Source organism: Cupriavidus sp., from assembly GCF_057315035.1.
In genome coordinates this window covers 56801-112474 of the sequence record NZ_DBHKYV010000012.1, presented here as the reverse complement: position 1 = coordinate 112474, position 55674 = coordinate 56801, and the positions used below count along the sequence as shown (strand labels likewise).

Sequence of the window (55674 nt, the reverse complement as noted above, 5' to 3'; positions counted from 1 at the left end):
GAGGAGACCCGCAGTGTTGTGCTGGCGGCACGACGGCTGGGCTTCCAGTCGATCAGCATGGACCTGATCTACGGTTTGCCCCACCAGACCACGACCCGCTTTGCCGCAACCATCGACCGCGTGCTGGAACTGCGCCCGGACCGGCTGTCGGTCTACAGCTACGCGCACCTGCCACATGTGTTCAAGCCGCAACGCCGCATCGATGCAGCCGCGCTGCCTGCGGCCGGAGAAAAGCTCGACATCCTGGTTTCGACGATCGAGCGGCTGACATCGGCCGGCTACGTCTATATCGGCATGGACCACTTTGCCTTGCCTGACGACGACCTGGCCATTGCGCAGCGCGAAGGCCGGCTGCAACGCAACTTCCAGGGCTACGCCACGCATGCCGGCTATGACCAATTGGGGCTTGGCGTGTCCGCGATCGGTGCGGTAGCGGGGCACTATGTGCAGAATGCGCGCACCACCGACGAGTACTACGCGGCGCTCGATGCCAAGCGCCTGCCGATCGTGCGCGGCTTCCAGATGTCTGAAGAAGACCATCTGCGCCGAGCGATCATCGGCGCGCTGATGTGCAACGGCACGCTCGACATCGCCGCCGTGGAAGCGGAACACGGCATCGACTTTGCAGACACCTTCGCCGCGGAAATTGCAGATCTCGACAGATTGGCTGCCGACCACCTGGTACGCCGCACCCCGGCGCGCATCGAGATCACGGCGCTGGGACGCCTGCTGGTACGCCGCGTGGCAATGGTCTTCGACCGCTATCTACGCGACGACGCAAAGGTTATCCCCCTGGTCCGCTACTCGCGCGTCGTTTAATACTGCTGCAAACCAGTCCCCTCTCCCGCGCGCGGGAGAGGGTTAGGGAGAGGGCCAGCACTTCCTAAACGACAACGCCAGCGTCCACTCCAAAACGCAAAAAAGCCCGCGACCAACTCGCGGGCTTCTTCGTTTGGTAGCTGTCGAATTACTTCGCAGCGTTAGCCATATAGTCCGACGCGGCAATCACATCGGCATCGGGACCGGCGTAGCCACCCTTCGGCGGCATCACACCCTTGCCCTTGAGCGCATAGTTGTGCACGACATCCATGCCTTCCTTGAGGCGCGGTGCCCAGGCAGCCTTGTCGCCGAACTTGGGCGCACCGGCAACGCCAGCGGCGTGGCAGGCGGCGCAAACCTGTTCATAGACTTTCTTGCCGGTATCGGCCGACGCGGCGGCCGGTGCTGCGGCAGCAGCTGCCGGAGCCGGAGCAGCCGCGGCGACAGGCGCCGGTGCGGGCGCAGCAGCAGGTGCGGCAGCCACGGTCGCGGCCGGTGCCGGAGCGGCGGCCTGGGCCGGAGCACCCTGGGCCGGTGCTGCCGGTTCCGGGAATTTGGCGCCGCCGGCATCGGCCATGTAGACCACCGCACGACCGAGCTCATAGTCGCTCAGGTCATCCGGCGACGTACCGGCACGCGCGGGCATTGCGCCCTTGCCGGCCAGCACGGCCTTCAGCAGGCCATCGAAGCCCTGGCCAATCCGGGCCGACCAGTCGCCGGCCACACCGTACTTCGGCGCACCCGCCGCGCCCGTGGCGTGACAGGCCGCGCAGACTTCCTTGTACACCTGCTCGCCGGTCTTGAAGACGCGCGGTGCGTTGGGGTCCTTGATCTCGAGGGATGCGACCGGTGCGATGCGGGTATTCACCGCTTCCACGGACTGGGTCGAACCAGCGCCTTCGCGGGTGCCGTGTCCGACAAAATTGACCAGCAGGATGATGACGATGATCGGTATCAGGAAAGCGGCGATCACAACAGCGATCAACTGCTTCGGGGTCTTGATTGGCGACTCGTGGTGGTCGTTTTCTTGGTGGACGTCACTCATACAGAACTCTCGATTTTGCGGGAAACCTGGTGCACAGCACGTTGGGGGCGGCTTGCTTGTCTGGCCCTGTCTTCGGGGATGAATCTGTCGGTCTTTGCATCCGGGGCTGTCTCCGACCCCGTTACGTCTCTAGTAGGACGCAAATAGCTGCCGATTATAGACCCAAGACTTCGCCACCGGGGACCAAAAGCGGCGACTCAGAGACCTCCGCCAGCCAATCGTGGCGTGCCCCGGCGCATCCCGCATGGACGCGCCTCCGCAAGTCGGGTATCCTATGCGACTTTCCGACGACGGCACTCGCCCGTTGTCACGCAAGTCCACATCGCGCCCGTAGCTCAATGGATAGAGTACTGCCCTCCGAAGGCAGGGGTTGCTGGTTCGATCCCAGCCGGGCGCGCCAAGGTTTTCTCCCTTAGCGTTCAAAAACCGCTGTGTTGCCCCTGCAAAGCAGGCCGGCCGCCGCAACAGCCCTACCGCCCCATCCGCCGCTGATAACTCTGTGTAATCCGGTCGACCAGCCCTGGATCGCGGGAATCGGTCGCACTGAACTGCACCCGCACGCTGCCGTCGGGCTGTTGGGCGACCGTGGCCGTGACGGGTGTGCTGCCGTAATTGCCGGCGACGGTGCCGGTTGCCTGGTTCTGTACCGTGATGGCCACGCCCTGGTCGCGCAACGCATCGGCCGCCGCGAAGAACGAGCGGTCATAGCTGGTCGGGCCCGCGGCTGGCGGAGGAGGGTAGCCGTAGTAGGTGCAGCCGGCCAGCACCAGGCCAATGCCCAGCATCAGGTTTGCAAGCAGTCGCTTCATGGCGCGTCCTTCTTCTATGTGACGCCGGGCTTCTGTTCTAGCAGGTTCGCGTTGCCCTCGCCAATGCCCCCGGACCAAGGCTGCGTGCCAGATACCGAGTTGACCCCTCAAGCATCCGTACCCTGATCCCGTTAAGCGGTTAGTGCGTGCCGGCGCCGTGTGTGCCGGGCACGAATCTGAACGCAGAAGGAAGGAAACATGTTGCTTGACCGTGCCCACCCCGCCGAAATTGGTACGCCGGGGACTCCGCTGACATCCAGACAGGCCGCGCTAGGCGGAATCGCCCGCTGGGCCGACATGGCGATGTTGCTGACCCTGCTGTGCTCGGCAGCGGCTGCCGTGGCCATTGGCGTCCACTACTACGCGCTGACACTGGCGCTGATCGTGGTCGCGGTGCTCGTGGCGGCGGGTGCCGCAGTCTTTGCCGTAGCACGCGGCACGCGCCTCAGTGGCTTGGTACTGACCACGGCCAATGTGGGCATGGTCGTGCTGCATATCCAGTTGTCGCATGGCACCACCGAATTCCACTTTGGCGTGTTTGTGTTGCTGGGCCTGCTGCTGGTCTATCGCGACTGGCGCCCGCTGGTGTTCGCGGCGGCCCTGTTCGCGGTCCACCATATCCTGTTCGATCGCCTGCAGGCATTCAACTTTCCGTTCTACTGCACCTCGTCGGCCGATTTCGCGCGCGTCGTGCTGCATGCGGTGTACGTGGTGGTGCAGACCGGCATCGAAATTGTCCTGGCGCTGCAACTGAGGAGAGCTGCCGTGGAGGGGGCCGAACTGTCGGCGCTCGTTGCCCAGGTGGATAGTGGCGAGCGGATCTGCCTGGATGTGGAGGACGTCGCGGTGAGCGTGCCCACCGCAGCGGCCTTGAAGGCGGCCATCGCGCGGATGGCCACGGCCATGTCCGAGGTGCGCACTGCGGCCCTGGCCGTGGAGGATGCGGCATCGGAAATCGCCAGTGGCAGCATCGACCTCAGCGAGCGAACCGAGCGACAGGCCTGGGATGTGCAACAGACCGCCACCTCGATGCAGCAGATCCACGCCGCCGTGCAGAGTGCCGCGCAGACCGCTGGCGAAGCCAACGCGCTGGCCGGTGAAACCTCCGATGCGGTCACGCAAGGCGGTGACGCGGTCGGGCGTGTGGTGGAGACGATGGATGGCATCTCGGCGTCTGCGGATCGCATCGCGGAAATCACCGGACTGATCGACAGCATTGCATTGCAGACTCACATCCTGTCGCTCAATGCATCGGTAGAGGCGGCCAGGTCCGGCGAAGCTGGGCGCGGCTTCTCGGTGGTTGCCACCGAGGTACAGCAACTGGCGCACCGCACCTCGACAGCCGCGCGCCAGATTCGTACGTTGATCGGCGAAAGCAGTGCCTGCGTGGAGCAGGGCCGGCAGCAGGTGGCCGCCGCACACGGCGGGATGACGCATATCGTGACCAAGGCACGCCGCGTTAGCGAGCTGATCCGACGGATATCGAGTTCCACCGAACAACAGGCGGCGGGTGTAGGGCAGGTTGGCGAAGCAGTCGCCGAAATCGACAATACAACCCGCCAGAACGCCGCACTGGTCGAGGAGAGTGCGGCAGCGGCCGAGAGTCTGAAGAGCCAGGCTTCGCGTCTCAATGCAGTGGTAGACCGGTTCAATCTCAGCGGAGGCTGGCAACAGGCGGGCGTCAGCCGCTAGACTTCCAGCATGAAACATGCAGATGACTTCCAGCTTCTGGAACTGGCGCACGGCAAGCCGGTAAAGATGTGGACGAACGGCGTGGCCGTCGAGGAGGATGCGCGTCGCCAGTTGCGCAATACCGCGAGCATGCCGTTCGTGTTCCGCCACCTGGCGGTGATGCCGGACGTACACTTGGGCAAGGGCTCGACCATCGGTACCGTGATTCCGACCCAGGGCGCGATCATTCCCGCTGCGGTAGGCGTCGATATTGGCTGCGGCATGATGGCCGCGCGCACCACGCTGACAGCGAAAGACTTGCCGGATTCACTGCACGCGTTGCGCAGCGCCATCGAACGCGCGGTGCCGCATGGTCGCGCACCAGGTCGTCGCGATCCCGGTGCGTGGAGCCATCGCGCACCACATCAGGTGGACGAGATGTGGAAGACCCTGGTGCCGGGCTTCGACAGGATTCGGCAGAAGTACCCGAAGCTGGAGAAGACCAACAACTACGTGCACCTGGGAACCCTCGGCACCGGCAACCACTTTATCGAGGTGTGTCTCGATGAAGCCGATAGCGTCTGGTTCATGCTGCACAGTGGATCGCGCGGCGTGGGTAATGCGATCGGCACGATGTTTATCGAACTGGCGCAGCAGGATATGCGCCAGCACATCGCAAACTTGCCCGATCGCGACCTGGCCTATTTCGAAGAGGGCAGCCGGCATTTCGACGATTACGTTGAAGCAGTCGGCTGGGCCCAGGAGTATGCGCGCCGCAATCGGGAAGTCATGATGGCCGCAGTGATTGCCGCCGCGCGCGACGTGATCGGCAAGCCGTTCGGCGTCGACGAACACGCGGTGAACTGCCACCACAACTATGTACAGAAGGAACGCCACTTCGGTGCGGACATCTTCGTGACGCGCAAAGGAGCGGTGTCCGCGCAGAAAGGACAACTCGGCATCATTCCAGGCTCGATGGGCGCGAAGAGTTTTATCGTACGCGGGCTCGGCAATGAAGAAAGCTTTTGCTCATGCAGCCACGGTGCGGGCCGCGCGATGAGTCGCACCGAGGCCAAGCGCCGCTTCACGATTGCGGACCAGATGAAAGCCACCGCACACGTGGAATGCCGCAAGGACGCAGACGTGATCGACGAAATTCCGATGGCCTACAAGGACATCGACGCGGTAATGGCGGCGCAACGCAGTCTGGTGGAAGTTGTCCACACACTGCGGCAGGTGGTTTGTGTGAAGGGGTAGGGCGGGGCCTGGCAGAGGCCCCAGGCCCTTCGTCGATCGTCTATTCGATTCGACGGCTGACGTATCCAGTCAATGCGCTGGACAGTACCGCGGGCGCCAGGACTGTTTCAAGCCTCGCCTGCTGTGTAGCGTCCAGGAAGTGCCATAGCAATGGTGTCAAAAGATGCCATGCATAAATCATCAGACCGCAACCCAGCATCACGCTGGCGATCCAGAAGATGCCGATCATGGCGCGATTGACGTTGTCGCGAAAGGTCTGATGGCGTGTGTGTTCGCGCTCCCTGCTTTCCTGGTTGATGTCGCGGACATTGGCGAACGCGGCTTGCTCACACTGCTCTATCGCTTGCCCCTCTGCCGTGAACCTTGACGAACAATGGCTCCAGAAATCGGGGCCGCCTAATACATCATCGGTCATGGCATCCCTCAGAGTGCTGAGTGTTGTCCGCTTCGCTGGATCTTGGTGTAGAAATGCGCGAGACAATCGTTTGATATGGTTCCGTTCTTGCCGAGGTAATCGCGTGTTTCTCGCCACGGCGTGCCCGGGTGATGCATCGCGCTAGAGAGGACCACCCCATCAAAGCAGCCATACAGGTCGGTGACCCTGTTCATGATGTCGACCTCTTTTGCATCGAAGTCGACGACCGGTGCACCGGGCACCGCATCGACAAAGCGACTGCCAAACTCGCGTACGGCGCGATACACACTCGGAATCATCGGACCCAATGGCCATGCCTGGATCTCCTCGTCATAGAGCGGCCGCATATACCGCGCAAGCATATGGCCATGCGCGATGTACGTCAGCTTGGTCAGCTGCAATGGCGTGAGCCCCGCACCGGCGTCCTGGCGACGCTTGAGGATGTATTGCGCAACCGCCAGCGCCTTGCCGTCTTCCGTTCTTTCTTCCTTCTTTTTTCTGTTCCACATTTTGACCCCCATTCTTGTTCGTCACGACACGCGTGCACGTGGCACCGAAAAGACCATACTCCGTCACTCCGCAGTGGGCAACGAAACTTGTGTGTCCAAATGCCGCAACTTGATCTTGCCCCGTCATGTCACGCGTACGTCGCCTCATCGCTGCAACCAAACACCTCGCCGTGTATGTCGTAAGCAGGCACATGATTGACGCATTCCTTGCGCGTACGCCGCTCGGCGCCGACTGGCGCGTGCCTTGCATGGTGCTTTCCTTCGGAAGCGAAACTGCCTTCGCAACTGCCACTGCTGATTCAGAACGGAGGTGCCCATCATGCCCACGTTAGCCGCCGACCATATCGACATGCTGCGCAAGTCCGTGCGCGGCAAGGTGCTGCTGCCTGCGGATGCAGGCTACGATGTCGCGCGCACGGTCTGGAATGCCACCGTGGACCGCAAGCCAGCGGTGATCGTGCAATGCACGGGTACGGCCGACGTGATGCAGGCGGTGAACTTCGCGCGTGACCATGGCCTGGTGCTTGCCGTGCGCGGCGGGGGACACAATATTGCTGGCAGCGCCATCTGCAACGACGGTCTGGTGATCGACCTGTCGCAACTGCGTAGTGTGCATATCGATGCGCGCGAACGCGTCGCGTGGGTCAGCCCGGGGGCCACGCTGGGAGACTTCGATCATGAAGCACAGGCGCTGGGTCTGGCCACGCCACTGGGCATCAATTCGACCACCGGTGTCGCGGGGCTCACACTCGGTGGTGGCTTCGGATGGCTCACTCGCCAGTACGGCATGACTGTGGACAATCTGCTTGGTTGCGAGGTGGTGACGGCCGATGGCCAGCGACGCTGGGCAGATACGAAGGAAGAACCCGAGTTGTTCTGGGCCTTGCGCGGCGGCGGCGGAAACTTTGGCGTGGTCACGCTGTTCCAGTTCCGCTTGCATCCGGTCGGCCCGTTGGTCACGGCGGGGCTGCTGGTGTTCCCTGGTGTCGAAGGCAAGTCAGTGCTGCGCCAGTATCGCGCGTTCACCGAAACCGCGATGCCCGATAACCTCAATGTCTGGGTGGTGCTGCGCAAGGCGCCGCCGCTGCCGTTCCTGCCATCGTCCGCGCATGGCACCGATGTGGTGGTGCTGGCCGCGTTCTACACCGGCGACCCGGACACCGCCGACAAGGCGATCGATCCGCTGCGCGCGTTTGGCCAGACCGTCGGCGAGCACGTCGGACAGATGCCATACACCGCCTGGCAACAGGCGTTCGATCCGTTGCTGACCCCGGGTGCACGTAATTACTGGAAGTCGCACAATTTCACGCGACTCGACGATGCGGCCATCGATCTGATGACCGACTACGCGGCGCGCGGCCCGTCGGCCAATGCCGAGATCTTTATTGGCCAGGTCGGTGGCGTGGCGAACCGTGTGGCAGCCGATGCCACCGCGTACAACCATCGCGATGCGCGCTATGTCATGAATGTCCATTCGCGCTGGGACCGTGCCGACGAAGACACGGCCTGCATCGCCTGGGCGCGCGACTTCTTCAACGCCAGCGCACCATATGCCACGGGCGGGGTCTATGTGAACTTCATGACCGAGGATGAATCGGCGCGCGTGGGCGCGGCGTACGGGCCGAATTTCGATCGGCTGGCGCGTGCCAAGCGGACCTACGATCCGCAGAACCTGTTCCGCACCAACCAGAACATCGCACCGGCGCCCTGACCCGCTTGCGGCCACGCTCCGACACACACCTCGGCGCCATGCGTTGCTATGATGCGGCGCATGGCCGACGACCTGTTTATCCCCCACCACGAATACGAGATCACCGCAATCCGCGCCCAGGGCGCGGGCGGGCAGAACATCAACAAGGTGTCCAACGCGGTGCACCTGCGCTATGACGTGCGCACGTCCTCGCTGGCCGCCGATCACAAGGAGCGTTTGCTGGCACTGCATGACCATCGCATTACGCGTGATGGCGTGGTGGTGATCAAGGCGCAGCAGCACCGCAGTCTCGAAATGAACCGTGAGGAAGCGGTCCGGCGCCTGCATGAACTGGTCCGCAGCGTGGCGGTTGCGCCGCGTATCCGGCGCGCCACCCGGCCAACCCGGGCGTCGGGCCTGCGGCGGCTCGATGCCAAGACGCAGCGTGGGCAGATCAAGGCGATGCGCGGGCGGGTGACTGACTGATCGGGGCCGTCAGGTCGAGTCCGCACGGAATTCGAACAAACATTTCAAACGCACGGCACAGGGGTGGGATAACGTGCCGGTTGGCAGGCATGCTCTGGGCTCGCGCGCCGGCGATCGCGACGGTTCCCGGCAAAGTTATCCACAGATCCACAGATCCACAGATCCTCAGGATCCACACCACGACAAGGGGCGCCCCGATCCATGTCATCCGCTACACCTGCCGCCACCCTTGAACCGATTCCGCGCGACCCGGGCTGGCCGGTTGTCGGCAACCTGTTCCAGATTACCCCTGGCGAGGTTGGCCAGCACCTGCTGGCGCGCAGCCGGCATCATGACGGCATCTTCGAGCTCGACTTCGCCGGCCGGCGTGTGCCGTTCGTGTCGTCAGTGGCGCTGGCGTCCGAAGTCTGCGATCCGGTGCGTTTCCGCAAGATCATCGGACCGCCGCTGTCCTATCTGCGCGACATGGCGGGAGATGGTCTGTTCACCGCGCATAGCGACGAACCGAACTGGGGTTGCGCACATCGCATCCTGATGCCGGCATTCAGCCAGCGCGCGATGAAAGGCTACTTCGATGTGATGCTGCGCGTGGCCAACCGGCTGGTGGCCAAATGGGACGCCAATGGTCCCGACGCGGACATCGCCGTGGCCGACGACATGACGCGTCTGACACTCGACACCATCGCGCTGTCCGGCTTCGGCTACGACTTCGAGTCGTTCGCGAGCGAGCAACTGGACCCGTTTATCGTGGCCATGGTCGGTGCGCTGGAAGAGGCCATGCAGAAGCTTACGCGGCTGCCGCTCCAGGACCGTTTCATGGGGCGCGCGCACCGGCAGTTTGCCAGCGACGTGGCCTATATGCGCAATCTGGTCGACGACGTGATCCGCAAGCGCCGTGCCGCGCCGCGGCCGGGCATGGACCTGCTGAACCTGATGCTCGAAGCACGCGACCCGGAAACCGACCGCCAGCTCGATGACGCCAATATCCGCAACCAGGTCATCACGTTCCTGATCGCCGGGCACGAAACCACCAGTGGGCTGCTTACCTTCACCTTGTATGAATTGCTGCGCAACCCTGGCGTGCTCGCGCAGGCCTATGCCGAGGTCGATGCGGTGCTGCCCGGCGACGCACCGCCGGTCTACGCCGACCTGGCACGCATGACCGTGCTCGATCGGGTGCTCAAGGAAACCTTGCGCCTGTGGCCGACCGCGCCGGCTTTCGCGGTCGCGCCGTTCGAGGATGTAGTGATCGGTGGGCGTTACCGGCTGCGCGAGAATCGCCGCATCTCGGTAGTGCTGACCGCGCTGCATCGTGACCCGAAGGTTTGGGACAACCCCGAGCGTTTCGATATCGACCGCTTCCTGCCCGAGAACGAGGCGAAGCTACCTGCGCATGCCTACATGCCGTTCGGACAAGGTGAGCGTGCCTGCATCGGGCGCCAGTTCGCCTTGACCGAAGCCAAGCTGGCCCTGGCCCTGATGCTGCGCAACTTCGCGTTCCACGACCCGTACGACTATCAGTTCCGGCTCAAGGAAACGCTGACGATCAAGCCCGACAACCTGCTGTTGCGCGCGCGGCGGCGCCGTGCGCACGAGCGTATCGCCGCAAGCGCCCCGGCGCAGACAGTCAGCGATACCGTGCAGGCCGAGGTACGTGGCAATGGCCAGGCCATGACCGTGTTGTGTGCATCGAGCCTTGGCACCGCGCGCGAGCTGGCGGAACAGATTCACGGCGGCGCAGTGGCTGCGGGGTTCGATGCCACGCTGGCCGACCTTGACGATGTGGTGGACGCATTGCCCACCACAGGCCTGGTCGTGGCGGTCGCCGCCACCTACAACGGACGCGCGCCCGACTCGGGCCGCAGGTTCGAGGCGATGCTCGATGCCGGTGCCACGCCCGGATACCGCGCGGATGGTTTGCGGCTGGCATTGCTCGGCTGCGGCAATTCGCAGTGGGCCACCTATCAGGCATTCCCGCGCCGCATCTTCGAGTTCTTTGCCGCAGCGGGTGCGGTGCCATTGCTGGAACGCGGCGAGGCCGATGGCAATGCCGATTTCGACCAGGCAGCCGAACGCTGGCTGGCGCAATTGTGGGAGGCGCTGCAGGCCGACGGTGCTGCTGCCGGCGGCATCGGCGTGGCCGTGGAACTGCGCAGCGTCGATGCGATTCGCGCTGAAACCCTGCCCGCTGGCACGCAGGCGTTCACGGTGCTGGACAATGCCGAACTCGTTGGTGATCCCAAGGGATTGTGGGATTTCACGATCGAAGCGCCGCGTACCTCCACGCGTGAAATTCGCCTGCAGTTGCCAGCAGGTACCACTTACCAGACCGGCGACCATATTGCCGTATGGCCGCAGAACGAGACGCGGGTGGTGACGGCGTTGTGCGAGCGGCTTGCGCTGGACACCGAGGCAATGGTCACGCTATCCGCGCCGCAGGGCGCCGGGCGAGGACTGCCAATTGGCCAGGCGCTGCCGCTACACCAGTTGCTGACCCATTTCGTCGAACTGCAGGACGTGGTGTCGCGCCAGACGCTGCGCGCACTGGCGCAGGCCACACGCTGCCCGTTCACGCGGCAGTCGCTCGAACAGCTGGCATCGGACGACGCCGAGCGTGGCCATGCGGCACAGGTCGCCGCGCGACGACTGGGCGTGCTCGATGTGCTGGTCGAGCATCCCGCCATTGCGCTGACGCTACAGCAACTGCTGGCATGTACGGTACCGATGCGGCCTCGCTTCTATTCGATTGCCTCGTCACCGCTGGTAGCGCCCGATGTGGCCACGCTGCTGGTGGGAACGGTCTGGGCACCCGCGCTATCTGGACGCGGCCAGTTCCGTGGCGTGGCGTCGACCTGGCTGCAAAGCCTTTCATCGGGCGCGCGCATTGCGGCGTCGATCCGTACCCCCAATCCGTCGTTCGCACCGGTGCCCGATCCGACCGTGCCGATGCTGCTGGTTGGTCCGGGCACCGGCATCGCCCCGTTCCGCGGGTTCCTCGAGGAGCGTGCCGCACAGCAGGCGACCGGGCAGGCGGTGGTGCCGGTGCAGTTGTACTTCGGTTGCCGCCATCCGCAACACGACTGGCTGTTCCATGACGAGATTGCCAGATGGGCCGAGCTGGGCGTGGCGGAAGTCCACACTGCGTACTCCGTCGTGCCCGGCGCGGCGCGCTATGTACAGGACCTGCTGTGGCAGCGGCGCATGCAGGTGTGGGCGCAACTGCAAGCCGGGGCGATCATCTACGTCTGCGGCGACGGCCGGCGCATGGCACCCGCCGTGCGGCAGACGCTGATCGAGATTGGCGCGCAGCAGGGCGGCATGTCGGCTGACGCGGCGTCGGCATGGTTCGCCGGGCTGGTTGCGCAGGGGAGGTATCGTCAGGACGTATTCAACTGACGTGGCGCTTTCGGTGTTGTTGGCAGGATTCCGCTGAACGTTGTCCGTCGGCCGACCATCCGGCCTCGTACGCTGGGAACCATCCCTTCTCGAATCCGGAGACATCGATGGCTTCCCTTGCGATGCGCCAGGCGCGCGTGCTGGCGCTGTGCCAGGCGCTTTATACGTCAGCCCTGTCTGTCGACCTGACACTGACCGGTCTGGTTGGCTACACGCTCGCGCCGACCAAGGCGCTGGCAACGCTGCCGTTTGCGCTGATTACCGTGGCATCGGCGCTCACGGCAATTGCGGCGGCCTTTGTGATCGAACGCTGCGGCCGGCGTTTTGCGTTTTGCGTCGGCGGCGTCGCCTGCATGCTGGGCGGCTGGGTCTCGGTCGCTGCCATCTGGCGCCACGACTTCTGGCTGTTCTGCCTCGGCACGGCACTGGTCGGCGTGTTCCAGGCGTTTGCACGCTTCTACCGTCTGGCTGCGGCCGATGCCGCACCGGCGGCCGACAAGTCGCGCGCCATATCGGCGGTGCTGACCGGTGGTGTGGTGGCAGCCGTGTGTGGTCCGGCCATTGCCGCATGGAGCGCCGACATGATGCAACCGACGCCGTTTGCCGGATCGTATGCGGTTGTCGCCGCATTCGGCGCAGTGACCGTCATGGTGCTGATGCTCGCGTATCGCGAACCGCCGGCCAGCGAACTCACCGCTGCGGCTATCGATAACCGCCCGGCCAGACCGCTGGGAGAAATCGTGCGCCAACCGGTATTCCTGGCATCGTTTGCCAACAACGGCATTGGCAATGCGGTGATGATGTTCATGATGACGGCCACGCCAATTGCGGCCATTGCATGCCAGCACACCATCGCACAAGGTGCTCAGATCATCGAGTGGCACCTCGTGGGCATGTATGCGCCATCTTTTTTCTCGGGTTGGTTGCTGCAACGGTATGGCAACCCCGCGATGCTGGTCAGCGGCATCGCACTTTCCGCGCTCGCCGCCGTGGTGGCGTTATGCTCGACATCGCTGGTCGCGTTCTATGTGGCGCTGCTCTGCCTCGGAATCGGCTGGAACTTCATGTTCGTCGGCGGCACGACATTGCTGGCCAGCAGCTATCGCCCAGTGGAGCGGGCGCGGACGCAGGCCGCCAGTGAATTCTCGACGGCAGTACTGACCGCATGCGCAACGCTGGCAGCGGGCCAGGTGCTCGAGGTCTGGGGCTGGCAGGGGGTGAACCTTGCCGTATTGCCGGCCTTGGGGCTGGCATTGGTGATTACGTTGGCATGGCAGCGGCGCGAACGCCTGGCACCTTCGCCTGCGAGCGTATGATCGATGTTCTCTCCCCTCTCCCGCGCGGCGGGAGAGGGGCCGGGGAGAGGGCCAGCGTATCAACTCCCACCGACGCCACTCACGCCAACCGATAGCCCATGCACCTCGTCTCCGACCCACCGCGCGTAGTGGTGATCATCGCGCCAGACCCTGCGCAGGAACTCGACGTGACCGGCCCGACGGCGGTGTTCAGCGCGGCCAACAAGTTGAGCGGCCATGAAACTCCGCCCTACGAACTGCACGTTGCCAGTGTCAGTGACGACGCCATCATCCATACCGAAAGCGGACTGCGCATCCTGGCCGACGCACCGTATCACCAGATCCTCGAACAGATCGGACGACCGATCGACACACTGCTGATTTCAGGTGGTGCGGGCCATGCGCGGGCGGCGGAAAACGAGCGACTGATCCAGTGGCTGCGCGTGCAAGCGCAGACCGTACGACGCATGGGTGCGGTATGCACCGGCGCGTTCGTACTGGCAAGGACTGGCCTGCTCGATGCCCAGCGCGTCACCACGCACTGGCGCCATGCCGAGAAATTGGCGCATCGTCATCCGCATCTGATGGTCGATGCCGATCCGATCTGGATTCGTGCCGGGCGCTTCTATACCTCGGCGGGCGTCACGGCAGGCATGGACCTGTCGCTGGCGTTGGTCGAGGAAGACCTCGGACACGCGGTATCGCTGGAAGTCGCGCGTGAACTGGTGCTGTTCCTGCGTCGCCCGGGCAATCAGGCGCAGTTTTCCACGTTGCTGCGCGCACAGGCGGCGCAAAGCCCCGAGCTTCGCGCGTTGCAAACCTGGATTGCCGATAACCTCGGACGCGACCTGTCAGTGAGCGTGCTGGCCGAGCGCGCAGCGATGAGCCCGCGCAATTTCGCGCGAGTGTTCGTCAAGCAGGTGGGAGAAACGCCGGCGCGCTATGTGGAGCGGCTGCGCGTGGAGGCCGTGCGGCGCTTGCTCGAAGGCAGCGACCGCCGGCTGGAAGCGATTGCGCATGCCACGGGATTCGGTAGCGCCGATATCATGCGGCACGCGTTCCTGCGCCATGTGCAGACCACGCCCGAGCGCTATCGGGCCGCGTTCAGGTCCGACAGCGATGGCGACGGGGAAAGCGATGGAGACGGGGAGGGCGGGCTGGCAGCATAGCCGCCAGCCGTACCCGGATCAGCGGGCGTTCTGCAGCGCCGCGATGCGCGACTCGATCGGCGGATGGCTCGAGAACAGCGCCATCCACGATTTGCCACCCGAGATGCCCATTGCCTGCATGTTCTGCGGCAGACCGTCGGCATCGAGGCCACCCAGGCGGCGCAGCGCGGCCACCATCGGCGTGGAGGAGCCCATCAGGCCCGCCGCGCCAGCGTCGGCACGATACTCGCGATGCCGCGAGAACGCCGCCACGATGATGCTGGCCAGGACACCGAACACGATCTCGCAGATCACCACCGTGATCATGTAGCCAATGCCGGGACCGCTCGACTCCTCGTCGTTACGACGCAGCCACGAGTCGACAAAGTAGCCGACCACGCGCGCCATGAAGATCACGAACGTGTTGACCACGCCCTGGATCAGCGTCAGCGTGACCATGTCGCCATTGGCGATGTGCGCCACTTCGTGCGCCAGCACGGCTTCCACCTCGTCGTGCGACATCGATTGCAGCAGGCCCGTGGACACCGCCACCAGCGAACTCTTCTTCGACGCACCGGTGGCGAACGCGTTGGGCTCGCCTTCGTAGATCGCCACTTCGGGCATCGGCAAGCCGGCGCGCGTGGCGAGCTTCTCGACGGTCTGGACCAGCCAGAGCTCAATGCTGGTGCTCGGGTGTGTGATGACCTGGGCGCCGGTGGACCACTTGGCGATGGTCTTCGACATCAGCAGCGAGATAAACGAACCACCGAAACCCATCAGTGCCGCGAATACCAGCAGCATGCCAAGGTTCAGCCCGTTGGCGGTCAGGAAGCGGTTCACACCCAGCAGGCTGGCCGTGAAACTGAGGACGAGCATGACGGCGATATTGGTCGCCAGGAACAGGAAGATACGTTTCATGGTTGTGGGGCAAGGCTTGGTAAAGACGCGGACTGGCCGCAGGCGCGCGGGGCATGCATGCGGCACGCCTCGCGACAAGGGTAGGCGCGGCTTGGGTCGCCAGTGCGACGGCCGCGCGAAATGTGATCAACCGCGCGGTGGGCGCGGCTGCAGAGGCAGGTCGGGGTCGGGCAGCGCGGCACCCGCATAGTGCGGTACCGGGCTGCGGGCGGCCGATGTCACCACGCGCGGCATCGGCGCGGGCAACAGTTGTTCAGCAAAATCGGGGCCGGGCGGCGAGGGTTCCGCGTTGTCGGCCGGGCAGGGGCATCCTGACGATGCCGGCGCGCCGAAGTCAGCCGCGAAGTCTGCTGCAAAGTCAGCCTGGTCGGCTGACACGGCAACGTTGCCTTGCGCCTGGACCACCGCCGGTTGCGTGTGCACCAGATCGATGCCCGCCGCGCCGGATACCGGCGCAAGCCAGCCCGCCCAGGCCTGCAGGGGCAGGAAGGCAAGCAGCACGATCATCAACAGGAGTCGAAGCGGTTGCACGAGGCGGGTGACGCAAGGGACGTAAACAATGGCGACGATTCTACAGGATGGCGTCCGGCGACGCAGACTGTCGCTGTGCGTTATCCGACGATTCTCAACGCGGTGCGCGTACCCCACCACGCGGCTTCCTCGAATACCGACAGGCCGGACAGATCGGCATGCGCGAACAGCACCGGACCATCGGCCGCGCGCAGTGCCGCAATACCCGGATTGGACAGGAAGCCAGGTACCGGCGTGGCCATCGCATGACCACGCGCCGTGATCTCGACGGCATCGGCATGGCGCCAGAATTCGCGTCCGTACACCGCGCGCAGATCGGTCACGGCCAGTTCCATGAGCTCGGCTGGTGACGCATCAACCAGCCAGCGCCGGATCGCATCCGGTCCCCCGCCACCCGGCACTTGCGCAGCGGCATCGAGCGGACAGTAGGCCGTGAACGCGGTGTGCGACGGACGCGCCTGACGTATCCATTGATGCGTGGCCACCACATAGCCGAGTCCGCGCGACCCATGCACGACGTTGTCCCAGGCCAGCGGCACCCCGGCCGTTTCCTGTGGATAACCGCGCAGGTGAAACGTCGATACCAGCCACGGCGCATGCTGCTGCAGATGGCTGGCAGGATCGAACCCCAGCGGACCTAGCGGCATCAGATGCGCGGCCACATGCAGCGGCATCGCGCAGATCACCCGACGCGCGCGAATGCGCGACAGCCTCGGCGCCCGGCCCATGCCATCGGGCCATTCCACGCACGACACGCTGACGCCTTTTGCATCAGGTTCGATCCGTAGCGCCATGCCGCGCTGCCGCCATGGGCGTTCGGCACCCATGCGGGTATCGACCTGTGCGACCAGGCGCTTGACCAGCCCATGCAGGCCATCGGGCCAGGTCAGCACCGCGCCATCGGCGGCGTTGTTGGCATGGCCGCCGCGACTGGCAAAGTAATGCAGGCCCGCCCAGGCCGACACCGTGCCGGCGTCGGCACCGTAGTCATCACGGCAGCAATAGTCCGCATACCAGTGCAGCGTCGGTGCCGTATAGCCTTGTGCGTTTAGCCAGTGCCGGAAGGTCTGGCGATCGAGTGCCAGCCATGCGGGGTCGCGTGAGGACTCGGCCAGCGGGATCGCGAACACCTTGCGCCCATCGTTGCCGGTGATGGTACGCAAGTCGTTCACATGGGCAAGAAAGCGCTCGTGCTGGTCGTGGTGCACGGCACTGTCCGGCAGCAATCCGTCCTGCCAGCTTCCGTCGAAAAACAGCCGTTCCTCTGGCGCATGCACCAGCACACGTTCGTCATAGCGCGGGCGCGCATCGAACGGATCGCGCTCGATCACACCCACGTCAGCCAGCATCTCGCGCACGTGTGTCGATTCGGCCGACGGCAGCGGCAGATAGTGTGCGCCGCGCGGAAAGGCGATCTCACCGAAATTGCCACCCGCTGCATTGCCGGCGAACTCGGGACCTTCCAGCATGACGAAATCGCGCATCCCGGCACGTGACAACTGCCAGGCGGCCGACAAGCCGCCCACCCCGCTGCCGAGGATCGCCACCTCGACCCGCCTTTCACCAGCAGCCGCCGGCCAGCTGCGCTTGTCGCGCAAATCTGGCATGTCGCGCAATGCGTGCCCTTCGGCCATGCCGGGCCGCAATATGACCGGTTCCGGCTCGTGCAGGCCCAGCCCGGCCAGGAAGTGCGCGGCATCGTTGCCGATGCGCTCGCAACCGGTCAGCGTGGCGCCGGCCGCGGCAATCAGGAAGCGACGTCGATCCATACGGTAGTCTTTAGCGGATCACGTTGCGCCAGTCCTGCTCGAAGTCGTGGACCAGGGTCTGTTCATTGAGCCGGTTTGCCTGGCCCGCACGTGGCGCCATGTCGGCCGGGAAACTGAACATCAGTTTCGTGCTGTCGGCGTCCAGGAACTTCAGCGGTACGTCATAACGCGCAGGGGGGCTGTAGTCGGTGCGCTTGCCGGCCAGGATAAAGCCCCACTCGCCGAACGACGGCACATAGGTGTGATACGGCCACGTATGCAGTCCGGCTTCGCGCAGCGTGGCGTCGATATCCCAGAACGAACGGGGCGCGTAATAGGGCGAGGTCGATTGCACGACGGCGTAGCCTTTCTCGGCCAGATGGCGCGACAGCAATCGGTACATCGGCACCGAATACAACTTGCCCAGCCCGAAGTTGGACGGATCGGGCAGGTCGACAATGATCGCGTCGAAGCTCTCGCGGTCCTGTTCGAGCCATTGCGCGGCATCGGCGTTGACCACGGTCACGCGCCGGTCGGTCAGGGAGCCGCGATTGAGCGCAACCAACGGTTCGCTACGCGAGAACAGCGTGGTCATGGCCGGGTCCAGGTCCACCAGCGTCACGTGTTCGATGCGCGGATACTTGAGGATCTCGCGCAGTGCCAGTCCGTCGCCGCCACCAATCACCAGCACGCGCCGCGCCCATGGCAAGGCTTGCAGTACCGGGTGCACCAGCGCCTCGTGGTAGCGATGCTCGTCGCGCGATGAGAACTGCAGGTTGCCGTTGATATAGAGACGCAGGTCGTCTTTCCAGCGCGTGATCACCAGACGCTGGTACGGCGTGGTTTCGCTATGGATGATTTCATCGCCAAACATCCCGCGTTCGGCCCAGCGTGTGAGGTGCGTCGAACCCGCAAAGCCCGCGGTCAACAGCGCGAACACGATGCCTGCGCGCAGCGTGCGCAGCGTGGTGTGCGAAATCTCGTCGCGGAAGATCCGCAGCGTGAACAGGGCCACCGCCACATTGAGCATGCCGAACAGGAAGCCGGTGCGCGACAGGCCCAGGCGCGGCGCCAGGATCAGCGGAAACACCAGCGACACCGCCAGTGCACCCAGGTAGTCGAACGTGAGCACACGGCTGACCAGGTCGTTGAACTGTGCCTTGCGCGCATTGAGGATGCGCATCACAAGTGGAATCTCCATGCCCACCAGCAGCCCGATCACGAACACCAGCGCATAGAGCGCGGTGCGGAATGGCGCCGACAGCCACGCGAACACCACGAACAGCAGCGCGGCCGAGATGCCGCCAAGCAGTCCGACCAGGATCTCGATGTCGATAAAGCGCGACAGTACGTCTTCGTCCTTTACATAGCGCGACAGCCATGAGCCAACGCCCATGGCAAACAGGTAGCAACCTATGATGGAAGAGAACTGGAGGATCGAATCGCCCAGCAGGTAGCTGGACAGCGCGCCGGCAATCAGCTCGTAGCCCAGCCCGCAGGAGGCCACGATCAACACCGACAGGACAAGGGTACGGTCGCGCATGGGGCAGCGGTCGCAGGAGATCGGCCAGCACGCAACACGCGTCTGGCGATGTCACAAATATTGATATTGGAAGAAATGCGACTGCGGATATACTCTGCCGCAAACAGCTTGCAGCACCGCATCGGCAGGACGGGACAAGTCAACCACACGTTGCAACCAGCCTGTCGCCAGGCCCTTGCGGCACGATACGGAACACCCGAACATGCTACCTATCTATGCCTACGCCGAACATCTGCTGGCAAGCCTTGTGCTGCTGGTTGCGTTCGTCGGAGTCTACACCAGGATCACACCGTTCCACGAGTTCGCGCTGATCCGCCAGGGCAATGTCGCGGCGGCGCTATCGCTGGGCGGCAGCACGCTTGGCTTCTGCTTCACGCTGTCTTCCAGCATCCAGCACAACGACACGTTCCTGATGTTCCTGGTGTGGTCGCTGGTCGCCATGGTGGTCCAGGCCGTGGTCTATGCCGCGCTGGCACGCGCGTTGCCCGACATGGATGCCGCCATCGAATCGAACAATATCGCCATGGGCGGCCTGATGGGCACGATGTCGGTTGCGGTCGGCGTGCTCAACGCCGCCTGCCTGTCCTGAACCGCGGCAACCTTCCACCATATTGAGGTGCAGACATGAGCATCGGGTCATTCATCAAGAAGCAGTTCATCGACATCCTCCAGTGGACCGAGGATACGGACGGCGTGCTGGCCTGGCGTTATCCGATGGAGGACATGGAGATCCAGTACGGCGGCAGCCTGACCGTGCGCGAATCGCAGATGGCGGTCTTCGTCAACGAAGGCAAGATCGCCGATGTGTTCGGGCCGGGCATGTACAAGCTGACCACCCAGACGCTGCCGGTGCTGACGTACCTGAAGAACTGGGACAAGCTGTTCGAATCGCCGTTCAAGTCCGACGTCTACTTCTTCAGCACGCGGCTGCAGATCGGCCGCAAGTGGGGCACGGCGCAACCGATCACGATTCGCGATGCGGATTTCGGCATGGTCCGGCTGCGCGCGTTTGGCCTGTACTCGTACAAGATCGCCGACCCGAAGCTGTTCTATACCGAGATCAGCGGCACGCGCGCCGAATACACGCGCGACGAGGTCGAGGAGCAGCTGCGCAACCTGCTGATCGCCACCATGACCAGCACGCTGGGCGCGTCGTCGATTCCGTTCCTCGACATGGCGGCCAACCAGACGCTGATGGCGCAGACCATCCGTGACAAGCTGGCCCCCGAGTTCGCGCGCTACGGCGTGGCGCTCGACAACTTTGCCGTGACCAATGTGTCGTTGCCGGAAGAGTTGCAGAAGGCCATCGACACGCGCATCTCGATGGGCATGATGGGCGATATGGCCAAGTACACGCAGTACCAGGTGGCCAGTTCGATCCCGCTCGCGGCGCAGAATGAAGGCGGCGTGGCCGGGCTTGGCGCGGGCCTTGCTGCCGGTGCGGTGATGGGACAAGCGATGGCCGGCGGGCTGGTGGGTGGCGTGGCCGGTGTGCCGGGCGTACCCGCCCCTGCGGTGCCGCCCGCGACAGTCGTACCGGCAGCAGCGGCCGCGCCTGCCGCCCCGGTAGCCGACGATCCGGCCGCACGGCTGCAGAAGCTCAAGGAACTGCTCGACAAGAGCCTGATCTCGCAGGCGGAATTCGATACGGCCAAGGCAGAGATCCTGAAGAAACTGGTCGGCTGATTCCGGATGCAAACGGTCAACTGTCCGGGCTGCGGCGCGGAGGTCAGCTTTCGTTCGTCCGCCGCGGTCATGGCGGTTTGCGAGTACTGCCACAGTACCTTGCTGCGCGAGGCCGACCAGGTGCGCGACATCGGCAAGATGTCAGCCGTGCTCGAGGACTACACGCCGCTGCAGCTCAATACCAGTGGCACGTGGCAGGGGCAGGGCTTCACGCTGGTTGGCCGTATCCAGTTGCGCTACGACGCCGGCCTGTGGAACGAGTGGTACCTGCTGTTCGATGATGGGACCGATGGCTGGCTGGCCGATGCGTCGGGCCAGTACATGCTCACGCGGCGTGTACCGGCAGACCAGGCCGCGAAGTCGTCAGTCAGCAAGCCTCCGCGCTTCGACCAGCTCAGGCCCGGCGAGCATCTTTACTATGGCAAGTCATGCTTCGAGGCCAGCGATGTGCGCACCGCGCGCTGCACCGGTGGCGAAGGCGAATTGCCATTCCAGGTGGGGGCGGGCTGGACTGCCCAGGTAGCCGATTTTCGCGAGGGCGACCAGTTCCTGACCCTGGACTACGCCGACGGCTATCCGCCGGCGGTCTATATGGGCCAACTGGTCAGGCTGCCGCAGCTCAAGGCACAACTGCTGCGCGATACCGATGCCATCAGCAGTACGGCAGACCGTTATCGCGGCAAGGCCGTGCCACTGGCATGCCCCAACTGCGGCAGTCCGATTTCATGGCGCGCGGGCGTGGCGAACTTCGTGGTTTGCCCAAGCTGCCATAGCGAAGTCGATTGCGCCACGTCGACGGCCATCGTGCTCGAGAAGCACGCCGAGATCGAGGCCTTGCAGACCAGCCTGACACCGGGTGAGGTCGGTACGATCGACGGCAAGCCGTACACGGTGCTCGGTCTGCTCCAGTGCATCGATGACGACGAGGACGAATCATCCACCTGGATCGAGTACCTGCTGTTCAACGAGCAGGCGGGTTTCTTGTGGCTGGTCGAGCAGGACGCCGGATGGGACCGCGTGCAGGTGCTCGATACCTGGCCGAATACGGCATCGCCGAAAGTGGCAACGCTGGGCGACGTCAAATACCAGAAGGGCTTCGATTACAGGAGCACGGTGCTCTATGCAGCCGGTACCTTCAACTGGCGCGTGCAGGCAGGCGATGTCACGCGCCTGACCGAGTTCGGGCCTCCGGTACGGCGGCTGACGCGCGAAGCGTCGCCAACCGAAGTGGTCTGGACCCAGTCCACCACGGTCAGCCGGGCCCAGGTGGCGCTATGGTTCAAGAGCAACAAGGCACTGGCCGAAGCGAAAAAACTTCCCGAGCAGAAACGTGCCGCTCCGGCTGGCGGTGACCTGGCCTATTGCCGCAAGGTGGCGTGGGGCGTGGTGATCGTGATGTGGTTGCTCAACGGGCCAATGGCGCTGTTCGGACGTGGCAGCTTTGTGGGCGCGATGCTGGGCACGCTGCTGCTATGGCTGCCGATCTGGGTGGTCCAGATGGTTGCAGGCCAGGACACCGAGCGGCGCAAGGACAGAGATTCTGGTGGCGACTCCGATGGTGATTCGGGTGGCGATGGCGGCGACTAAAGAGGCTTGATACGTGCGTTTCCTGTTCCTGGTGTATGGAGTCATCATCCTGTTCGGCGTCACGTTCTACACGATGGCGTCGATGGGTTATTCATCGTCTGGCTCGTCGTCATCCGGCTCGTCGCGTGGCTGGGGCGGATCCAGCGGTGGCGGCTGGTCGTCGGGCGGCGGCCACAAGTAGGGCCATGTCATGAACGCGCCGACGCTTGTCTGCCCGCCCATCCTCGGCCGTCACCTGCTACTGGACATGCAGGGTATCGCGGCCGCATTGCTGACCGATGCGGCACTGATCGAACGGGCGCTGCATGACGCGGCGCGCGTGGCCGGCGCCACGCCGATCGATGCCCGCTTCCAGCATTTCGGCCCGGGCCTTGGCGTGACCGGTATCCTGCTGCTCAAGGAATCCCACATCAGCATCCACACCTGGCCAGAGTATGGCTTCGCGGCCGTGGATATCTTCATGTGTGGTGCGGCGCGGCCTGAACTCGGTATCGATTCGCTCGTCGCCGCTTTCGCGCCAGCCAGCAAATCGGTGCGCGATGCGGCACGCGGGCCCGGCGCTGCAGGATCGGCCTGACTGGTCTACACTCTGGCGTAACCCTGTAATTGCTACAGGGATGATTGGATCATCTGGCAACGCGCCATCGCGGAGGACTCGATCATGCGCATCGGCGAACTGTCGCGTCACAGCGGTTGCGACGTGGAGACCATCCGGTATTACGAACGGGAAGGTCTGCTCGACGCCCCGCAACGCGAAGACAACGGCTACCGCCGCTACGGCGACAGCCACCTCGTGCAACTCAATTTCGTGCGACATTGCCGTTCGCTGGGCATGAGCCTGGCCGACGTACGCCGTTTGCGCGATTTCCAGCGCAATCCATCGCTGGCCTGCGACGATATCGATACGCTGCTGGACCGCCAGATCGACCAGATCCACGCACAGCGCGTGGCACTGGAGGCGCTGGAAGGCCAGTTGCGCGCGTTGCGCCATACTTGCGAAAACCCGAACCCGCACCCGGCCAGCGAATGCGGCATCCTGCAGAACCTGCAGCAAGCCGCCGAAGGCGCCGCGTGCGAGTGCCATCCGCGGCATTGAGCATTGAGGGACACGGGTTATGCCCAGGCCCTTTCCTGACGCCTCGCAATGATGAGAAGTTTCTTACCGGCCATATCGCGTGGCCTGTGCTAGCATCACCATTCGCGTCACAGTGACGCCTTTTTTCACCCAGAAATTTCTTACGATGTCTCGCCATCTTCCGTCCGCTGCCCTTGCCATGGTTCGCCCCGCGCGACCGGCGTGCGCGCGCATGGTGGTGCAGACCATCATCGTCAGCCGCCGGATCAGCGCTCCGCTTGATCCCGCCCGGTTCCCGGCCTGACCACCCCACTTCTGAATTGCGAGGGTCCGGTGCCGAACCGGGCCTGAGCCGACACGCATTTCCGCTGTAAGTCAGACATACATAACGATTTTCCCTGCGGCAGCCGTTGCCTGCGTTGCACCGAAGTGTCGACGCTCCAAGGCCGCCGCTTTTGCGAGAGGCATTGCCATGGCAAAAACCAAGAACCCGACGCTGTACCTGACCGAACTCGATGTGACGCGCCTTGAAGGTATCGCCAGTCGCGCCAACACCGCCGAGCTCGATGAGATGCTGGACGCGCTACTGGAACGCGCGGCGATCGTCACGCCCGACGCGATTCCCAAGGATGTGGTGACGATGAATTCACGCGTGGTCTGCACGCTCGAAGGCGAGGCGGAGCCGCGCGTATGGACGCTGGTCTATCCCGACGATGCCGACCTGTCCGCCGGACGCCTGTCGGTGTTGTCGCCAATTGGCCAAGCGCTGCTGGGCGCGCGTGCCGGCAAGGCGGTCGACTATCGGCTGCCCAATGGCACCGCACAGCGCGTGACCATCGTCGAAATCGCGTTCCAGCCCGAAGCCAGCGGCCAGTACACGCTTTGACACGCTTTGAGCGTGGCTGTTGATGGGTCACCAATACCCTGCCGTACCGCAGGGTAGGTGACCCGTTCCACGCTGCAGTATTCCCTCCTGGCTGCCATTCGGCGGCCAAAGCGCACCGTTCATCCACAGACCCAGCGTTTCACGGCGTGCAACGCACCATTCGTCGCAGCGGTATTTCTCGTAGAACGACTAGCCACTAACCTTCAGTCCGTGCTCGCATCGCTACAAAGATGGCGTATCCGGGCAAGCAGTCAGCTGTACCCATAAAAAAGTCGTGAATCAGTTGAAGGAGTCCCAGATGAACGCCAAACGTATCCTTGGCGGTGCACTTGTGCTCGCCGCGTTCGCCGCGTCGGCAGCCATCGCCGCACCGGCCGCGACCAAGAAGGTCGGCAAGTTCGACGTGTATGCCGACGCCGCGCGCACCGGCAAGTTCGACACGTTCAGTGAAGGTTCGAAGATCGGCAAGTACGACACCTACACGGACGGCGCCCGTCAGGGCAAGTTCGATTCGTTCGGTGAAGGTGCCCGCACCGGCAAGTTCGACAGCTTCAGCGAAGGCTCGCACGCGTTCAGCGGCGAGATCTCCGGTTCGGCGCTCGACAACTCGCGCAACGGCGATCTGTACGGCTACAAGGTTTGACGGCCTGACAGAACGCAAATCGGCGGCCTTCCCAGGCCGCCGATCCAGTTTTACCGCTTTCTCTCCCACCTGCGCGACCGACCTCCTCCTTCTCTCTCTCCGTCGCGTAGGTGATTTTTCCCGCTGAAGCTCTTCAGCATTCCCCGTGATCCTTTTCTACAGTTGCCGCGCGGCAAACGTGTCGCACTTGCGGATATCGCCGGTCGTCAGGCCCTGGCGCAACCAGCGCACGCGTTGCTCGCTGGTACCGTGCGTGAACGCCTCGGGCACCACATAGCCCTGTGCCTGTTTCTGCAGGCGATCGTCACCAATGGCGGCCGCGGCCTTCAGGCCCTGCTCGACATCGCCGGGTTCCAGCAACTGCTGGTTCAGCTTGCCCGCGGTGGCGGCCCAGACCCCGGCCAGGCAATCGGCCTGCAGTTCCATGCGTACAGAAAGCTGGTTCGCCTGCGCCTCGCCCATGCGGCGGCGTGCGGAATCCACCTTGGCAGACACCCCGAGCAGGTTCTGCACATGGTGGCCGATCTCATGCGCAATCACATACGCCTGCGCAAAGTCTCCGCCGGCGCCAAAGCGCTGGCGCAGTTCATCGTAAAACGCCAGGTCGATATAGACCTTCTGGTCACCCGGGCAATAGAACGGCCCCATCGCCGACTGGCCCGTGCCGCATGCGGTCGGCGTGGCACCCGAGAACAGCACCAGCGTAGGCGGTGCATAACGGCGGTTCAGGTCGGTCTCGAAGATGTGTTCCCACGTGCGCTCGGTATTGCCAAGCACCTTGCGCGTGAACACGGTGAGCTGGTCGGTGGCAGGCGGCCGGTGCGCTTGTGACTGCGATTGTGGCGCGGACTGCTGTTGGCCCTGGATCACCGACGCGCCCTGGAAAATTACCGAGGGGTCGATGCCAAAGAAGTACGACGCGGCCAGCGCGACGACGATCGTGCCAATGCCAATCGACTTGCCGCCGATCGGAAACCCGCCGCCGCCAAAGCCACCCCCACGGCGGTCTTCTACATTCTGGCTTTCGGCTTCGTCATCGAGACGCATTGGGAGGCTCCGTCGGGGATCTGATTTGCCGATGGAGTATAGCAACGGCGCCTGACTACGCGATGCGCGGGCCACAAATGGTTACGTTGAGACACCGTCGGTCGCCCTCTCTCCCCAGCCGCGCGGGAGAGAGGGCGGCAGGCGTCAGACTGCCTCGGCCACCGGCACCTTGCCCATATCGAGCACAGCTACTTCCGTACCTACCTCTGCAACGCGCAGCAGGTTGGTGGTGCCGCCTTGCCCGAACGGCATGCCGGCCGCGATCGTGATCTGGTCGCCGGGGGCTGCATAGCCTTCCACCAGCGCGGCACGTGCCGCCGCCTCGACCATTTCATCCACGCTTTGCACATCGGGACTGACCGTCGAATGCACACCCCATGTAATGGCCAGCCGACGTGCGATATCGAGGTTCGGCGTGATGCTGACGATCGGCGCGCTCGGCCGCTCGCGTGCCGCGCGCAGCGCGGTAGCGCCCGACGACGTGTAGGTGACCGTAGCCTTGGCGCCGATGATCCGCGTAACCTCGCGCAGCGCGGCACAGATGGCATCCTGGCGCGTGGACAACGGCGCCTCATGCTGGGCATCGATCATGTTGCGGTAGAGCGGATCGAGTTCCACCTCGGCGATGATCCGGTCCATCATCGAGACGGCTGGCACCGGGAAGCGGCCATTGGCCGACTCCGCAGACAGCATCACCGCATCGGCACCATCGTAGATGGCGCTTGCAACGTCGGAGGCCTCGGCACGCGTGGGCACCGGCGAGTCGATCATCGATTCCAGCATCTGCGTGGCAATCACGATCGGCTTGCCGAGTTCGCGGCAGATGCGCAGAATGCGCTTCTGCACGCCAGGCACGCGCTCGGGCGGCAGTTCCACGCCCAGGTCGCCACGGGCCACCATCACGGCGTCGGATACGCGCACGATTTCCTCGAGTTGCTGCAGCGCGGCCGGCTTCTCGATCTTCGACAACACGCCCGCGCGCGTACCGATGATCTCGCGCGCTTCCAGAATGTCGGACGGGCGCTGCACGAACGACAGTGCAATCCAGTCCGCACCCAGCTCCAGCGCGAACGCCAGGTCCTTGCGGTCTTTTTCGGTCAGCGCCGGGATCGGGATCACCGCGTCAGGCACGTTCACACCCTTGCGGTCCGACAGCGTGCCGTTGTTGGCCACCCGCGTGGTGATGCTGCCGCTGGCCACGGCCTCGATATTCAGGCGCACCTTGCCGTCGTCGATCAGTAGCGACTGGCCCGCGCTGGCTGCCTTGAAGAGTTCCGGGTGCGGCAGGTACACGCGCGTGGCATCGCCGGGCGTGGGGTCGCTGTCGAGCACGAATGCATCGCCTGCACGCACCGCCACCTTGCCCGCGGCAAAGGTGCCGATGCGCAGCTTGGGGCCCTGCAGGTCGGCCAGGATCGCGATCGGGCGGCCGGTTTCGGTTTCCACCTGGCGTACCGCGTCATAGCGTGCACGATGGTCATCGTGCGTGCCGTGGCTGAAGTTCAGGCGGAACACATCGGCCCCGGCTTCAAACAGTTGGCGGATCACCGCAATATCCGAGCTGGCCGGGCCCAGGGTGGCGACGATCTTGGCTTTGCGCTGGCGTCTCATGAAAGTCTCCTTCTCCATCCTCTTTATGCTGCGTTGCCGATCAATGAACGTCTGGGTCAGACGATCAGGATCGCGCGGAAATCGTTGACATTGGTACGGGTCGGGCCGGTGACGATCAGGTCGTCGATGCCGGAGAAGAAACCGTATCCATCGTTGTTGTCCAGATGCGCACGGGCCGACAGGCCTCGCGCGGCGGCGCGCGTTAGCGTATCGGGGTCCAGCAACGCACCAGCGTTGTCTTCGGAGCCGTCGATGCCATCGGTATCGCACGCAATCGCATGCACACCGGGCAGGCCGTCGAGCGACACGGCCAGCGACAGCAGGAACTCGGCATTGCGGCCGCCACGGCCGTTGCCACGCACCGTGACCGTGGTTTCACCACCGGACAGGATCACGCATGGCTTCTGGAACGGCTGTCCATGCGCGACCACCTGGCGGGCGATGGCGGCATGGACTTCGGCCACGTCGCGCGCTTCGCCTTCGATGCTGTCGGACAGGATGTACGTGGTCAGCCCGAGTTCACGTGCACGCGCGGCGGCGGCTTCAAGCGATTGCTGCGCACTGGCCAGCGTCACGCTGCGATGGCCATCGAAGCGTGCATCGCCAGGCTTGGGCGTTTCACCGGCACCGCTTTCCAGATGCGCGCGCACATTGGCAGGCACCTCGATGTTGTACTTGGCGATCACCGCCAGCGCATCGGCGCAGGTGGTGGCATCGGGCAGGGTAGGGCCACTGGCGATCAGCGTGGGATCGTCGCCCGGAATATCGGAAATCAGCAGCGTCTCCACACGCGCCGGTGCGCAGGCCAGCGCCAGACGGCCGCCCTTGAGCGCGGACAGGTGCTTGCGCACGCAGTTCATCTCGCCAATGCTGGCGCCGCTGCGCAGCAGCGCCTTGTTCACGGCCTGCTTGTCGGCCAGCGTGATGCCCGGGGCCGGTGCGGCCAGCAATGCCGAGCCACCACCGGAAATCAGGCACAGCACGAGGTCGTCGGCAGTCAGCCCTTGTACCAGCTCCACCATGCGTTGCGCGGCCTGCTGGCCCGCTGCATCGGGTACGGGATGCGCGGCCTCGACCACCTCGATGCGCTGGCAGATTGCGCCATGGTCGTAGCGCGTAACCACCAGTCCCGACAGCTCGCCTTGCCAGTGCGCGTCCAGCGTTTGCGCCATTGCGGCGGCGGCCTTGCCCGCGCCGATGACTACGGTGCGCCCCTTCGGCGGCTGCGGCAGGTGCGGCGGCAGGCAATGGCTGGCGCTCACGGCCGCTACGGCCGTGTCGAACAGGTCGCGCAGCAAGGCCCGGGCCTGTGCGGGGTTACGGTAGTCGGAAGGGCGCTGCGGCGACAGCAGCGCGGCGTTGGCGTCGGTGGCAAACATGCGAATCCTGAGGATATGCTTGGGAAAGACGATGCAGCCGCCGCTCGCGAGCGGCGGCTGCGATGCTGCATCTGAACTTACTTGCCGCCCTTGGCGATCTCGTGGTTCGACATGATCTCGATGGCACGGCACAGCGCCGAGTGATCGAGCTTGCCAAAGCCATTGGCCGCGCAGGCATTGAACAGTTCCTGTGCGGTGGACGTATTCGGCAGCGACACGCCCAGCGCCTTCGCGCCTTGCAGCGCGAGGTTCAGGTCCTTCTGGTGCAGTTCGATGCGGAAGCCCGGGTCGAACGTACGCTTGACCATGCGCTCACCATGCACCTCCAGGATGCGCGACGCGGCAAAGCCACCCATCAGCGCCTGACGCACCTTGGCCGGATCGGCACCAGCCTTCGACGCGAACAGCAGCGCTTCGGAAACGGCCTGGATATTCAGGGCCACGATGATCTGGTTGGCCACCTTGGTGGTCTGGCCATCGCCATTGCCACCGACCAGCGTGATGTTCTTGCCCATCAGGTCGAACAGCGGCTTTACTTCGTCGAACGCTTCCGACGGACCACCCACCATGATCGTCAGCGATGCGGCCTTGGCGCCGACTTCGCCACCCGACACCGGGGCGTCGAGGTAAGACGCGCCGAGCTTGTTGATACGCGCCGCAAAGTCCTTGGTGGCGATCGGCGAGATCGAGCTCATGTCGACCACGATCTTGCCGTAGGTCGCATCCTTGCCGGCGGTCTTGAACGCCGCAGCCACGCCCTTGTCGCCGAACAGCACGGCTTCAACGTGCGGGGTGTCCGGCACCATCACGATCACGATATCGGCACGCTTGGCAACTTCCTCTGCGCTGGTGCAGACGGTTACGCCGGCATCGACCAGCGCTTGCGGGGCCGGGTTGACGTCATGCACGAACAGCGTGTGGCCAGCGGCACGCAGATGGCCCGCCATCGGCGCGCCCATGATGCCCAGACCGATAAAGCCGACGTTACGTTGGTTTGCCATGTTTGTCTCCAGGAATGGTGAATGAAATTGCTTTGATTTGCTGTTGGTTTTCTCCCCTCTCCCGTGTACGGGAGAGGGGCGGGGGAGAGGGCCGGCCGTTCCAAATTGCCACTGTCGGCAAGCAGAACCTCTATGCCCTCACCCCCAACCCCTCTCCCGCCGTGCGGGAGAGGGGAGCTGTGACATCGCCGTTCAAACGCCGTGCGCGGCGCGCCAGCCGAGGCCGGCTTCGGTGGTGGTCTTCGGCTTGTATTCGCAACCGATCCAGCCCTGGTAACCGACCTCGTCGAGGAAGCGGAACAGATACTGGTAGTTGAGCTCGCCGGTGCCCGGTTCATTGCGGCCCGGATTGTCGGCCAGTTGCACGTGGCGGATCTTCGGCAGGTTGGCGCGGATGGTGTTGGCGATCTCGCCCTCCATGCGCTGCATGTGATAGATGTCGTACTGCACGTAGAGATTGGGCGCGTTGACCTGCTCGATCAGGTCGATGGCCTGCTGCGTGCGCGACAGGAAGAAGCCGGGAATGTCGAATGTGTTGATCGGCTCGACCAGCAGGTCGATATGTTCGGCTGCCAGTGCGTTGGCCGCGAAACGCAGGTTCTCCACGAGCGTCTCGTTGGCCTGCTCGCGCTTGACGTTCTGCGGCAGGATGCCAACCAGGCAGTTCAGCTGACGCACACCCAGCACCTTCGCGTACTTGATGGCCTCGCCCACGCCGTCCTGGAACTCGCCCACCCGGTCGGGGTGACAGGCAATGCCGCGCTCACCGGCTTCCCATTTGCCCGCGGGCAGGTTGTGCAGCACCAGGTCGAGCTGGAACCGGCTCAGGCGGTCAGCGATCTGGTCGGCGTGAAAGGCATAAGGGAACAGGAACTCGACGCCGCGAAATCCGGCACGGGCTGCGGCCTCGAAGCGTTCCAGGAAGCCCACTTCATTGAACAGCATCGTCAGGTTGGCTGCGAGCTTTGGCATTGTGATGGTCTCTCTCGGTGTTGGGGAAAAACGCGCCACACCCGCTCGTGCGAAGAGCGGGGTGGCTTGCTGCGGTGGACGGCTGAGACTTACGCGGTGACGGTCTCTTCGGTGAGGATCGCCGCTTCGGTGTCTTCGAGATCCTCGATCGGCTCGAACTCGTTGATGTTGTCGATCTCGGTACCCATCGCGATATTGGTCACGCGCTCCAGGATCACCTCGACCACCACCGGCACCGAGAACTCGGCCATCAGGTCACGCGCTTCGGCAAAGGCCGGCGCGATGTCTTCGGGCTTGAACACGCGGATCGCCTTGCAGCCCAGACCTTCGACCACCTTCACGTGATCCACGCCATAGCCTTCGAGCTCCGGCGCGTTGATGTTGTCGAACGCCAGCTGCACGCAGTAGTCCATCTCGAAGTTGCGCTGTGCCTGGCGAATCAGGCCCAGGTACGAGTTGTTCACCACCACGTGGATGTACGGCACCTTGAACTGCGCGGCAACGGCCAGTTCCTCGATCATGAACTGGAAGTCGTAGTCACCGGAGATGGCCACCACGTCAGATTCGGGCGAGGCGGTCTTCACACCGATGGCGGCCGGAATGGTCCAGCCCAGCGGACCGGCCTGGCCACAGTTGATCCAGTGGCGCGGCTGGTTCACCGACAGGAACTGCGCCGCGGCGATTTGCGACAGGCCGATGGTGCTCACGTAGCGCACGTCGCGCGGGAAGTACTGGTTCATCTCGCGGTACACGCGCTGCGGCTTGACTGGCACGTTGTCGAAGTCGCTCTTGCGATGCATGGTGCGACGGCGCTTCTGCACATCGGCCACCCACGCCTTGCGGCACGGCAGGCGACCGGCCATCTTCATCTCGCGTGCGACTTCCACGAACAGTTCCAGCGCGGCCTTGGCGTCGGACACGATGCCAAGGTCCGGACCAAACACGCGGCCGATCTGCGTGGGCTCGATATCGACGTGCACGAACTTGCGGCCCTTGGTGTAGACATCGATGCTGCCCGTGTGGCGGTTGGCCCAGCGGTTGCCGATACCGATCACGAAGTCCGATGCCAGCATCGTGGCATTGCCGTAACGGTGCGAGGTCTGCAGACCCACCATGCCGGCCTGCAGCGGATGGTCGTCGGCCAGCACGCCCCAGCCCATCAGCGTCGGCACCACGGGCACGTTGACCAGTTCGGCGAACTCGACCAGCAACTCGTTGGCATTGGCATTGATCACGCCACCACCACAGACGATCAGCGGACGCTCGGCCTGGTTCAGCATGCTGATGGCCTTTTCGATCTGCGCACGCGAGGCGGCGGGCTTGTACGGCTGCAGCGGCTGGTACGTTTCCGGATCGAATTCGATCTCGGCCACCTGCACGTCGAACGGCAGGTCGATCAGCACCGGACCCGGACGGCCCGAGCGCATCAGGTGAAACGCCTGCTGGAACACCTGCGGCACCAGTGCCGGCTCACGCACCGTCACGGCCCACTTGGTCACCGGCTTGGCAATCGATTCGATATCGACGGCCTGGAAGTCTTCCTTGTACAGGCGGGCGCGCGGCGCCTGGCCCGTAATGCAGAGAATGGGGATCGAATCGGCCCAGGCCGAGTACAGGCCGGTGATCATGTCGGTGCCGGCGGGGCCCGAGGTGCCAACGCACACGCCGATATTGCCCGGCTCGGCCCGGGTGTAGCCCTCGGCCATGTGCGAGGCACCTTCCACGTGACGCGCCAGCACGTGGCGGATCGAACCGGCCTTGCGCATCGCCGAGTAGAACGGGTTGATGGCTGCGCCGGGCACGCCGAATGCGGTGTTGACGCCTTCCTTTTCCAGCACGGCGACCGCCGCGTCGATTGCTCTCATCTTGGGCATGTCTGTCTCCAATACGCTCAAAAACAATGGGTGGGATTTGCTATGGCGTTGATGCTATGCCCGAGGGAGCTGTGGATAAACAGAAGCGCGATCAGTTGATTCGATACCTGTCGTATGTAATGTTGCAGCATTCGCCAGTTTAATGTGAACAATGCGATACCCGATCGATACCTGGAAGCGACTCCCCCGCAACGAGGGGGTGCTGCAATTTGGTACCGTTTTCCCCTATCGGCGATAACCTCGATCGGGCCAAAATAGCGGGTTTGCAACACGTCCTGCCTTGCCATGTACACGCGGCTGCCAACCACTACTGAAATGATGGAAGCGTTGCAGACGGCCTCGTCCGAGAAGACGCCGGACAGCCGGCTGGCCATGGTGCTGTGGGCCGGGTTTGTCCTCGCGCTGGTACCGACACTGGTATCCGGTGGCGCACTGGTCTGGTGGCACCAGGTATTGCTGCAGGCGCCGCCGGCATGGCTGCCCCAGGCGTTTCATGTATTGCTGGCCGTCAGCGGGGTGTTCTATGCCGCTGCATGGTTGACGCGCCTGCTGGCGGGGCGTGATGCACTGCGGCATCCGATGCGCTGGCTGTCGCGTCGGGTCGATGCCCAGAACGAAGTCGAGAACGCGCTGCTGTTGCGACTGGGCCGGGTGCCGGCACTGCAATTGCGCGCGCGGCAGCGCCGCATCGTGCTACAGGCGCGGCTGTGGGAAGGTGGCGCGCGCACCGTGGCGCTGGTGCTCGCCATCGGCCCGGCAGCCGTGGTGCTGGCCGACGGGCTGGCCGTCATGGCCCCGGGCCACGGACCCGCACTGGTGGCGATCTATGGCGTGGTGCTGGTGGCCGGCGGCGCGCTGGCGCTGTTCGCGCAGATGCAATGCAGTGCGCCGTTGCGGCGGCTGGCCCATGTGCTCGGCGAGGCCGCCGAAATCAGCGAGAAGCTCGGCCGCTAACAGCAGCGATTGGCCCGTCCATGAGCCAGCCCATAGGCCAGCCCGGATGGATACCATCGTCGTGCGGAGATGCGCACCATGCTTGCGATGCCTCACAATGTGTCGGCAGGAGACAAAAAAAGGCTTAGCTGGCACCCATGGACAAACTCAAACAGATCGAAGCATTCATCGCCGTGGTGGAACACGGCAGCATGGCCGCGGCGGCGCTGACGCAGAACGTCACGCCCGTCATGATCGGCCGCCGCATCAATGCACTGGAAGCGCGCATCGGCGTGAAACTGCTGCATCGGTCCACGCGCCGCATCGTGGTGACCGAGCAGGGCGCGGCCTTCATGGAGCAGTGCAAGAAGGCGCTGTCGGACCTGGACCGTGCCGAGATGCTGATTGCCGAGGGCAAGCACAAGGCCACCGGCCACCTGATCGTCTCGGCCCCCGCCGCCTTCGGCCGCAAGCACGTGGCGCCGCACGCGCCCGTGTTCCTGGCTGCCAATCCGGAAGTCCAGATCTCGTTCAACCTGACCGATCGCGTGGTGGACCTCGTGCGCGAAGGTTATGACGTGGGCATCCGCATCGGCGGTGCCATCGATCCCAACTTCGTCGCCATCAAGCTGGCCACGAACAAGCGCGTGGTGTGTGGCACGCCGGCCTACTTCGCCAAGTACGGGGTCCCGCTTACGCTCGAAGATCTCGAAAAGCACAACTGCCTGGCGTTCAACCTCCAGGGCGGCCAGCAGCGCGGCTGGTATTTCCAGCAGAACGGCAAGACCGTGACCGTACGCGTCAATGGCAATCTGGATTGCAACGATGGGGAGTTGCTGCACCGATGGACCGGTGAAAGCCTGGGGCTGGGCTGGCGCTCGACCTGGGAAATCCTGCCGCAGCTGGAGAGCGGTGAGCTGATCACGGTGCTCGACGAGTACGCATTGCCCGACTACGACATCCTCGCCGTGTACCCGCAGCAGCGGCCCGTGCCGGCGAAGATCCGGTTTTTCATCGAACACCTGAAACAGGCGTACGCGAAGCCCGGATACTGGAGCGGTCGCGCCTGAGTTCGGCTTGCTGCGGAAGAGAAATTCGGCAGGGAAGTTCGGTGGCGACATTCGGCACAGAAATCGCGCCACAAAAGAAAAAGCCCGCAGCCATTGCGGTCTGCGGGCAGCCCTTCTTGCGAAGGACGGGGAGAGCTCATGAAGTGCGCCCCCGCAACTTCATGGCGAGAGGAATGATGCGCCTCACACCCCGTCTTCGTCCTTGATGGCGATCAATCTGACTGCAATGCGGATGCAATCTCCTACGCGAGCAGCGCTGCAACAAGATCCTTGCCGCGTGCGGCGGCCGGAACTTCCTCAAAGTGCAACGCGCTTTCGACGTGATTCAGGTGTTCCACCATCAGTTGCACAGCCCGCTCGACATCGCCCGCCTTGGCGGCTTCGATGAACGCGCGATGTTCGTCCGATGAACACGTGGCATCGCGCCGGCTCTGGTAAAGCATGGTGATCACCGCACTGCGCATCGACAGCTCGCGCATGATTTCGGTCAGCACGTTGTTGCCCGCCACTTCCGCCAGAACGATGTGGAAATCGCCCAGCAGGCGCGTCCGCGTCTGCGCATCGTTACCGGCCAGGGATTTGCGTTCGGCCGTGAGGTGCTTCTCGATGCGCTTGTAGTCGGCCGCCGTGGCCTTGGCCACGAACTCGCGGGCCAAGGCCGCCTCAAGGATGCGGCGTACGGCAAACACCTCGCGCGCCTCCTCGGCGCTGGGCTTGGCCACGAACGCGCCCTTGTCCGGCACGATCTGGATCACCTTGTCCTTGGACAGCATCAGCAGCGCCGCGCGAACCTTGGTGCGGCTGACGCGATAGACGCTGGCCAGCGCCTCCTCGCGCAGCTTGGTGCCGGGCGGCAACCGGTGCGAGACGATGGCGGCGACGATGTCGTCGGCAATCGCCTCGGCGGTCATGTCTGGATCGATGTGCTCGGGCATGGTGTCGCGCGTCTCTTGCCGGACCTGCGCGGTGAATGGAATGGCGTGATTCTAGCGCCCCGGAGCCGTCCCGGGCAGCGGCGCCGGCACCGGGACTTCCCCTGAGCCATGGACCGAAGCCGACAGGCCTTCCTCGAGCTCCCCGGCCGGGATGGTGCCATTGAGCACACCGTGTGCGCGTTCGCGGTCGATATCGCGCTCCCATGCCGCCACGACCACGGTAGCCACGCAGTTGCCGATCAGGTTGCCCACGGCGCGCGCGATACCGATGAACCAGTCCACCGACAGCACCAGTACCAGCCCGATGGCGGGAATCGCCGGATGGGCCGACAGCGTGGCGGCCAGGATCACGATGGCCGAACCCGGGATGCCGTGCGCGCCTTTCGACGTGACCAGCGCCACGACCAGGATGCCGAGCAGGTCGCCCAGCGCCAGCGGCGTATTGGTGGCCTGGGCAATGAACACGGCAGCCAGCGTCAGGTAGATCGAGAACGCATCGAGGTTGAACGAGTAGCCGGTCGGAATCACCAGGCCCACCACCGACTTCTTGATGCCCATGTACTCGAGCTTCTTCATCACCTGCGGCAGCACGCTGTCCGACGATGCGGTGCCCAGCACCACCAGCAGTTCGGCGCGCAGGTAACGGATCAGCTTCAGTACCGAGAAACCGCACAGGCGCATCACCAGACCCAGCACGCCAAGTACGAATACCGCCACGGCACCGTAGAACAGGATCACCAGGAAACCGAGTTGCTTGAGCGATCCGATGCCGTACTTGCCCACCGTGAACGCCACGGCGCCCAGCACGCCCAGCGGTGCGAGCTTGATGATGAAGCCCATCATCTTGAACAGCGCGGCCGAGAAATTGTCGATCAGCCTGACCAGCGGCCGCCCTGGCTCGCCAACCAGCGACAGCGCGCAGCCGAACAGCACCGAGATCAGCAGCACCTGCAGCACATCGCCGCTGGTGAATGCCCCCATGATGGTGTTCGGGATCAGCTTGAGCAGGAAGTCGACCGTACCCGCGCTTTTCACCTTGTCCGCCGATTCCACGTAGGCGGCCATGGCGGAAGCATCGAGGTTGTGCGGATTCACGTTCATGCCCGCGCCGGGCTGGAACACATAGGCCAGCACGATGCCCAGTGCCAGCGCGATGGTGGTGACCACCTCGAAGTAGATGACCGCCTTGATACCGACGCGGCCCACTTTCTTGAGTTCGCCGGCGCCACAGATGCCGGCCACCACCACACAGAACACCACCGGGCCGATCAGCATCTTGATCAGCTTGATAAAGCCGTCGCCAAGCGGCTTCAGCTTTGCGGCGAACTCGGGAAAGGCAAGCCCGAGCAGGGTGCCGACAGCCAGGGCAATCAGTACCTGGCCAAACAGGGAACGGGTGAAGCGGGTGTGCAGGCGTGCACCAGCGGCGCGCTGCGGAGGTACGGCATGCTGCATTGTTGTCTCCGTGCCGGGCCTGGTCCGTGGCGATTTCTTGTCGCCATCGGCCGACCCTGATCTGATTCAGGAATGCCCGCCGTCACATGCTCGATGAAAGCTTTCGTGGCGACTGGCCTGGCACACCGTGGGCAACTGGCCTGCTGGCCAATGTCCCGCGCGGAAAGCCCTCCTGTTGGGCGGCATCCACGCAATCCACTTGTCCGGAACAGATTGTCCGCAGCGGATTGTCGGTGCGTGGAGGCCAATATAGTGCATATCATTTTTGTATGCAATTTTTGAATTCACTGTGCTAACATGAATCGCACAGAATAGAGCTTCGGCACGGGCGCCCGCCCGAACCTTGAACCGGGCTCAGCACCACCAGCAGGAGAGACACGCACATGGCAGCAACCACCACGCCGTTGTCCGCTGACACCGGCACCCGCATCATGGCCTGGGCAGACGCCCTGGCCGTCCATACCGACCAGCCCGGCATCCTGACGCGCACCTACCTGACCGACGCCCACCACGGCGCGGCCGCGCAGTTGACCGAATGGATGCAAGCGGCCGGCATGACCGTACGGCGCGATGCCGCCGGCAATGTGATCGGCCGCTATGAAGGGACTGAGCCCAACGCGCCCGCGTTGCTGACCGGCTCGCACTTCGACACCGTGCGCGATGCCGGCCGCTACGATGGCAACCTTGGCGTGATCCTGCCCATTGCCTGCGTGGCCGAATGGAACCGGCAGGGCAGGCGCTTCCCGTTTGCGCTCGAGGTGGTCGGGTTTGCCGAGGAGGAAGGCGTGCGCTTCAAGGCCACGCTGCTCGGCAGCCGCGCCATTGCCGGCACGTTCGACAACAACGTGCTCGACAACCTCGACGACTCGGGCAAGACCATGCGCGAAGTCATGCGCGATGCCGGCTTCGATGCCGCGCAATTGCCGGCTGCACAGCATGACCGCAGCAAGGTGCTGGCATTTATCGAGGTGCATATCGAACAGGGCCCCGTGCTGCTCAATGAAGGGCTGCCCGTGGGCGTGGTGACGGCGATCTCCGGTGCCACGCGCTTTATCGTCGAACTCGAGGGACTGGCCGGCCACGCCGGCACGGTGCCGATGGACATGCGGCGCGATGCCGCGATGGCCGGCGCCGAGATCGGCCTGTTCATCGAGAAGCGCTGCGGCGGCAAGCCAGGCCTGGTTGGCACGGTCGGCCAGTTCAATGTACCGAACGGCGCCACCAACGTGGTACCGGGCCGCGCCACATTCTCGATCGACATCCGCGCCGGCATCGACGCCGAGCGCGAGTCTGCCGTCAACGACGTACTGGCCGAGATCGAACGCGTTTGCACACGCCGCAATGTGCGGTCACAGATCCGCAAGACACACGAAGCAGCCAGTGTGCCGTGTGCGCCGTGGCTGCAATCGCAATGGGCAGCGGCCGTGGAGCGCCAGGGCGTGCCCGTGCGTCACCTGCCCTCCGGAGCCGGCCATGATGCGATGGCCATTTCCGCGATCGCCGATGTGGCCATGCTGTTCGTTCGCTGCGGCAACGGCGGTATCAGCCACCACCCCACCGAAACCATGACGTCGGAAGACGCCCAGACCGCTGCGCGCGTGTTCGCCGATTTCGTCGAGCACTTCCAGCGCACCCAATAAGCGTCGCGAACCATCGACGACGCGAATCGAAAACGAAAACTCCCGAGATACGAAGATGACCGCACGAGACAACATGAACCCGATCGACACCACGCTGACGCAGTACATCGACGAGCACCGTCCGCAACAGGAAGCGTTCCTGGCGGAACTGGTCAAGGTGCCGTCGGACAATCCGTCCGGCGATTGCGAGGCGCATGGCAAGCGCGCCAAGGAACTGCTGGAAGGCCTGGGCTTCAAGGTCGAAGCGCACAAGGTGCCCGAGGAAAAGGTCAAGGCGGCCGGCATGATCAGCGCCACCAACCTGCTGGTGCGCAAGACGTTCGGCAACGGTGGCCCGGTCATCGCGATGAATGCGCACGGCGACGTGGTGCCTCCGGGCCTGGGCTGGACCAAGGACCCGTACGGCGGCGAGATTGCCGACAGCGAACATGGCCCGGTCATGTACGGCCGTGGCGTGGCGGTGTCGAAGTCGGACTTCGCCACCTATGCCTACGCCGTGCTGGCGCTGATGCAGGCGGAAAAGCAGGGCGCCAAGCTGAACGGTACGGTCGAACTGCAATTCACCTATGACGAGGAAACCGGCGGCGACATCGGTCCGAAGTTCCTGCTCGACGAAGGTCTCAGCAAGCCCGACTATGCGATTTCGGCAGGCTTCTCGTACGGCATCACGTCGGCACACAACGGTTGCCTGCACGTGGAAGTGACCGTGAAGGGCAAGCAGGGCCACGCCGCCATGCCGCACACCGGCGTCGATGCAATCGAGGCCGCCACGCATATCCTGCAGGCCATCTACGGCCTGCGCGCGGAGCTGGCTACGCGCAAGAGCAAGGTGCCGGGCATCGACACCGCCACGCTGAACGTCGGCCTGATCAAGGGCGGCATCAACACCAACGTGGTGCCCGACCTCGTGACGTTCCGCGTCGACCGCCGCATGATTCCCGAAGAAATCGGTTTCGATGCCGAAGGCGAACTCCGCGCCGTGGTGGAGAAGGCTGCCCGCGAACGTCCGGGCATCGAAGTGAAGGTGGAGCGCATCATCCTGGCCGAGCCGCTGTCGGAACTGCCCGGTGTGGAAAAGCTGATCGGCGCCCTCAAGCAGCGTGCCGAAGCCGTGTTCGGCGTGGAGATCCCGGTGCAGGGCGTGCCGCTCTACACCGATGCCCGCCACTACACGAGCCGTGGCATTCCCACCGTGCTGTACGGTGCAGGTCCGCGCACGCTGATGGAAGCCCGCGGCCACAACTCTGACGAGAACCTGCGCCTGAACGACCTGAACCGCGCCACCAAGGTGGTAGCGCTGGCGCTGTCGGACCTGATGGCTTAAGACTGCTCCCCGTTGTGACGATGGCCCGCGTGATGCGAATCCGCGGGCCATTTTTCATCCGGCCGGCGCTTATTCGGCGACTGCTTCGCCGGCCACGGCCTGGCTGACCAGCCAGCGCCGCACTATCTGCTCCTCTTCAGGCGTCAGCCCGGCGCGCAACTGCTTGTCGACTGCATTCGCACGTCCCTTGCACTGGGCCAGTAGCGACCGGCCCGCTTCGGTCAGCGCAATGGTCTGGATCCGTCCGTGCACCGGGTGCGGCTGGCGCGCGATGGCACCCATCTTCTCCAGGTTGCCCATGATCACACTGACCGTTTGCGGTGTCAGCAAGGCCAGCCGCGCGACATCCGCACCGGAAATCCCCGGATAGGCGCCGAGCATCGTCAGCACGAAGAACTGGGGCACGGTGACGTGCAGGTCCGCCAGTTCGCGCTCCATATTCAGCCGGTTGGCGGCACTGGCCTGCCGCAACAGATAGGCCAGGTAGCCGCTCTCGCCGCGCTTGCCTTCACCGGGTGCGGGGATTACAGCAACGTCGGCAGCCTCTTTGGCAGCCACTTTATCCGCGGCTTTGCGCGCGGCCTTTTTCCCTTCTTTCTTCATGGTCTTTGCCATAATGTCAGAGCTCTTACATTAATCTTCGAACTCTGACATCTTACCCGAAGGAGTTCCAGATGGATTTCCAGGCTTTCACGCAAACAGCCCCCGATGTGTACGCGGCATTGGGTGGCGTCAGCAAGGCAGTTGCCGCGTCGGGGATGGACAAGGCGCTGACCGAACTTGTGAAGCTGCGCGTCTCGCAGATCAATGGTTGCGCGTTCTGCCTGCAGTTTCATCTGAACATCGCCCGCAAGCTCGATATCGATCCGCGCAAGTTCGACCTGCTCGCAGGCTGGCGCGACGCCGGCATCTATACCGAGCGTGAGACGGCCGCGCTGGGCTGGGCCGAATCGCTGACCCAGATGGCCGACCCATCCGTGCGTGATGCCGCACTGGCCAGCGCGCGACGTGTGTTCAGCGACAGCGAGCTGGTGTTCCTGGCCACCACGATCGCATCGATCAACGCCTGGAACCGCATCGCGGTCGGTCTGCATTTTCCGCCGCCGGCCTCCGACGCTGCACGCGGGAGCCAGCAATGAGCACCATCGTCGCGGAGCAGATTCAGATTCGTCGCATCGACACGGCAACTGACGTCGCGGCATGCTTTCCGCTGATGCACCAGCTACGTCCGCACCTGGCCGACGCGGCCGAACTGGTTACGCGCTGGCGGCGCCAGACCGGCGACGGTTATCACATGGTGGGGTTGTGGGATGACGGCAAGTTGATGGCCCTGGCCGGCTATCGCATCGCCGAGAACCTGGTCTATGGCCAGCACTGTTATGTCGATGACCTCGTGACCGACGCCAATGCGCGCAGCGGTGGGTACGGGCACCGGCTGATGGACTGGCTCAAGGCCGAGACCGAGGCCGCGGGGTGCCGGCATCTCGTGCTCGATACGCCATTGAACAACGTGCTCGGCCACCGCTTCTATTACCGCAATGGCCTGCTGGCCCGGGCCCTGCGCTTCTACTACACGTTTGACTGAATTGACTGAATTGACCGAAATTTTCGTATTGCCATGACCACACTGCTACACCTGAACGTCAGCCCGCGTGGCGACACTTCCACCAGCCGGCGCGCCGGCCAGATCGTGCGCGAGCAACTGGCCGCGCATCACGGCGAACTCACCGTGATCGAGCGCGATCTGGGCACCGAGCCGCTACCACCAATCGGTATCGAATTCACCGATGCCAACCTGACGGTGGCGGCGAAGCGCGAGGTGACGAATCCCTCCGCACTGGCCCTGTCCGAATCACTGATCGCTGAACTCGAGGCGGCCGATATCGTGCTGATTACCACGCCGATGCACAACTTCACGGTGCCGGCATCACTGAAGACCTGGATCGACCTCGTGGTGCGCCCGGAACGCACATTCGCGGGTACCCCGCAAGGCAAGCGCGGGCTGATGCGCGACCGCCCGGTGCTGGCCGTGGTGTCCTGCGGCGGGCGTTTCTCCGACGATCCGGCCAGCCAGCGCGACTTCTTCACGCCCTATCTGAAGTACGTGCTTGGCACCGTGGGTCTGGCTAGCGTCGAAGTCGTGCGCATGGAAAGCATGACACGCGGCCCTGACCATGTGACGCGCGCCTATGACAACCTGCGGGCGTGGTGCGAGGCGGCGGTCCCGGCCTTACTGGCGTAGCGCGTCGCGGTCCGGAATGGTGCCATTGCCGACCCCGAGCGGACGCTGCATCAGTAGCGTATCGATCCACTCGCCGTGCTTGAGTCCCACCGATTCGAGCCGGCCTACGGTCCGGAAACCCAGGCGCTCATGCACGGCCACCGAGCCGGCGCCTTCGCCGCTCGACGTCAACGCGACCACGGCCACCATCTGGCGCCACGGCCCGGTTTCGCAGCGCGCGATCAGTTCGGCCAGCAGGGCCCGGCCCAGCCCCTCGCCAGTATGGCGATGATCGATGTAGATCGAGTCCTCGATGGCAAAGCGGTATGCGCTGCGTGCACGGTAGCTCGATGCATAGGCATAGCCAAGGATCTGGCCATCGCGCTCGGCGACGATATAGGGAAGGTTCTTCTTGAGAACCTCCGCAAAGCGCAGTCGCATGTCGTCGACGGTCGGCGCGATCTCCTCGAACGATGCGCGACCATGCTGGACATGGTGCGCGTAGATCGCGTGGATGGCGGGCACATCGGCGGGGGTGGCATCGCGTAGCCGGTACGGCTTGCGGGACAGGACGGGAGCGGAAGAATCGGAGGAAGAATCGGACACGGTGTTTCTTGGCAGGAAAGCGTTCACGGCGAGGCGCCGGAGACCATGGCGCATCAGTAGCAAAGCAGTGGCCGAGCGTACGCACGATGCATGCCCGCCACATCCCGTACCTTACCGCGCCCGTGCCGCGCGTGGGGGTTGGTTGATATAGTGCGGGTATTCCAAAGGACCGAAGCAGGCAGGAGGACGCCGTCATGATCACGATCTACCACAACCCCCGTTGCTCGAAATCGCGCGAAACGCTGGCGCTGGTGGAAACGGCGGCGCAACGCCTCGGTGAACCGGTGGAGATCGTCGAATATCTGAAGACGCCGCCCACGCTGCCCACCTTGCGGCAGCTGCATACCATGCTGGGCGTGCCGGTGCGCGAGATGATTCGCGACGGGGAAGCTGTCTACAAGGAACTGGACCTGGCCGACCAGGGCCTGACCGACGCCGAACTGCTGGCCGCCGTGGCCGACAACCCGATCCTGCTGCAGCGGCCTGTGGTCGTGCGCAACCGCCGCGCCGTGATTGGTCGCCCGCCCGAAAACGTGGCGCCATTGCTGGCCTGAGCGCGACGGGGCCGCACCGCACTGCACAAAATAGAACCGGCCTCCCCAAGGGAGGCCGGCCGGTCAGCCAGGCGAGTCGCTTCAGGCGAGTCGTCGTTATTGAACACCCAGCCAGTGCATGGCCTCCTGACCGAAACTGATGCCGGCCAGCACGATCAACAGCACGATCGCAGTGACCGCGCTGACATAGATCAGCGCCTTGGCGACCTCAGCATCCTCGGTTGCCGAATGGAAATGCGTCACGACGTTAGCGCGCGCATGTGAACGATGTGGCCAGTGCAGCCTGCCGGACAGGTCCTTGATGTGAAGATCAGGATGGAAACGCATGGTCACACCTCCTCGGCGCACCGTCACGCATGGGGTCCGGACGGTCGATACGCCGCCATTTGTACGCTTCCAATATAGGAGACGCCACGGAAAATGTGGTGTCGCTGTCGCGTCAGCCGTGTGGCCCGGCGCACCGATCCCCGGCACCAGATCAGGAAGGTGAGGAATCGCTCCCGTCAGCCGCCTTTGCAGACGTGCCGTCGGCACCTTGCGCATCCTCGCCATCCTGGGCTCCAGCGGCAAGCTGTGCCAGCATCCCCTCCCGCATACGCAATTCAGCGAGCATGTTGCAGAATAGGGCACCCTGTTCCAGCGCGTCGTCGAGGGCGACATGCGTATGCGGCAGCGGGTCGTGCCAGTGGGCGGGAAACGCTGCCTTGACCGACTTGCGATAAGGCCGCCCGGTCAGTACGAATCCCACGGTCTTGATATCGAGCGCGGCCCAGCCGAATGGCGACCGGCCGGCAAATCGCATCATGTACCAGAACATCCAGGTGAAATCGAAGCCGGCCGGAAACGCCACGAAGACCGGCTTGCCGGGCAGGCTTTCCACCCATTCCACGTAACGCGGCAGCACGTCCTCGGGGCGTTCCAGGTCGCGCCGGCAGGCCGCCCAGGCCTCTGGCTGCGTTTTCCACCACGCCATCTGTGACGGGTGGCCGGCCGCACCGGGCAAGGTTTCGAGGTTGGCCGAGAACGTGCCGATCACGGTCTTGTCGGCCAGCATCGCGGCAGAGGCAAATGACAGCATCGAATGCGGCCCCGGAATCGGGCCGTCGGCCTCGACGTCGGTACTGACGTAGATCTCCGGGCGCGTATCGGGCGCCTGCTTCTTTGCCATGTGTCAGCCCGCGTCGATCAGGCGATCGGCGACGAACGGGTTGTTGCGGCGCTCCTCGCCAAATGTCGACACCGGGCCATGGCCGGGCACGAAGGTCACGTCATCGCCGAGCGGCCAGAGCCGGGTGCGAATCGAACGGATCAGGTCGGCGTGATTGCCGCGCGGGAAGTCGGTGCGTCCGATCGATCCCGCGAACAACACATCGCCGACGATGGCCAGCTCGTTGGCGCGCGAAAAGAACACCACGTGACCCGGCGTGTGTCCGGGGCAATGGTAGACCTCGAGCGTCTCGTTGCCGAACGTCACCGTGTCGCCATTCTCAAGCCAGCGGTCCGGTTCGAAGACCTCCGCATGGCCAAAGCCAAAGCGCCGCGTCTGGTCGGGCAACTGCTCGATCCAGAAACGCTCGTCCTCATGGGGGCCCTCGATCGGGACGCCGAACTGCCGTGCCAAAGCGGCGGCACCCGCGCAGTGGTCGACATGGCCATGGGTCAGGAAGATCTTCTCGAGCGTGACGCCTTGCTCGTCGAGGGCCGCCGTGATGCGATCCAGGTCGCCACCCGGATCGCACACCGCCGCACGCTGCGTGGTCTCGTCGATCAGCAGCGAACAGTTCTGCTGGAAAGGGGTGACGGGGATCAGGAGGACTTTCATTTTGTGATCGATTGGGCTTTTTTTGGGCCGCGTTCTGCGGCAAGCCGGGTGGCTCGCGGTGAAACATTGTAGCCGTCGATCCGATCCTCGACCGGTGGCGCAACGTTTGAATCCCTACCGAAATCTCGCTTGAGAGAGATCTGAAAGTTACATGATCTGCACTCCGATGCCGCGCTGCCGCAGTCGGCGCAATCCCTTGTCAGGCGGTGGATTGCGGGGAATTGAACGTGCCCTTGTTACCGTCTGAATAGATTTCGTAACAAAATCAAGGTATTAGCTTAAAACGACCGATGTTAGACTGCGCGCATGATTAGTCTTCCCGTGTTCCGTCCGGGGTCCGTGCGCGAGACAGCGCCCGGGTCCAACCGCTTCCTGCGTCAGTGCGCGATCCTCGTATCGGCGCTGGTGTTGGCTGCGTGCGCGACGCCGCCGGGCGGCGACACGGACAGTGCATCCGATACCACGGGTGCAATCTCCACGAAGTCAGCAAAGTCGAAGACCAGGACTGACAAGTCCAATGCCAATACCGCGGCCAAGGCCGACGAGCGTGGCAACTGGAACCTGTTTGGCTGGCAGGACGAGAACGCGCCGGCGCAGCCGTCGATCGATGGTCTGCGCGCTGACATGGGTACGTTCGAGCAACGCGGCATGGCGTCGTGGTACGGCAAGGGCTTCCATGGCCGCAAGACCGCCAACGGCGAACGCTTCGACATGCGCGCCATGACGGCGGCTCACCCGTCCCTGCCGCTTGATAGCTGGGTGCTGGTGCGCAACCTGCGCAACAACAAGGTGGCGGTGGTCCGCATCAACGACCGTGGCCCGTACCACGGCAACCGGATCCTTGACCTGTCGTACGCCGCGGCCAAGCGGCTGAGCTTTGTCGACCACGGTGCCACCCAGGTGGAAATCCGCCGACTGTCACGTACCGAAGTTGCGGCGCTGGGCCCGAATATCGAGGCTGGCGGCATGGAAGCCGGTGACGGCAGCGGTGCCGACGAGGTACCTGATACCGCCAACACGCTGGTGCCGGCCAAGTCGAAGGCCAAGGGCGGCAAGTCCATCAAGTCCACCACCAGGCACAAGCGAAAGTAAGGCGATGCGGGCCGGTCAGCGCAAACCTCTCGACCCACGCCACGTTAGCCCCGTCAGCCCGCTGCTTCCCCTGCGGATAAGAATTTTCTCAAACGGCACGACCTTCCCGGTCGTGCCGTTTGTCTTTTCACGCGTCCCGGTCACCGTCCGCGCGCTGCGCGAGCGCGCGCTGGTACAGCACGTCGGTCTTGGCGCCGGTAATCGCCGAGGCCAGCTTCGCGGCCCGCTTGGCCGGCAGTTCCGCGAGCAGCAGCTTCAGCACGCGTTCGGCTTCAGGCGCAAGGGTATCGTCATCGGCGCCACCGCCACCGCCGCCACTGCCCGCACCTTCGATCACCAGTACGAACTCGCCTTTGCCGCGCGCAGCTTCGGCGGCCAGCCACGCCGGTGCCTCGGCCACGGTCAGCACCGGGGTTTCCTCGAACAGCTTGGTCAGCTCGCGCCCGATCAGCATCCGGCGTGTGCCGGGCAGCACGGCGGCCAACGCCGCCAGGGTATCGGCAATGCGATGGGGGGCCTCATACACGATCCACGCGTGGTCGAGTCCCGCCAGCGTGGCGATGGCGTCGTTGCGGGCCTTGGCCTTGCCGGGCAGGAATCCGACAAACGTGAAGCGGCCTTCGCCGGCTTCGAGCATGTCGCCAGCCACCGACAACGCGGTGACGGCCGCACTGGGGCCCGGCAGCGGCACCACGCGCAGGCCCGCCGCGCGCACCGCTTCCACCAGCCGCGCACCTGGATCGGAAATGCCCGGCGTACCCGCGTCGGACACATAGGCAATGCGTTCCCCGGCAGCCAGGCGTTCGACGATCCGTACCGCGGCCTCCCGCTCATTGTGTTCATGCACGGCAACCAGCGGCCGGTGCAGGCCCACGCGGGTCAGCAACTGCCCCGTATTGCGCGTGTCTTCGCAGGCCACGGCGTCGGCCAGTCCAAGCACGTGCAGCGCGCGCAGCGACAGGTCCGCCACGTTGCCGATCGGCGTAGCCACCACGTACAGCGTGCCGGGCGGGTAGGTCTGGCCGGCGGCCAGTTGGGTCCAGTCACTCATGCTTGAGAACTTCCGTTGAATCGCTCATTCAAAACCACCGAGCAGACCACCACGGTGAGTGGTGCGCTGGCCGAAGACCGTGCTCTGGCCTACCTGCAGCGGCAGGGCCTGGTGCCGGTCCTGCGCAATTATCGCTGCAAAGGCGGCGAGATCGACCTGATCATGCGTGGTGCGGACGATATGCTGGTGTTCGTGGAGGTCCGGCAGCGCAGCGGGCGCGGGTTTGGCGGCGCGGCGCAGAGCATCACGCCCGCCAAGCAACGGCGCGTGCTGCATGCCGCCACGCACTACCTGGCCACGCTCGAAAACATGCCACCGTGCCGCATCGATGTGGTGGCGCTGGAGCCGGGGCGGCTGGAATGGCTGCCCGGCGCGTTCGACCTGACATCGGCTGACGGGAACGACGGCGCGGCCACTGCGTCATAATGCGCGGGATTGTGCGGAAGTCACCAGACCATGAGTATTGAAAGCATCGAGCAACATTTCCTGGACAGTGCCGAAACCAAGCGGCAGGCCGCTGCGCTGATGGCGCCGCATATTGACGCGGCCGTCGAGCGGATGGTCACGGCGCTGACCAGTGGCAACAAGATCCTGGCATGCGGCAACGGCGGTTCGGCTGCCGATGCCCAGCATTTTGCCGCCGAGCTGATCGGGCGCTTCGAACGCGAGCGCCCGGGGCTGGCCGCGATTGCGCTGACCACCGACAGCTCGATCCTGACCGCGATCGGCAACGACTACGATTTCTCGGTGGTGTTTTCCAAGCAGGTCGAGGCGTTGGGCCAGCCCGGCGACATCCTGCTGGCCTTGTCGACGTCGGGCGATTCGGCCAACGTGGTGGCCGCAGTCCAGGCTGCCCATCAGCGCGACATGGGCGTGGTGGCATTGACCGGCAAGGGTGGCGGCAAGATTGCCTCGCTGCTGAATGAATTCGATATCCATCTGTGCGCGCCAAGCGATCGCACGGCACGGATCCAGGAAGTGCATCTGTTGACACTGCATTGCCTGTGCGACGGTATTGACGAGGCGTTGCTGGGCGAGCCATGAAGTCCGGGCCAAGGAGTTATCCCCGGTTATCCACAGCACTACCCACAAGCTATGCACAGGTTTTGCCGGGTCTTCCACAGCGATATCCACAGGCGCGGCAAAAAACCTTGATCTGCAATCTGTTTCACACACAATTTCGGCATCCATCCAGGCAAAAGAAAACCGCATGACGAACGTGACCCTTCAGAAAAAAATCTCTCCCGCCCGTGTGGCACGTACCGCGGTGACCGTGGCCGCATTGCTGGTATCCGCCACCCAGCTGGCCGGCTGCTTCCCGGTCCTGGCCGGCGCCGTTGGCACCGGCGTGGTCATGGCAACGGATCGCCGTCCGACCGGCACGCAGGCCATCGACAAGGGTTTGCAGGTGGAAATCGACAGCACGATGAGCTCGCGCTATGGCGACAGCCAGGCTCGTGTGGGCACCTCGGTGTTCAATCGCAAGGTGCTGCTGACTGGCGAGGCATCCAATGCCACCGTCAAGCAGCAGATCGAGCAGTATGTGCGCGGCCTGCCCAACACGCGTGAGGTGGTCAACGAGCTGGAACTGACGACGTCGCCGAGCTTCATGACCCGCAGCAACGATGCGTACCTGACCAGCAAGGTCAAGACGTTGCTGGTGACGGCCGAGGGTGTGCCGGCCAACTCGATCAAGGTCACCACCGAGAAGGGCGTGGTGTACCTGATGGGCGTGGTCACCACGACCGAAGGCGACAAGGCCACCGACGTGGCCCGCAATGCCAGCGGTGTGCAGAAAGTGGTAAAGGTGTTCGACTATGTCAGCGACGCCGAGCGCGCGCGCCTGGACCAGTTGGCCGGTTCGCAGAGCGGCAATACTGGCAGTGAGGCGGTGGGCACGCCGGCGCCGGTGCAGTCCGTGCCGGGTAGCCAGCCGAACGCGCCGGTGACGGCCGATGCGCCGGCATCGATGAGCAATGGATCGGGCGCCACTACCAGCCCGGTGACCGCGCCGGTGACATCCCCGGTAGCGCTGCCGCCGGGACGTAACCTGCCGTAAGACCTGAGGAAGGCGCCATGAAGATCCCCTTGCGATTCTTGTTGTCCCCCCGTTGGATGGCCGGCATCGCCCTGGGGGTGTGCGCGGCGCCGTTGCTGGCACAGCCCGCCGCATCGGGCCCGATGACCGCGGGCCCGGCGGATGCCGGCAAGTTGACGATCGAGGTCCAGCGCGCGCGTACTGAACAGGCGCGCAACCAGGCCGCCTCGTGTGCGGCCTGCCATGGCCCGGACGGCAAGCCGCCGGCGGACAGCCCGGTGCCGCGTCTGGCTGGCCGCTCGCAGGCCGAACTCGTCGAACTGATGTTGAACTACAAGAACGGCAAGCGCCCCGGCACCGTGATGCCGCAGATTGCCAAGGGCTACAGCGATACCGAGATCATCGCCATGGCCGCCTGGTTTGCCGATCAGAAATAGCACCGATGCATCGACGATCCGTGCTCAAGGCGGCGCTGGCCGCCAGCGCCATCGGCTGCCTGACGCAACGCCAGGCACGTGCGGCGGCGCCGGCCAGGGTGGTGGTCATCGGCGGCGGCTATGGCGGCGCCACGGTCGCGCGCTATCTGCGTAGCTGGAGCCGCGGCGCGGTCGACGTCACGCTGGTCGAGCCCGATACCTCGTTCGTCTCATGTCCGTTGTCGAACCTGGTGGTGGCCGGCTTCCGGCCCATGGCCGATATCACGCTGCCCTACGACACGCTGGTCAAATCCCATGGCGTCACGCATGTGCGCGATACCGCGGTAGCCATCGACGCCGCCAAACGCACGGTACGCCTGGCACGCGGTGCAACACTGCCCTATGACCGGCTTGTGCTGTCGCCCGGTGTGGAAATGCAGACCAGTGCGATTCCGGGCCTGGCCATGCCGGGCGGCGAGCAGATCGTCCATGCGTGGAAGGCGGGGCCGCAGACCGAGACCCTGCGCCGGCAACTGGCCGCGATGCGCGACGGCGGTACCTTCGCCATTACCATCCCGCTGGCGCCATACCGCTGCCCGCCCGGGCCGTATGAACGCGCCTGCCTGGTGGCGGACTACCTCAAGCAGCACAAGCCGCGCAGCAAGGTGCTGGTCCTCGATGCGAATCCCGACATTACGTCGAAAGGTGCGCTGTTCCGGCAGGTCTGGGAGACGCGCTACAAGGGAATGATCGAGTACCGCCCCCAACACGAGACCGTCGACATCGACCCGGCCACGCGCACGATCAAATTCGACGTGCAGGACGATGAGCGGGCCGATGTGGTGAACTTGCTGCCACCGCAGCGGGCCGGCGCCATCGCTGTCTCGGCTGGACTGGCCACCGCGAACGGACGCTGGTGCGAGGTCGATTTCCTGACCATGGCCTCGCAAGTGGCCCCCGAGATCCATGTGCTCGGCGATGCGGTGCAGATTGCGCCGCTGATGCCGAAGTCCGGCACCATGGCCAACCAGCACGGCAAGGTGGCGGCTGCCGCCATCCTGCAACTGCTGGCCGGCCGCGCGCCGGATCCGACCCCGGTTTATACCAACACGTGCTACAGCTTTACGTCGTCGACCGAGGCGATCCACATCGCCAGCGTGCATCGCTATGACGCCGCCGAGAAGACCATGCTGACCGTGCCGGGCTCGGGAGGGTTGTCCGCCGGACCAAGCGTGCTCGAAGGCCAATATGGTTTCGCCTGGGCACGGAGCATCTGGGCCGACATGCTTGGATAACCCCCGGGTTCCTGCCCACAAAACCGCAAGATCGTGCAATGCGCCAGCGGCCCTGGCTGCTACGCTAGCCGTGCCGAACGTCCCGCCCCCGGGGATGCGCTACTCTCCAACCGATCATGCAAGCCAAAGACCGTCTGCTTGCCCTCGCCATCATCGTGGTGTGGGGTGTCAATTTTGTTGTCATCAAGGTAGGGCTGGCGGGCATGCCCCCCATGCTGCTGGGCACGCTGCGCTTCTGCCTGGTGGCATTCCCGGCCATCTTCTTCATTCCGCGCCCGCGCATTCCACTGCGCTTGCTGGTGGCGTACGGCGCGTCGATCAGCCTCGGTCAGTTCGCCTTCCTGTTCTATGCCATGGCGGTGGGCATGCCGGCCGGGCTGGCATCGCTGGTGCTGCAATCGCAGGTGTTCTTCACCGTTGCCATTGCCGCGCTGTGGCTCGGCGAACCGCTGCGCTGGCATAACCTGGCCGGCATGGCCATCGCGGCATGCGGCCTGGCGCTGATTGGCAGTGGCGCCGCGCACGGCCCCGGCGGCATGACCGCGGCGGGCTTCGTGCTGACGCTTTGTGCGGCGCTGTGCTGGGCCACCGGCAATATCGTCAGCAAGAAGATTGGCCCGGTAGACCTGCTGGGCCTGGTGGTGTGGGGCGCGCTGATCCCGATCGTGCCGTTTGCGCTGCTGTCGCTGTGGTTCGAAGGTCCAGTGCGGATCGCGCAGGCACTGACCCATGTTTCCACCATGGGCGTTTTCGCGGTCTGCTACCTGGCTTTTGCCGCCACGCTGTTCGGCTACACGATGTGGGGACGCCTGCTGACGCGCTATGCCGCGAGCAAGGTCGCCCCGTTGACCCTGCTGGTGCCCGTGGTGGGGCTGGTGGCGGCACACGTACTGCTTGGCGAAGACCTGGCGATCGCGCAATGGGCCGGGGCTGCGGTGGTCATGGCCGGGCTGCTGCTCAACGTGTTCGGCAACCGCCTCTGGGCGGGCAGGGCATTGGCGCGCCGTTAGCCCACCGGTGGAACATAGAGGCAAGAGATCAAGGGTTAACCCTTGATTTTCGGGGATTTGCTTCGGTTTTGTGCATATCGATATCACTCCCGCGTCGGTATACGTATCGACGCTTTGAGGCAAAATAGCGGACTGGCCGCATACGCCCTGGAGCCCTCACCGATCACCGCCGAGGCACTCCTGAGAAGCCCGCCCCAACGGCGGCCAGCGCGCGCCGCGCCGCGGAGTAGTCCGAGCGCGGCCATTTGCCGTCCCCACGGCTCATTCAGTTTGGAGCACAACACATGAAGCAGTTTGTCATCGCCGCCGCGCTGCTGGCCGCCGCCGCGTCCACGCACGCCGCCGTCGACGCCGCCAAGGCACAGGAAATCGCCAACAAGAATGCCTGCATGGGCTGCCACCAGGTGGACAAGAAGCTGGTTGGCCCGGCCTACAAGGAAGTGGCCGCCAAGTACAAGGGCGACAAGGGCGCCCTGGCCAAGCTGTCGGCCAAGGTGAAGAGCGGCGGTTCGGGCGTCTGGGGTCCGGTGCCGATGCCGGCCAACGCGGCCGTCAGCGACGCCGACATCAAGACGGTGGTGGAGTGGATTCTGGCGGGCGCTCCCGCCAAGTAACACCTGCCGCATCGAAGCGGGGGCCGACCGGCCATGCCGGCGGCCCCCGCTGTTCGAGGCAAATGTACGAGGCAAGCATTGAAGCAAACATGCATGCGCCGGCGACGCACCGGCACAGCAGGGGTCGACAGGAAACCGGGTACGCAAGTACGGGAAACAAAGCAAGATGAATTCAAAACGACGTGATGTACTGCGGATGACCGCCGTGCTGTCGCTGATGGCCGCCACCGGCCTGATCAGCGAGGCACAAGCCGCCGAATGGAACAAGACCGCCTTCGACGGCAAGAGCGTGGCGGACGTGATCAAGGCGCTGGGCGGCAGCGGCACCGAGAAGAGCACCGCCATCAGCTTCAACGCCCCCGACATCGCCGAGAACGGCGCGGTGGTACCGGTTGCGGTGACCAGCAATATCCCCGACACCGAGCAGATCGCGATCCTGGTGGAAAAGAACCCGAACACGCTGGCGGCCGATTTCATCATCCCGGCCGGCACCGAGCCGTTCGTGTCCACGCGCGTGAAGATGGGCCAGACGTCCGTGGTGTATGCCGCGGTCAAGGCTGGCGGCAAGTGGTACGTGGCATCGAAGGAAATCAAGGTCACGCTGGGCGGCTGCGGCGGCTGATTGCTGTCCATCGTCCCCAACGTTTCGAGACCAGATTTCCAGATTACTGCTGACAGGAGAAGCACATGGCAGACCCGATGCGCGTTCGCGCCACCGAAAACGGCGGCGTCGTTGACGTCAAGATTCTGATGAAGCACGACATGGAAACCGGCCAGCGCAAAGACGCGTCCGGCAAGACGGTTCCGGCCTGGCATATCCAGACCGTGATCGCTTCGTGCAAGGGCAAGGAAGTGTTCCATGCCCAGTTCGGCCCGGCCGTATCGAAGGACCCGTTCCTGAACTTCAAGTTCAAGGGCGGCGCCAAGGGCGACAAGGTCACCGTGACCTGGGTCGACAACCGCGGCGACAAGCGTACCGACGAAGCCACCATCGCCTGAACGGGCGAAGCGAGGAAGCATCATGCGGCGAGCATTCATTCGCGCCACGGCGGCCCTGGCCGCCATTGGCCTGACCGCCAAGGCAGCGGCGGCCCAGCAGACCCCGGCTCCGGCTGCGTCCGGCAAGGGCCGCGTCAAGGTGGTCTACCAGTTGTCCGAGGGGATCGACCAGGCCGTGCGCGCCATGGCCAACCTGCGCAATCACCTGAACGGCGCGCCCGACACCAAGATCGTGGTGGTGGCGTTCGGTTTTGGCGTGGATTTCCTGGTGGAAGGCGCCAAGGATGCGCGCGGCAATACGTTCGAGGCGGCCGTCGCGGCACTGGGTTCGTCGGGCGTGGAGTTCCGTGCCTGCCGCAATACGCTGACCGCGCGCCGGATTTCCGAACAAAGCCTGCTGATGGACGCCAAGATCGTGCCCGCGGGCGTGGTGGAAATCGCGCGCCTGCAGTTCGACGAAGGCTACGCTTACATCAAGCCGTGATGGACTGGGCGATGCATATCGCCCATCCCGTGTGACACGCTATCCGGCAATGAGCCGCCGGACCTGACAAGAAAGGCCGTCCGCCCACCGACCATGCGGCGCGATGGCGAGGAGAAGCCCCCAATGGTTACCGTGCGCAACATCCGCCGTATGCGCCGCACCGTGGCACCCGCGCTCGTGGCGCTGGCCGCCACGGCTGCCGCCGTCACTGCCACCCTGTCTGGCCCCGCGTTGGCGCAGGACAAGGACAAGACCGCCGAGGAAATCGCCAAGTACCGCCAGATGCTGGCCGAAGGCAATCCCGCCGAGCTGTGGGAAGCCGCCGGCGAGGAGCTCTGGAAGAAGCCGGCTGGTCCGAAAAACGCCTCGCTCGAACAGTGCGACCTGGGCAAGGGCCCCGGCGTGACCAAGGGCGCCTACGCCGAGCTGCCGCGCTACTTCAAGGACGCAAACAAGGTCATGGACCTGGAACAGCGCCTGGCATATTGCCGCGTGACGCTGCAGGGCCTGACGCAGGAAGAAGCGACGAAGAACCCGTTCTCGTCGCCGGGCAAGTCATCGGACATCGAACGGCTCGCCGCGTTTGTCACCGGCGAATCGCGCGGCGTGAAGATGAACGTCCAGCTCGCGCATCCCGAGGAAAAGCGTGTCTACGCGCTTGGCCAGAAGATGTTCTTCTACCGTGGCGGCGCCTACGACTTTGCCTGCGCCACCTGCCATGCCGTGGACGGCCAGCGCATCCGCTTGCAGGACCTGCCCAACCTGATGACAGAGAAGGGCGCGCAGGCCGCGTACACCACGTGGCCGGCCTATCGCGTATCGCAGGGCGAGGTACGCACGATGCAGCACCGACTGTATGACTGCCTGCGCCAGCAGCGCTTTCCCGAACCGGCCTACGGCTCCGACGTAATCACCGCCCTGTCGATGTTCCTGGCGAAGAACGCCAACGGCGGCACGTACGACGGCCCGAACATGAAGCGCTGATCAGGAAGACCAGACCATGAAAAAACTCCACAAGATGGCGCTGGCTTCGCTGGTGCTGCTGGCCGGTGTTGCCACGCAAGCCCAGGCACA

At 64.3% G+C, this 55674-nt stretch carries 58 protein-coding genes, 1 tRNA gene and 1 pseudogene (2 of these 60 only partly in view); 38 read left to right on the top strand and 22 right to left on the bottom strand.

Annotated elements, in window-relative coordinates; all coding sequences use genetic code 11:
* Positions 1–819 carry the 3' portion of an oxygen-independent coproporphyrinogen III oxidase gene (hemN, locus tag ACO550_RS17015; RefSeq protein ID WP_315593011.1) on the top strand. The gene continues 612 nt to the left of window position 1, outside the view, so only the last 819 of its 1431 coding nucleotides appear in the window; the start codon falls outside the window, past its left edge; it ends in the stop codon at positions 817–819.
* A gap of 148 nt (positions 820–967) precedes the next feature.
* Here hemN and ACO550_RS17010 read toward each other — a convergent pair whose 3' ends face one another.
* Positions 968–1864: a c-type cytochrome gene (locus tag ACO550_RS17010; RefSeq protein ID WP_315593010.1), complete on the bottom strand. Its 897-nt coding sequence runs from the start codon at positions 1862–1864 to the stop codon at positions 968–970.
* 324 nt (positions 1865–2188) lie between these two features.
* Between ACO550_RS17010 and ACO550_RS17005 the strand changes: the two genes are divergently transcribed.
* Positions 2189–2264: transfer RNA gene (locus ACO550_RS17005), tRNA-Arg, on the top strand.
* 70 nt (positions 2265–2334) lie between these two features.
* On the opposite strand, the gene ACO550_RS17000 is transcribed toward ACO550_RS17005, so the two are convergent.
* Positions 2335–2673, bottom strand: a complete 339-nt coding sequence (locus ACO550_RS17000) for a hypothetical protein (protein ID WP_315593009.1) — start codon at positions 2671–2673, stop codon at positions 2335–2337.
* A 198-nt stretch (positions 2674–2871) separates the two neighbouring features.
* On the opposite strand from ACO550_RS17000, the gene ACO550_RS16995 reads away from it, so the two are divergent.
* Complete coding sequence (locus tag ACO550_RS16995; protein WP_315593008.1) at positions 2872–4365, top strand: methyl-accepting chemotaxis protein; 1494 nt, start codon at positions 2872–2874, stop codon at positions 4363–4365.
* Positions 4366–4374: 9 nt separating this feature from the next.
* Positions 4375–5601 (top strand): RtcB family protein, encoded by a 1227-nt coding sequence (locus ACO550_RS16990; RefSeq protein WP_315593007.1) that lies wholly within the window; start codon positions 4375–4377, stop codon positions 5599–5601.
* A gap of 40 nt (positions 5602–5641) precedes the next feature.
* Here ACO550_RS16990 and ACO550_RS16985 read toward each other — a convergent pair whose 3' ends face one another.
* The gene (locus ACO550_RS16985; RefSeq protein WP_315593006.1) at positions 5642–6016 is read right to left on the bottom strand and encodes a hypothetical protein; all 375 of its coding nucleotides are present in this window, start codon (positions 6014–6016) and stop codon (positions 5642–5644) included.
* Between the two features lie 8 nt (positions 6017–6024).
* A complete protein-coding gene (locus ACO550_RS16980; RefSeq protein ID WP_315593005.1) occupies positions 6025–6525 on the bottom strand; it encodes a Panacea domain-containing protein in 501 nt (166 codons plus the stop codon).
* A 319-nt stretch (positions 6526–6844) separates the two neighbouring features.
* On the opposite strand from ACO550_RS16980, the gene ACO550_RS16975 reads away from it, so the two are divergent.
* The 5 genes from ACO550_RS16975 to ACO550_RS16955 all read left to right on the top strand — a co-directional run bounded on the left by ACO550_RS16975 (position 6845) and on the right by ACO550_RS16955 (position 14561).
* Complete coding sequence (locus ACO550_RS16975; RefSeq protein WP_315593004.1) at positions 6845–8236, top strand: FAD-binding protein; 1392 nt, start codon at positions 6845–6847, stop codon at positions 8234–8236.
* 60 nt (positions 8237–8296) lie between these two features.
* On the top strand, positions 8297–8701 hold the full coding sequence (arfB, locus tag ACO550_RS16970; protein WP_315593003.1) for an alternative ribosome rescue aminoacyl-tRNA hydrolase ArfB: 405 nt from the start codon (positions 8297–8299) through the stop codon (positions 8699–8701).
* A gap of 201 nt (positions 8702–8902) precedes the next feature.
* The gene (locus ACO550_RS16965) at positions 8903–12097 is read left to right on the top strand and encodes a bifunctional cytochrome P450/NADPH--P450 reductase (RefSeq protein WP_315593002.1); all 3195 of its coding nucleotides are present in this window, start codon (positions 8903–8905) and stop codon (positions 12095–12097) included.
* 107 nt (positions 12098–12204) lie between these two features.
* Positions 12205–13413 carry an MFS transporter gene (locus tag ACO550_RS16960; protein WP_315593001.1) on the top strand — a complete coding sequence of 403 codons (1209 nt, stop codon included), beginning with the start codon at positions 12205–12207 and terminating at the stop codon, positions 13411–13413.
* 98 nt (positions 13414–13511) lie between these two features.
* Positions 13512–14561, top strand: a complete 1050-nt coding sequence (locus ACO550_RS16955) for a DJ-1/PfpI family protein (RefSeq protein WP_315593000.1) — start codon at positions 13512–13514, stop codon at positions 14559–14561.
* Between the two features lie 18 nt (positions 14562–14579).
* Here the strand turns inward: ACO550_RS16955 and htpX are convergent, their stop codons facing one another.
* The 4 genes from htpX to ACO550_RS16935 form a co-directional block, all read right to left on the bottom strand.
* Positions 14580–15458 (bottom strand): protease HtpX, encoded by an 879-nt coding sequence (htpX, locus tag ACO550_RS16950; protein WP_315592999.1) that lies wholly within the window; start codon positions 15456–15458, stop codon positions 14580–14582.
* 126 nt (positions 15459–15584) lie between these two features.
* The gene (locus tag ACO550_RS16945; protein ID WP_315592998.1) at positions 15585–15965 is read right to left on the bottom strand and encodes a hypothetical protein; all 381 of its coding nucleotides are present in this window, start codon (positions 15963–15965) and stop codon (positions 15585–15587) included.
* Between the two features lie 104 nt (positions 15966–16069).
* Complete coding sequence (locus ACO550_RS16940) at positions 16070–17758, bottom strand: FAD-dependent oxidoreductase (RefSeq protein WP_315592997.1); 1689 nt, start codon at positions 17756–17758, stop codon at positions 16070–16072.
* 10 nt (positions 17759–17768) lie between these two features.
* Positions 17769–19280, bottom strand: coding sequence for a polyamine aminopropyltransferase (locus ACO550_RS16935; RefSeq protein WP_315592996.1), 1512 nt, complete (start codon positions 19278–19280; stop codon positions 17769–17771).
* A gap of 202 nt (positions 19281–19482) precedes the next feature.
* Between ACO550_RS16935 and ACO550_RS16930 the strand changes: the two genes are divergently transcribed.
* The 8 genes from ACO550_RS16930 (at position 19483) to ACO550_RS16895 (ending at position 25157) form a co-directional block, all read left to right on the top strand.
* A complete protein-coding gene (locus ACO550_RS16930; protein WP_315592995.1) occupies positions 19483–19869 on the top strand; it encodes a DUF350 domain-containing protein in 387 nt (128 codons plus the stop codon).
* 35 nt (positions 19870–19904) lie between these two features.
* The gene (locus ACO550_RS16925) at positions 19905–20966 is read left to right on the top strand and encodes an SPFH domain-containing protein (RefSeq protein WP_315592994.1); all 1062 of its coding nucleotides are present in this window, start codon (positions 19905–19907) and stop codon (positions 20964–20966) included.
* A 6-nt stretch (positions 20967–20972) separates the two neighbouring features.
* Positions 20973–22553 carry a DUF4178 domain-containing protein gene (locus ACO550_RS16920; protein ID WP_315592993.1) on the top strand — a complete coding sequence of 527 codons (1581 nt, stop codon included), beginning with the start codon at positions 20973–20975 and terminating at the stop codon, positions 22551–22553.
* 13 nt (positions 22554–22566) lie between these two features.
* Entirely contained in the window at positions 22567–22734 is a 168-nt protein-coding gene (locus ACO550_RS16915; RefSeq protein WP_315592992.1) for a hypothetical protein, read from the top strand.
* A 9-nt stretch (positions 22735–22743) separates the two neighbouring features.
* Entirely contained in the window at positions 22744–23130 is a 387-nt protein-coding gene (gene speD, locus ACO550_RS16910) for an adenosylmethionine decarboxylase (protein ID WP_315592991.1), read from the top strand.
* 84 nt (positions 23131–23214) lie between these two features.
* The gene (locus ACO550_RS16905) at positions 23215–23649 is read left to right on the top strand and encodes a MerR family transcriptional regulator (protein WP_315592990.1); all 435 of its coding nucleotides are present in this window, start codon (positions 23215–23217) and stop codon (positions 23647–23649) included.
* Positions 23650–24100: 451 nt separating this feature from the next.
* Positions 24101–24514 carry a nucleoside diphosphate kinase regulator gene (gene rnk / locus ACO550_RS16900; protein ID WP_315592989.1) on the top strand — a complete coding sequence of 138 codons (414 nt, stop codon included), beginning with the start codon at positions 24101–24103 and terminating at the stop codon, positions 24512–24514.
* Positions 24515–24812: 298 nt separating this feature from the next.
* Positions 24813–25157 (top strand): hypothetical protein, encoded by a 345-nt coding sequence (locus ACO550_RS16895; RefSeq protein WP_315592988.1) that lies wholly within the window; start codon positions 24813–24815, stop codon positions 25155–25157.
* Positions 25158–25313: 156 nt separating this feature from the next.
* On the opposite strand, the gene ypfJ is transcribed toward ACO550_RS16895, so the two are convergent.
* The 6 genes and pseudogenes from ypfJ to gcl all read right to left on the bottom strand — a co-directional run bounded on the left by ypfJ (position 25314) and on the right by gcl (position 33041).
* Positions 25314–26204, bottom strand: a complete 891-nt coding sequence (ypfJ, locus tag ACO550_RS16890) for a KPN_02809 family neutral zinc metallopeptidase (protein ID WP_315592987.1) — start codon at positions 26202–26204, stop codon at positions 25314–25316.
* Positions 26205–26348: 144 nt separating this feature from the next.
* The gene (gene pyk, locus ACO550_RS16885; RefSeq protein ID WP_315592986.1) at positions 26349–27815 is read right to left on the bottom strand and encodes a pyruvate kinase; all 1467 of its coding nucleotides are present in this window, start codon (positions 27813–27815) and stop codon (positions 26349–26351) included.
* Between the two features lie 56 nt (positions 27816–27871).
* Positions 27872–29194 (bottom strand): DUF4147 domain-containing protein, encoded by a 1323-nt coding sequence (locus ACO550_RS16880; RefSeq protein ID WP_315592985.1) that lies wholly within the window; start codon positions 29192–29194, stop codon positions 27872–27874.
* A 77-nt stretch (positions 29195–29271) separates the two neighbouring features.
* Positions 29272–30222 (bottom strand): annotated as a pseudogene (gene glxR / locus ACO550_RS16875) (2-hydroxy-3-oxopropionate reductase); the annotation flags it as partial.
* Between the two features lie 165 nt (positions 30223–30387).
* Complete coding sequence (gene hyi, locus ACO550_RS16870) at positions 30388–31167, bottom strand: hydroxypyruvate isomerase (protein ID WP_315592984.1); 780 nt, start codon at positions 31165–31167, stop codon at positions 30388–30390.
* 89 nt (positions 31168–31256) lie between these two features.
* Positions 31257–33041 carry a glyoxylate carboligase gene (gene gcl, locus ACO550_RS16865; RefSeq protein WP_315592983.1) on the bottom strand — a complete coding sequence of 595 codons (1785 nt, stop codon included), beginning with the start codon at positions 33039–33041 and terminating at the stop codon, positions 31257–31259.
* A gap of 285 nt (positions 33042–33326) precedes the next feature.
* On the opposite strand from gcl, the gene ACO550_RS16860 reads away from it, so the two are divergent.
* Entirely contained in the window at positions 33327–33995 is a 669-nt protein-coding gene (locus ACO550_RS16860) for a hypothetical protein (RefSeq protein ID WP_315592982.1), read from the top strand.
* A gap of 137 nt (positions 33996–34132) precedes the next feature.
* On the top strand, positions 34133–35044 hold the full coding sequence (locus ACO550_RS16855; RefSeq protein ID WP_315592981.1) for a LysR substrate-binding domain-containing protein: 912 nt from the start codon (positions 34133–34135) through the stop codon (positions 35042–35044).
* Positions 35045–35286: 242 nt separating this feature from the next.
* Here ACO550_RS16855 and ACO550_RS16850 read toward each other — a convergent pair whose 3' ends face one another.
* On the bottom strand, positions 35287–35979 hold the full coding sequence (locus ACO550_RS16850; protein ID WP_315592980.1) for a GntR family transcriptional regulator: 693 nt from the start codon (positions 35977–35979) through the stop codon (positions 35287–35289).
* Between the two features lie 51 nt (positions 35980–36030).
* Positions 36031–37434 (bottom strand): C4-dicarboxylate transporter DctA, encoded by a 1404-nt coding sequence (locus tag ACO550_RS16845; RefSeq protein ID WP_315592979.1) that lies wholly within the window; start codon positions 37432–37434, stop codon positions 36031–36033.
* A gap of 383 nt (positions 37435–37817) precedes the next feature.
* Here ACO550_RS16845 and ACO550_RS16840 point away from each other — a divergent pair, with 383 nt between their 5' ends.
* Both ACO550_RS16840 and ACO550_RS16835 read left to right on the top strand, forming a co-directional pair.
* The gene (locus ACO550_RS16840; RefSeq protein WP_315592978.1) at positions 37818–39074 is read left to right on the top strand and encodes an allantoate amidohydrolase; all 1257 of its coding nucleotides are present in this window, start codon (positions 37818–37820) and stop codon (positions 39072–39074) included.
* A 73-nt stretch (positions 39075–39147) separates the two neighbouring features.
* The gene (locus ACO550_RS16835) at positions 39148–40398 is read left to right on the top strand and encodes a M20/M25/M40 family metallo-hydrolase (RefSeq protein ID WP_315593055.1); all 1251 of its coding nucleotides are present in this window, start codon (positions 39148–39150) and stop codon (positions 40396–40398) included.
* A 69-nt stretch (positions 40399–40467) separates the two neighbouring features.
* Here ACO550_RS16835 and ACO550_RS16830 read toward each other — a convergent pair whose 3' ends face one another.
* A complete protein-coding gene (locus tag ACO550_RS16830; protein ID WP_315592977.1) occupies positions 40468–41013 on the bottom strand; it encodes a MarR family transcriptional regulator in 546 nt (181 codons plus the stop codon).
* Between the two features lie 59 nt (positions 41014–41072).
* On the opposite strand from ACO550_RS16830, the gene ACO550_RS16825 reads away from it, so the two are divergent.
* From ACO550_RS16825 to ACO550_RS16815, 3 genes are read left to right on the top strand one after another with little or no spacing between them, the layout of a single operon-like run.
* Positions 41073–41537 carry a carboxymuconolactone decarboxylase family protein gene (locus tag ACO550_RS16825; RefSeq protein ID WP_315592976.1) on the top strand — a complete coding sequence of 155 codons (465 nt, stop codon included), beginning with the start codon at positions 41073–41075 and terminating at the stop codon, positions 41535–41537.
* Positions 41534–41983 carry a GNAT family N-acetyltransferase gene (locus tag ACO550_RS16820; protein WP_315592975.1) on the top strand — a complete coding sequence of 150 codons (450 nt, stop codon included), beginning with the start codon at positions 41534–41536 and terminating at the stop codon, positions 41981–41983. The genes ACO550_RS16825 and ACO550_RS16820 overlap by 4 nt, the downstream gene beginning before the upstream one ends.
* 33 nt (positions 41984–42016) lie before the next feature.
* Positions 42017–42640: an FMN-dependent NADH-azoreductase gene (locus ACO550_RS16815; protein ID WP_315592974.1), complete on the top strand. Its 624-nt coding sequence runs from the start codon at positions 42017–42019 to the stop codon at positions 42638–42640.
* Here ACO550_RS16815 and ACO550_RS16810 read toward each other — a convergent pair.
* Positions 42629–43225 carry a GNAT family N-acetyltransferase gene (locus tag ACO550_RS16810; protein ID WP_485994908.1) on the bottom strand — a complete coding sequence of 199 codons (597 nt, stop codon included), beginning with the start codon at positions 43223–43225 and terminating at the stop codon, positions 42629–42631. The genes ACO550_RS16815 and ACO550_RS16810 overlap by 12 nt on opposite strands.
* 194 nt (positions 43226–43419) lie before the next feature.
* Between ACO550_RS16810 and arsC the strand changes: the two genes are divergently transcribed.
* On the top strand, positions 43420–43779 hold the full coding sequence (gene arsC / locus ACO550_RS16805; RefSeq protein WP_315592972.1) for an arsenate reductase (glutaredoxin): 360 nt from the start codon (positions 43420–43422) through the stop codon (positions 43777–43779).
* A gap of 96 nt (positions 43780–43875) precedes the next feature.
* Here arsC and ACO550_RS16800 read toward each other — a convergent pair whose 3' ends face one another.
* The 3 genes from ACO550_RS16800 to ACO550_RS16790 form a co-directional block, all read right to left on the bottom strand.
* Positions 43876–44106: a hypothetical protein gene (locus tag ACO550_RS16800; protein WP_315592971.1), complete on the bottom strand. Its 231-nt coding sequence runs from the start codon at positions 44104–44106 to the stop codon at positions 43876–43878.
* 151 nt (positions 44107–44257) lie between these two features.
* Positions 44258–44947 (bottom strand): exonuclease, encoded by a 690-nt coding sequence (locus ACO550_RS16795; protein WP_315592970.1) that lies wholly within the window; start codon positions 44945–44947, stop codon positions 44258–44260.
* Positions 44948–44950: 3 nt separating this feature from the next.
* Positions 44951–45601, bottom strand: coding sequence for an MBL fold metallo-hydrolase (locus ACO550_RS16790; protein ID WP_315592969.1), 651 nt, complete (start codon positions 45599–45601; stop codon positions 44951–44953).
* A gap of 306 nt (positions 45602–45907) precedes the next feature.
* On the opposite strand from ACO550_RS16790, the gene ACO550_RS16785 reads away from it, so the two are divergent.
* Positions 45908–46693 carry a septal ring lytic transglycosylase RlpA family protein gene (locus tag ACO550_RS16785; protein WP_315592968.1) on the top strand — a complete coding sequence of 262 codons (786 nt, stop codon included), beginning with the start codon at positions 45908–45910 and terminating at the stop codon, positions 46691–46693.
* Positions 46694–46820: 127 nt separating this feature from the next.
* Here ACO550_RS16785 and rsmI read toward each other — a convergent pair whose 3' ends face one another.
* Positions 46821–47744: a 16S rRNA (cytidine(1402)-2'-O)-methyltransferase gene (gene rsmI / locus ACO550_RS16780; protein ID WP_315592967.1), complete on the bottom strand. Its 924-nt coding sequence runs from the start codon at positions 47742–47744 to the stop codon at positions 46821–46823.
* A gap of 15 nt (positions 47745–47759) precedes the next feature.
* Between rsmI and ACO550_RS16775 the strand changes: the two genes are divergently transcribed.
* From ACO550_RS16775 to soxX, 12 genes are all read left to right on the top strand, one after another.
* Positions 47760–48170: a YraN family protein gene (locus ACO550_RS16775; protein ID WP_315592966.1), complete on the top strand. Its 411-nt coding sequence runs from the start codon at positions 47760–47762 to the stop codon at positions 48168–48170.
* A gap of 30 nt (positions 48171–48200) precedes the next feature.
* Positions 48201–48788 carry a phosphoheptose isomerase gene (locus tag ACO550_RS16770; RefSeq protein WP_315592965.1) on the top strand — a complete coding sequence of 196 codons (588 nt, stop codon included), beginning with the start codon at positions 48201–48203 and terminating at the stop codon, positions 48786–48788.
* Positions 48789–48954: 166 nt separating this feature from the next.
* Positions 48955–49803, top strand: a complete 849-nt coding sequence (locus tag ACO550_RS16765) for a BON domain-containing protein (protein WP_315592964.1) — start codon at positions 48955–48957, stop codon at positions 49801–49803.
* A 17-nt stretch (positions 49804–49820) separates the two neighbouring features.
* Positions 49821–50219: a c-type cytochrome gene (locus tag ACO550_RS16760; protein WP_315592963.1), complete on the top strand. Its 399-nt coding sequence runs from the start codon at positions 49821–49823 to the stop codon at positions 50217–50219.
* Between the two features lie 5 nt (positions 50220–50224).
* Positions 50225–51493 carry an FCSD flavin-binding domain-containing protein gene (locus ACO550_RS16755; protein ID WP_315592962.1) on the top strand — a complete coding sequence of 423 codons (1269 nt, stop codon included), beginning with the start codon at positions 50225–50227 and terminating at the stop codon, positions 51491–51493.
* 116 nt (positions 51494–51609) lie between these two features.
* Positions 51610–52503 carry an EamA family transporter gene (locus ACO550_RS16750; RefSeq protein WP_315592961.1) on the top strand — a complete coding sequence of 298 codons (894 nt, stop codon included), beginning with the start codon at positions 51610–51612 and terminating at the stop codon, positions 52501–52503.
* Between the two features lie 284 nt (positions 52504–52787).
* The gene (locus tag ACO550_RS16745; RefSeq protein WP_315592960.1) at positions 52788–53117 is read left to right on the top strand and encodes a c-type cytochrome; all 330 of its coding nucleotides are present in this window, start codon (positions 52788–52790) and stop codon (positions 53115–53117) included.
* Positions 53118–53283: 166 nt separating this feature from the next.
* On the top strand, positions 53284–53739 hold the full coding sequence (gene soxY / locus ACO550_RS16740) for a thiosulfate oxidation carrier protein SoxY (RefSeq protein WP_315592959.1): 456 nt from the start codon (positions 53284–53286) through the stop codon (positions 53737–53739).
* Positions 53740–53804: 65 nt separating this feature from the next.
* Positions 53805–54116, top strand: a complete 312-nt coding sequence (gene soxZ / locus ACO550_RS16735) for a thiosulfate oxidation carrier complex protein SoxZ (protein ID WP_315592958.1) — start codon at positions 53805–53807, stop codon at positions 54114–54116.
* A 22-nt stretch (positions 54117–54138) separates the two neighbouring features.
* Positions 54139–54600 carry a DsrE family protein gene (locus tag ACO550_RS16730; protein WP_315592957.1) on the top strand — a complete coding sequence of 154 codons (462 nt, stop codon included), beginning with the start codon at positions 54139–54141 and terminating at the stop codon, positions 54598–54600.
* Positions 54601–54723: 123 nt separating this feature from the next.
* Entirely contained in the window at positions 54724–55584 is an 861-nt protein-coding gene (gene soxA / locus ACO550_RS16725) for a sulfur oxidation c-type cytochrome SoxA (protein WP_315592956.1), read from the top strand.
* Between the two features lie 16 nt (positions 55585–55600).
* Positions 55601–55674 carry the start of a sulfur oxidation c-type cytochrome SoxX gene (gene soxX, locus ACO550_RS16720; RefSeq protein WP_315592955.1) on the top strand. It continues 598 nt past the right edge of the window, so the window shows 74 of its 672 coding nt (coding positions 1–74); its start codon is at positions 55601–55603; its stop codon lies off the right edge, out of view.

Excerpts from the sequence above, each read along its gene's own strand:
- ACO550_RS17010 (WP_315593010.1), bottom strand. The coding sequence starts at position 1,864 with ATGAGTGACGTCCACCAAGAAAACGACCACCACGAGTCGCCAATCAAG.
- ACO550_RS17000 (WP_315593009.1), bottom strand. The coding sequence starts at position 2,673 with ATGAAGCGACTGCTTGCAAACCTGATGCTGGGCATTGGCCTGGTGCTG.
- ACO550_RS16995 (WP_315593008.1), top strand. The coding sequence starts at position 2,872 with ATGTTGCTTGACCGTGCCCACCCCGCCGAAATTGGTACGCCGGGGACT.
- ACO550_RS16990 (WP_315593007.1), top strand. The coding sequence starts at position 4,375 with ATGAAACATGCAGATGACTTCCAGCTTCTGGAACTGGCGCACGGCAAG.
- ACO550_RS16985 (WP_315593006.1), bottom strand. The coding sequence starts at position 6,016 with ATGACCGATGATGTATTAGGCGGCCCCGATTTCTGGAGCCATTGTTCG.
- ACO550_RS16980 (WP_315593005.1), bottom strand. The coding sequence starts at position 6,525 with ATGTGGAACAGAAAAAAGAAGGAAGAAAGAACGGAAGACGGCAAGGCG.
- ACO550_RS16975 (WP_315593004.1), top strand. The coding sequence starts at position 6,845 with ATGCCCACGTTAGCCGCCGACCATATCGACATGCTGCGCAAGTCCGTG.
- arfB (WP_315593003.1), top strand. The coding sequence starts at position 8,297 with ATGGCCGACGACCTGTTTATCCCCCACCACGAATACGAGATCACCGCA.
- ACO550_RS16965 (WP_315593002.1), top strand. The coding sequence starts at position 8,903 with ATGTCATCCGCTACACCTGCCGCCACCCTTGAACCGATTCCGCGCGAC.
- ACO550_RS16960 (WP_315593001.1), top strand. The coding sequence starts at position 12,205 with ATGGCTTCCCTTGCGATGCGCCAGGCGCGCGTGCTGGCGCTGTGCCAG.
- ACO550_RS16955 (WP_315593000.1), top strand. The coding sequence starts at position 13,512 with ATGCACCTCGTCTCCGACCCACCGCGCGTAGTGGTGATCATCGCGCCA.
- htpX (WP_315592999.1), bottom strand. The coding sequence starts at position 15,458 with ATGAAACGTATCTTCCTGTTCCTGGCGACCAATATCGCCGTCATGCTC.
- ACO550_RS16945 (WP_315592998.1), bottom strand. The coding sequence starts at position 15,965 with ATGATCGTGCTGCTTGCCTTCCTGCCCCTGCAGGCCTGGGCGGGCTGG.
- ACO550_RS16940 (WP_315592997.1), bottom strand. The coding sequence starts at position 17,758 with ATGGATCGACGTCGCTTCCTGATTGCCGCGGCCGGCGCCACGCTGACC.
- ACO550_RS16935 (WP_315592996.1), bottom strand. The coding sequence starts at position 19,280 with ATGCGCGACCGTACCCTTGTCCTGTCGGTGTTGATCGTGGCCTCCTGC.
- ACO550_RS16930 (WP_315592995.1), top strand. The coding sequence starts at position 19,483 with ATGCTACCTATCTATGCCTACGCCGAACATCTGCTGGCAAGCCTTGTG.
- ACO550_RS16925 (WP_315592994.1), top strand. The coding sequence starts at position 19,905 with ATGAGCATCGGGTCATTCATCAAGAAGCAGTTCATCGACATCCTCCAG.
- ACO550_RS16920 (WP_315592993.1), top strand. The coding sequence starts at position 20,973 with ATGCAAACGGTCAACTGTCCGGGCTGCGGCGCGGAGGTCAGCTTTCGT.
- speD (WP_315592991.1), top strand. The coding sequence starts at position 22,744 with ATGAACGCGCCGACGCTTGTCTGCCCGCCCATCCTCGGCCGTCACCTG.
- ACO550_RS16905 (WP_315592990.1), top strand. The coding sequence starts at position 23,215 with ATGCGCATCGGCGAACTGTCGCGTCACAGCGGTTGCGACGTGGAGACC.
- rnk (WP_315592989.1), top strand. The coding sequence starts at position 24,101 with ATGGCAAAAACCAAGAACCCGACGCTGTACCTGACCGAACTCGATGTG.
- ACO550_RS16895 (WP_315592988.1), top strand. The coding sequence starts at position 24,813 with ATGAACGCCAAACGTATCCTTGGCGGTGCACTTGTGCTCGCCGCGTTC.
- ypfJ (WP_315592987.1), bottom strand. The coding sequence starts at position 26,204 with ATGCGTCTCGATGACGAAGCCGAAAGCCAGAATGTAGAAGACCGCCGT.
- pyk (WP_315592986.1), bottom strand. The coding sequence starts at position 27,815 with ATGAGACGCCAGCGCAAAGCCAAGATCGTCGCCACCCTGGGCCCGGCC.
- ACO550_RS16880 (WP_315592985.1), bottom strand. The coding sequence starts at position 29,194 with ATGTTTGCCACCGACGCCAACGCCGCGCTGCTGTCGCCGCAGCGCCCT.
- hyi (WP_315592984.1), bottom strand. The coding sequence starts at position 31,167 with ATGCCAAAGCTCGCAGCCAACCTGACGATGCTGTTCAATGAAGTGGGC.
- gcl (WP_315592983.1), bottom strand. The coding sequence starts at position 33,041 with ATGCCCAAGATGAGAGCAATCGACGCGGCGGTCGCCGTGCTGGAAAAG.
- ACO550_RS16860 (WP_315592982.1), top strand. The coding sequence starts at position 33,327 with ATGTACACGCGGCTGCCAACCACTACTGAAATGATGGAAGCGTTGCAG.
- ACO550_RS16855 (WP_315592981.1), top strand. The coding sequence starts at position 34,133 with ATGGACAAACTCAAACAGATCGAAGCATTCATCGCCGTGGTGGAACAC.
- ACO550_RS16850 (WP_315592980.1), bottom strand. The coding sequence starts at position 35,979 with ATGCCCGAGCACATCGATCCAGACATGACCGCCGAGGCGATTGCCGAC.
- ACO550_RS16845 (WP_315592979.1), bottom strand. The coding sequence starts at position 37,434 with ATGCAGCATGCCGTACCTCCGCAGCGCGCCGCTGGTGCACGCCTGCAC.
- ACO550_RS16840 (WP_315592978.1), top strand. The coding sequence starts at position 37,818 with ATGGCAGCAACCACCACGCCGTTGTCCGCTGACACCGGCACCCGCATC.
- ACO550_RS16835 (WP_315593055.1), top strand. The coding sequence starts at position 39,148 with ATGAACCCGATCGACACCACGCTGACGCAGTACATCGACGAGCACCGT.
- ACO550_RS16830 (WP_315592977.1), bottom strand. The coding sequence starts at position 41,013 with ATGGCAAAGACCATGAAGAAAGAAGGGAAAAAGGCCGCGCGCAAAGCC.
- ACO550_RS16825 (WP_315592976.1), top strand. The coding sequence starts at position 41,073 with ATGGATTTCCAGGCTTTCACGCAAACAGCCCCCGATGTGTACGCGGCA.
- ACO550_RS16820 (WP_315592975.1), top strand. The coding sequence starts at position 41,534 with ATGAGCACCATCGTCGCGGAGCAGATTCAGATTCGTCGCATCGACACG.
- ACO550_RS16815 (WP_315592974.1), top strand. The coding sequence starts at position 42,017 with ATGACCACACTGCTACACCTGAACGTCAGCCCGCGTGGCGACACTTCC.
- arsC (WP_315592972.1), top strand. The coding sequence starts at position 43,420 with ATGATCACGATCTACCACAACCCCCGTTGCTCGAAATCGCGCGAAACG.
- ACO550_RS16800 (WP_315592971.1), bottom strand. The coding sequence starts at position 44,106 with ATGCGTTTCCATCCTGATCTTCACATCAAGGACCTGTCCGGCAGGCTG.
- ACO550_RS16795 (WP_315592970.1), bottom strand. The coding sequence starts at position 44,947 with ATGGCAAAGAAGCAGGCGCCCGATACGCGCCCGGAGATCTACGTCAGT.
- ACO550_RS16790 (WP_315592969.1), bottom strand. The coding sequence starts at position 45,601 with ATGAAAGTCCTCCTGATCCCCGTCACCCCTTTCCAGCAGAACTGTTCG.
- ACO550_RS16785 (WP_315592968.1), top strand. The coding sequence starts at position 45,908 with ATGATTAGTCTTCCCGTGTTCCGTCCGGGGTCCGTGCGCGAGACAGCG.
- rsmI (WP_315592967.1), bottom strand. The coding sequence starts at position 47,744 with ATGAGTGACTGGACCCAACTGGCCGCCGGCCAGACCTACCCGCCCGGC.
- ACO550_RS16770 (WP_315592965.1), top strand. The coding sequence starts at position 48,201 with ATGAGTATTGAAAGCATCGAGCAACATTTCCTGGACAGTGCCGAAACC.
- ACO550_RS16765 (WP_315592964.1), top strand. The coding sequence starts at position 48,955 with ATGACGAACGTGACCCTTCAGAAAAAAATCTCTCCCGCCCGTGTGGCA.
- ACO550_RS16760 (WP_315592963.1), top strand. The coding sequence starts at position 49,821 with ATGAAGATCCCCTTGCGATTCTTGTTGTCCCCCCGTTGGATGGCCGGC.
- ACO550_RS16755 (WP_315592962.1), top strand. The coding sequence starts at position 50,225 with ATGCATCGACGATCCGTGCTCAAGGCGGCGCTGGCCGCCAGCGCCATC.
- ACO550_RS16750 (WP_315592961.1), top strand. The coding sequence starts at position 51,610 with ATGCAAGCCAAAGACCGTCTGCTTGCCCTCGCCATCATCGTGGTGTGG.
- ACO550_RS16745 (WP_315592960.1), top strand. The coding sequence starts at position 52,788 with ATGAAGCAGTTTGTCATCGCCGCCGCGCTGCTGGCCGCCGCCGCGTCC.
- soxY (WP_315592959.1), top strand. The coding sequence starts at position 53,284 with ATGAATTCAAAACGACGTGATGTACTGCGGATGACCGCCGTGCTGTCG.
- soxZ (WP_315592958.1), top strand. The coding sequence starts at position 53,805 with ATGGCAGACCCGATGCGCGTTCGCGCCACCGAAAACGGCGGCGTCGTT.
- ACO550_RS16730 (WP_315592957.1), top strand. The coding sequence starts at position 54,139 with ATGCGGCGAGCATTCATTCGCGCCACGGCGGCCCTGGCCGCCATTGGC.
- soxA (WP_315592956.1), top strand. The coding sequence starts at position 54,724 with ATGGTTACCGTGCGCAACATCCGCCGTATGCGCCGCACCGTGGCACCC.